This is a genomic window from Campylobacter sp. (assembly GCF_030528245.1).
Taxonomy (GTDB): Bacteria; Campylobacterota; Campylobacteria; order Campylobacterales; family Campylobacteraceae; genus Campylobacter_D.
The window spans coordinates 1-42,663 of sequence record NZ_JAUMZG010000009.1; the positions used below are offsets into that span (position 1 = coordinate 1).

Below are 42,663 nucleotides of genomic sequence, written 5' to 3' on the forward strand. Positions count from 1 at the left end.
AAGCTCCCCCAAAGGCTTAAATTCCACGCCGTTGGGGCGTGCTGTTTGAGTAAGGGTTTCGATAAAATTCATCGCTTAGTCCTTGATGATATGCCCTACAAATTTAGAGGCGTTATCCATGATCAAGCCGCCCTTTCTAAAGCCTAGCCCACAGCCCTCGTAAGCAAAAAATACCCCCGCTTGATAGGACTCGCTCTCGTGGGAATTTAACGGCGTGTAGCGTTGGTAAATAAAGCCGCCGTTGCCGTAGGGGCCGACATTTTCGCACGCGGTGCGGCCGTCCTTTATGATGCTGACATTAGCACCCTCACGGCCAAAAAGGGGCTTTTTCACATAATCGCCCTCTAAAGGCTCAGAACTCGTCTCTAAAAGTAGGGGATGGTTAGGGTAAAGCTCCCAAAGCACTTTTAAAATGCCCTTTGACTGAAAAAGTAGCGTGTAGGCGGGGTTTAGAATAATCGCCTTTTGATGACGCATAATCTGCGTCAGAAGTAAGGCCAGCTCACCCTCATCGATGGCGATGTCCTCCCACGGGATGAGCTTGAACCAGTATTCGTAATTTTGTCCGTTGTGAAAAATGCCCTCAGGGCTAAATTCTACCGCATCGGCGTGGGCGAAAGCCGTCTCAAAGCCTGCCTCGTGTGCGATGTGGGCTAAAAGTCGTGTGGTAAGCTCCTCCTCATCACTCCCCGCTACGCTAGAAAAGAGAATTTTCCAGCCCTGATAATGCTCCTCAAAACTCTCGACGCTTTCTTCTAGGGTAATGAGGCGCTTGAAATTATCCAAAAGGCTCTCGTAAATGCTGTTAAACTGGGCGGCTTCATCGAGGCCGTTTTGCTTGAGAAGAGCCCATTGTAAAATGGCGCTTTCAAAAAGAGAGGTGGGCGTGTCGGCGTTAAATTCCAAAAGCTTGATAGGCTGTCCGTCAAGGCCGCCTGCAAAATCAAAACGGCCATAAAGATGCCAGTGGACTTCGTTTTCCCAGCTCATTTTGATAGCGTCTATGAGATTGAAAGGGATGCCAAGCTCGCCGAAGCGGTCGTTGTCGATGACATTTTGCGCGGCGGCGGTGAACATATCATAAAGCTCGTTAGCCGCTTCGTAGTAGGCGTTAGCCTCGCTTGCTTTCACTTGCACGACTTCGCCCGGGAGGTAGTCGCTGCCGTCTGCATCCGTGTGCCACGAAAAGCCTATGCTCTCGAGGTAGGATTTTTGCAGGGGGGGTAAATTTAGAAGGGTCATTTTAGCTCCTTTGGTTTATTGTGCGGTTTGTGATTTGAAACATCAAAAAAACTTTTTTGTTCGATGATTGTTTGGCGCAATTTGATCTTTTGCCCATCGATATCCTTTGGAATTTGTGGTAGCTCAAAATAATTTTTAAGCCCATTCCAATCGCATTCCCTTAAAGTAATAATTTCATTCAAATGAAAACTCACATAAAAATCGCCAACTTTTGAAATGAATTTTTCTGCTTCAAGCTTTGCTCTTGCTATCTTACAATACTCGCTATCTTTTTCAAAGCCTATAAATTTTCTGCCTAATCTTTTGGCGGCTAGAGCGGTTGTGCCTGTGCCTAAAAAGGGATCTAGGATAACATCCCCCTTTTCGCTACTCATTAAGATAATGCGTTCTAGCAGATGTGGGGGTAGTTGGCAGGGGTGATTATCTCTATTTTTGGCGTGGCGGATTCTATGAATATCGCTCCACACATCAGAGCAAAGAGGACCAAAGGGGTGTAAAATATTTTTCTTACCCCCATAATCTTTAAATAAAACGCCCCGCCTATCTCTCTTGTGTGGATGGCGCACTTCTTTAAAGCGATTTTTTGCTTCCCCTTTAGAATAAAATAAGATTCCATAATGAGCAGGTTGCAAAGTTTTACCCATAGGAGCAGTCATTGCCTCCCAACTTATCCAATGGCGAAAAATAGCTATTTCATTGAGAAATCCTGCATAAAAAGTAAGCCATTTTGGGATATTGTGCAAAAATATAAAGCCATCATCTTTTAGCACACGCACACACTCACTTATCCAAGCTTTACACCACGCTAAATATTCAATTTCTAAAAGCTTATCTTTATGAGAGTTGTATTTTTTCTTTAAATTAAAAGGAGGGTCAGCAAACACACAATCTATACTTCCACTTGGAATCTTTGCCAATAATTCTAAGCAATCGCCCTGTAAAACTTCATTTATAGGTAGCATATTCATCGTGCTAACCTTTTTTGCAAGAAAATTCTAAAGCGTTCTAATTCATCACTTCTAAAAGTAAAAACTTCATCATAAGCTTCAACCATTCTTTGTAAATCTTGTTTTCTCACATACCAGCCTATACCATCAACAAAACCCACAAAAATAGCTTGTGGGTAATATTTTTTAATCAGCTTTCCTACGATGATTTCTGTTTTTGCTTTGTCGCCCTGCCCTGAACTTGTTGTGCTTAAAAATGAAGATTCTATAATGATTTTAGGGTTTTGCTTATTTGGAATAATAAAATCCATTGTGCGTTTATTTAGATTCTCATTTTTGCTTAATAGCGGTAAATCGCCATTTTCAAAAGAAATATTAAGCTCATTTAAAATTCCTTTAATGCTAGATTCTGGATTATTCTGCATTGCACCGCTATAAGAGCCTCTTTGTCTATAACGCACGAGAGTATCAAACATAGCAATAGGTTCAAAATTGATTTTTAAAAAATTAAGTTTTTGCAATTCAAACAAGGGTAATGTTTTTGCTAAAAATGGATTTGATGAACCTTTGAAAAACAGATTGATTAAGCCTTTTGCAAAAAACTCGTTTTTTCTAATGAGCGTTTTTATTTTTTTATCACCCCATTCTTTAACATCGTTGTTATTGTCTGTATCATTCCACTCGTGCAAGTATAAAAGCGTTGATAAATCTTTGTTATTTACAATTCTTGCTATAGTAATAATGCGTTTTAAATTTTCATTTGCTATACCATTTAACACAAGCAGAGATTCTAAGCCAAATTCATTATTTTGTAAAAATTCTACAAAGACACTTTCAATGCAACCTTTATTTTTCACTTCATTTTGCAAATGCAAAAGCAGAGTTTTTAAAAGATTTATAGTATTTGCTTCATAATTCTCTTCAAACTCATTATTTGAGAAATAGAAAGAATTTTTAGTAATTACAATTTCATATTTTTTCATTTCTCACTCAATGCTCCTGCTCAATCGTCCCCATGAGGTTTAGAAGTGCTTGTCTTCACCACGCGCTTCAATCCTCTCGACTTCGCGATGAGGCAATCCATCGCTCTTAAATCGCTTAAAATATTCATCAATCTCTTCTCGCATCTCAATCCCAACTTCCTCAAATGCTTCTAACAACATAGCATAACTGCCAACTCCACCTAAAAAATCCCAAAATTCATCGGCCACTTTTAGCTCAAACTCTAAATCTAGCATCCCTGCCATAGTCCATCTTTCATAAGGTTTTGGTTCATAAGGATTATAAGGGATAGCAATAAGTGTGTGAATCTCGCTTTGTGGATTTGCGTAGGCATAACTTGCCACCCAAGTTAAAAGTGTGCGTTTGAATTCCTTAAAGCCTCCCTTGTTAGGTTTAGCGGTTTTAATATCAATCAAATACACGCTAAAATCTTTTTGCAAAAATAAGTCAATTTTTGTAGGCTTTACCCTGCTTGTTTCTCCACTTTGCGCTACTTCTAAAATTCTAGTAATTTCGCTCTGTTTGTTTGGTTTAGCATTTGCGCTTTCTAAACTATCCATAATTTCTTGTATCACCTTTTGGGCATTTTTAGTTACAGTATCCCCTGCGCTTACTTGGCGTTTAATGCTATCAAATTTCGTTAATCCTAGCTCTTCTGCAACAGGCTCAAAAATACTTGTGCCAAAATTTGTATTAAGACTTTGGATAAAGCTATATAGTGCCATTCTATCCTTGTGTGAAAGGGCATATAGCTACTTTCTGGCTTATAGTTTTCAAATTTATTTCTTAAAGCTTGAATGAGTCTATTTTTAATGGCTTGTTTCATTCTTGTCCTTTAAATGAAAAATGCTCTCACTGTAAGCATTTGTATCCTTTTCGCTACGATTTAGCACGGGTCTATCATAGCGTTTAACAATCTGCATTCCCGCCATTTGGGCAATACTTGGATAGAGATTAAATTTATCATTTGCTACTAAAAACACATTGTAATCTTGCTTTAAAAAGTTTTTTGCGTTGTTTAAAGCCATTGCGATTGCTTTTGCATAGTTTTCTTTAGCATTCTTGCTTTGCCCTTTTAACTTTGCACCTATTTCTAAAGAATCTTTTCGTTCTAAGCTAAATAGCTCATAGCTATAAGCGTGCTGTTCGTGATAATCTATTAATCCCACATAAGGCGGAGAGCTAAAGATTCCAGCAATTTTTTGCGAATGCAAGAGATTAGCAAAAGTGGGATTTTGCTTTTTTACTTCGTTTATAATATCCACATCACAAGAATTCGCATTAAGACACAGACTAAAACAATCACTTTTTAACACTTCAAACTCTTTAATTCTTTTTAGCGTATCCTTTGCATAGCTTTTAAACCATTTTAAAGAGCTAAAAAGTGGCTTACAAATCCTGCCGTGCTTTTTGCAATAATAGCTCTTTAACATAGGCTCTTTTAAAGTAGTCAAATCAGCGTGCGTAGTCGCTCTGCAACTGCGTGCTGTCCGGCTTAAAACAATACTTAAAATATTTTGCAAGTCTTTGGGAGCTTTTATAATTTCATTTTTCAGTAAAATAAGTTCTTTCTTGATGGATTCTATATACCAAAAATCTAAAAAACTTCCATTATTTTTAACATTTAAATCAATATTGAATTGCTTAACTAGCTTGTCATAAATGCTTAAAAATTCTCTTTCTTTTATTCCCCCATAAACTTTTTCATCAATTTCTTTTAGCACCACTTTGCGTTTAAATTCTTTAGGAAAAAACTCTGCATTAAACGCATTTAAACGCTGATTTAAAACCTCTTCAAAAGCCTTTATATTGCTATTTTCATAAAAAGATTCTAAAACTTGGATAAGTCTATAGCATTCACTTTCTAAAAGATTACTATCATAACGCCCTAATTTTGCATTAACAAGCATAGTATTAAAGCAAGAAATGTCAATCCCAATGCTGTGCATCCCCAATTCACTCGCCACACATAAAGTCGTGCCACTTCCTGCAAAAATATCCAGCACAATATCGCCTTTTTGAAAGCAAGATTCTGTCTTTAGTGTATCAGTATGAGAGTCTAAAAAATACTCCACAAGCTGAGGGATAAATTTGCCTTTGTAGGGGTGGAGTCTATGGATATGCTTTGTCGTTTCTGCCTCCTTATAATTTGCAAAAGCGAGTGGGTGGCTATGGCTTTCTTGTATGTAAAGCGTATCATAATAGGCCTTTAGCTCATCTTTGCTAATCAAATTTTCCTTAGGATCACTCGCATGATTTGCTATTTTTCCATAGTTGATAAGATACAAGATGTTAGAATTTGTTACCCTTTTGTTTAAATACGCACTCGCCCACGCACTCGCTTCTTTGATGCTGAAATTCTCCATCACTCACGAGCCAAAGCTTGATTGCGTCCCGCCAGAGCTTGTCTTTGCGCCCGAATTTGCACCTGAATTCGAGCCGAAAAAGCCAGACTTCGCTCCGCTAGCACCCCCTGCAGTGCCGCCTTTGTTGAAGCTATTCATACTCCTTTGATAGGCGCTTTGGTTGGAAAAGGTGCCCCTCTGTTGGTTGGCAAAATTTTGATTGTTGAAAAGCTTTGAGCCTATCCAGCTACCCAAAATCGCCCCCGCCGCACTCGCTAAAAGCGTCTCACCCAGGCTAAGCCCCCCCGAGCTCACCTGTCCGCCCTCCTTCGTCAAATTTGAAGTGCCGTTGTCGATTTTAGCCGCCTCATCTTTGATAAGCGCGTCCATTTCCTCCTTAGTCAGCACCCTCTCCGTGCCATCAAGCTGCTGCAAGACCACCCGCGTTTCAGCGCTAGGAAACTGCTCTTTGATCTTATACTGGCCCGGAGCGGTTTCTTGGATGATGACAAAGGCGCCCTGCTGGGAATTTTGCTGCGCGACATGAGCGCCCTCATCGCTCCCACACCCTGCCAAGGTTCCGCCGGCCACAGCGGCCAAACCACTCGCCATACCGATTTTAAGGATTGTTTTGATTTTTCGCATCGTCTGCCCCTCGTCAATGAAATTTGAAAATTTTAACCAAAAATAATCAATCACAAAACAAAACAAAAGATTAATGAAAGAAAAACAAACCCCCCGCAAAGGGGGAGTTTTGGCTAGAGTCTTGATTCGTAGCGTCTGAGCATATAAAGCCTTTTGAGCATCTTTTTGCGCGCTGAAATTTTTTGCTTTTTACGGATTTCAGTCATGGGCTCAAAAAACCTTCGCGCTCGCACCTCAGTCACAACCAGATTTCTATCCACTTGCTTTTTAAACCGGCGATACGCCTCGTCAAAAGACTCATTAGGATGCACCTTGATTCCGGGCACGACCCTTACCACCTTTCTGTTTGAATTTTAGGGGGCGAGGATTGTAAAATTTTGAGGGTTAAAAAAAGCTTATGAAAATTTTAAGATTTGTTTTTGTTTTTTGCATTACAATCGTGATTAACAAAATATTTACTAGGGGTTTGCGATGCAAGCGCACATGCAGGGGCACATCACGCATTACACGAGAAAAAGGTATGCCTTCTACTTCATCCTGTCTCTTTTTGCCTTCATTCTTCCCTTCATCAAAATCAACGACAATCACTTCTTCCTCCTGAGCTTTGACCACAAAAAACTCCATCTTTTTTTCATCGCTTTCAACACCCAGGAATTTTACCTCCTGCCCTTCGTTTTGATCTTGCTTTTTTTGACCATTTTTTTCATCACCACCCTCGCGGGTAGAATTTGGTGCGCGTGGAGCTGTCCGCAGACCATTTTTCGCGTGATTTATAGGGATTTCATCCAGACCAAGCTGCTTAAAATTCGCAAAAATATCCGCAACAAACAAAAAGAATACCCCGGCAATCTTCTCAAAAAAACCCTCGCCGTTTTGCTTTTCTACGCGATCTGTCTCGTGGCTGTGAGTAATTTGCTTTGGTATTTTGTCCCGCCTGAGGATTTTTTCAGCTACCTTCAAAATCCCGCCGAGCACAAGCTTTTGCTGGGAATTTTACTTTGCGCCTCTTTGTTTTTGTGCTTTGATATTACTTATTTGGCGGAGAAATTTTGCATCTTCGTCTGTCCTTATGCGCGCATTCAGTCGGTGATGTTTGACAACGATACCATGCAGGTGATTTACGATGAAAGGCGCGGTGGCGTGATTTATGAGCATCATACCAAGCTCCACAAAAGGCCACCGCAGGGAGAGTGCACGGGCTGTGAGGCCTGTGTGAGCGTGTGTCCTACGCACATTGATATACGCAAGGGGATGCAGCTTGAGTGTATCAACTGCCTTGAGTGCGCGGATGCTTGCTCCTCAGTGCAGGACAAGCTCGGTCGTCCCAGTCTTATCAGTTGGAGCAGTTCTGCGGCCGTGCAAAGCGGCGGGAGGGTGCGCTATTTTCGCTTTAGGACCGTGGCCTACTGCGTGGTGCTTTGCATCGCTTTGGCCGCGCTTTTTGTGATGGGCGCTAGGAAGGAGGGGGTGCTGGTCAATATCAACCGCAGCAGTGAGCTTTACGACCTTAGAAACAAAAGCGGCGAGCTTGAAATCACCAACGCCTACACTTTTTTAGTGGAAAATACTGACAACGAAGCGCACACTTATTATTTTGAAATTCAAGCGCGGGGCGAAAAAGACGGGATAAGCATCCTAAGGCCCCGTGCGCCTTTTAGGCTTGAGGCGGGAGCGAAGGCGAAGAAAATTGTCGTTTTGAAGGCAGAAAAGGCGCTGGCAAACGATCATGAAAAAGACAGCATCATCCCGCTGAGGGTTAAAATTTACGCCCTGGATGATGAGGGCATCGTGGCCCTTAGGAAAAGCATTTTCGTCTATCCTAGGGCTAGCATTTTGCAAGAAAAATGAGCCCAAAAACCCCCACCCCAAAATGCCTCGCCCGACAGGAGAAAATCAAAGCCGTGGCGCTGGAGCTTTTTCTCACAAAGGGTTATCACAACACCAGCCTTAGCGACATCATTAAAATTTCAGGCGGTTCTTACACGAACATTTACAGCGCTTTTAAAAATAAGGAAGGCTTGTTTTTTGAAATTTTAAACGATGTTTGCAGGGAGCATTTTGAGACGATAAATTCTAAGATCGCAAAGATCAAAAGCGAGAAATTGGACGAAATTCTTTATTCTTTTGGACTGAGTTTTGTGGAGATTTTCAACACGCCCCAAAGCATCACCTTTGGAAAAATCATCTATTCGCAAGTTTATAGCGGGGATAAAACCCTGGTGGAGTGGATCAAAAACAATCAAAAAAATTTCGCCTTCAACATACTCGTGCAGTGCTTTCAAAAGCAAAAAAACGCCTATCTGGTGCAAAATGCGCAAAAACTGGCCGACTTGTTTTGCGTGATGCTCAAAGAGCCCTTCCACAGCCTCAACGTCCTGACCGATTTGCCCCCTATGAGCAAAAAAGAGCAGGAAAGGCATGTGAAATTTGTGAGCGATTTTTTTCTCAATAGCATCAAAGAGGCGGGTAAAATTTACCCTTGATTAATCAAATTTATTTTAAAATGGGCTTTTAAAATTGTAATTAAAATTACTATTTTAAAAGCGATGATTTTGCGAATTTTAAAAACAACAAGGCAATTTACGATGAAAAATTTTAAAAAACACGCCCTCATTTTCCTCGGCGCAAGCCTCTTTTTCAGTGCCTGCTCTAAGGAGGATGAGGCGGCTAGGACGCTGCCGCCACAGCCTGTGAGTACTTTCACGGCAAGGGCTGAGGATCTCGCCCTTAGCTTTAGCTATCCTGCCGAGCTTGTGAGCGATTTGGACGTCATCATCAAGCCTCAGGTGAGCGGGGTGATAAGGGAGCAGTTTTTCAGGCCCGGCGACAGGGTTAAAAAGGGGCAAAAGCTTTTTTTGATCGAGCCGGATAAATTTCAGGCCAGCGTCAATATAGCCTATGGTAAGGCCCTCACCGCGAGGGCAAACTACGAAAATGCCAAGAAAGAATTCGCAAGAAATAAGCTCCTTTTAAGCAAAAAAGCCATCTCGCAAAAGGAATACGACAACTCCCTCGCCGCCTTCAACAGCGCAAAGGCCAACCTCACCAGCGCCAGAGCCGAGCTTGAGAGCGCCAGGATCGATCTGGCCCACACGGAGATCAAAGCGCCCTTTGATGGGATGGTCGGCGATGCCTTGGTGAATGTGGGAAATTATGTGAGCGCTAGCAATACCGAGCTCGTGCGGGTAACGAATTTGAACCCCATTTACGCGGATTTTTACATTTCAGATACCGACAAACTCAGGCTTGATCGCAATTTGCAAGATGGCAGGTGGCAGGTGGATAATCTTAAGGTTGAATTAAAATTAGGTGCTGATGTGGTGGAGGGGAATTTGACCTTTATCGATTCTGTCATTGACGCAAAAAGCGGGAGCGTGAAGGCTAAAGCCGCCTTTGATAATCAAAACGGCACTCTGCTGCCTGGAATTTTCGCCCAGGTAGAATCTCAGGGTTTCACACAAAAAAACGGCTTTAAAATTCCAAAAATCGCCCTCTTGCAAAATCAAGAGGAGGTCTTCGTCTACACCCTAGTGGATGGGGAAGTAGTCAAAACCCCCATCCACATCGTCTATCAAGATAACGAAAGCATCATCGTGGATCAGGGCCTGAAGGAAAACGATAAGATCATCACCAGCGGCTTCAAGCAAATCAGGCCGGGCGCTAAGGTCGTGGAAGCTGGGAGTCGGTGATGTTTTCTAAATTTTTCATAGAAAGGCCCGTTTTTGCCTCCGTTGTCGCCATCATCATATCCTTGGCGGGGGGCATTGGGCTTGCTTCTTTGCCCGTGGAGCAGTATCCCACCCTCACCCCGCCCACGGTGAGCGTGAGCGCGACCTACTCCGGAGCTGACGCCAAAACCATCGCCGAAACCGTAGCCATCCCCATCGAGGATGCGATCAATGGCGTGGAGAATATGATTTATTTGGAATCAACCTCATCCACCTCCGGGCAAATGCGCCTCACCGCTTATTTTGACATCGGCACAGACCCTAACCAAGCCACCGTGAATATCAACAACAGAATTTCATCCGCCACGGCAAAACTGCCCGAGAATGTTAGGAAATTAGGCGTTACGGTGAGGAATTCCAACTCGAGCATTTTGGAAATCATCTCGCTTTATTCGGATGATGGCTCGATGGATGCGGTGGATATTTACAATTACATCTCCCTCAATGTGCTCGATGACATCAAAAGGGTCCCGGGCGTGGGGGATGCCTTTGCCATAGGGGAGAAGAATTATTCGATGCGTGTTTGGCTGGATCCCACCCTGCTGAATAAATTTCAAATCACCGCCAAAGAAGTCCTAGCGGCCATTAGAGAGCAAAATGCTCAGTACGCCACGGGCAAAATCGGCGAGGAGCCCGTAGCAGAAAAGTCCCCCTTCGTCTATTCCATCACGATGCAGGGTCGCCTTCAAAATTCCCAAGAATTTGGCAATGTCATCCTAAGGGTCAATGAGGACGGCTCGTTTTTGCGCCTGAAGGATGTCGCTCAGATCGAGCTTGGCTCACAAAAATACTCCTCGCAAGGGCGCTTTAACGGCAAGGAGGCCGTGCCCATCATCATCAATCTCCAATCAGGCGCCAACAGCATCAACACCGCTAAGTTGATCGATGAAAAGATGAAGGAGCTTGCTAAAAATTTCCCGCAGGGCCTGCAGTATGCCGTGCCCTACGACACCACGACCTTCGTTAAGGCTTCCATTTCTGAGGTGATAAAAACCTTCGTTGAGGCTTTGATTTTGGTCGTGATTGTGATGTATATGTTTTTGAAAAATTTCCGCGCCACCCTCATCCCGATGATAGCCGTGCCCGTATCCTTGCTGGGGACCTTTGCGGGGCTTTACCTGCTGGGCTTTAGTATCAATCTCCTGACCCTCTTCGCCCTGATTTTGGCCATCGGCATCGTGGTTGATGATGCCATCATTGTCGTGGAAAATGTGGATAGAATTTTACACGATGATCCCACCATCTCCGTAAAAGACGCCACCATCGCCGCGATGGGGGAGGTTTTTTCCCCTGTCATTTCCATCGTTTTGGTGCTTTGTGCGGTCTTCATCCCCGTTTCTTTCATCTCAGGCTTCATCGGTGAAATTCAAAAGCAATTCGCCCTCACCCTAGCCATCTCCGTAACCATCTCAGGCTTCGTCGCCCTCACGCTCACGCCCGCCCTGTGCGCCTTATTTTTGAAAAGGACCACCAAAGAGCCCTTTTATGTCGTCAAAAAATTCAACGATTTTTTCGATCGTTCAACCAGCGTTTTCAGCGCGGGAGTGGCCTATATTTTAAGGAGAATTCTCCGCTTTGTTTTGCTCTTTGCTCTCATGTTAGCGGCTACGATTTATCTTTTCCTCTCCGTGCCAAAGTCCCTAGTGCCGCAAGAAGATCAGGGCATGGTGATGTCCATCATCAACCTCCCAGCCGCCGCGTCCTTGCACCGAACGGTAGAATTCATTGACAGCATGGCGAAAAACGACATCGCCCAGCTCAACGGAGTGGACTCCAGCGTGTCTCTCATCGGCTTTGACCTCTTCACCAGCTCGCCAAAAGAAAACACAGGCGCCCTCTTCATCAGGCTCAAAGACTGGGCGGATAGGAACGTCAGCTCCTTTGAGCTTGTCAAAAATCTCAACGCAAAATACTTCCTCAATCCCACAGCCCAGAGCTATTTTTTGGACCCTCCTGCCATACCCGGGCTGAGTATCACGGGCGGCTTTGAGATGTATTTGCAAAATAGAAGCGGCAAGAGCTACGAGGCCATACAAGAGGATGTGAACAAGCTCATCCTAGCCGCAAACGCGAGAAAAGAACTTGTGGGCGTTCGAACCACTTTGGATACCAATTTCCCGCAGCTCAAATTAGAAATCAACCGCGACAAACTCAAGCTTTACGGGCTCAATCTTGAAGATGTCTTCACCACCATCAATGCGACCTTGGGGACCTATTATGTCAATGACTTTTCCCTTTTGGGTAAGAATTTTCAAGTTAATGTCCGTGCTAAGGGTGATTTTAGAAACACCGGCGAGGCTCTTAAAAATATCTTTGTCAAGTCAAACGATGGCAAAATGATCGCTCTTGATTCCATCCTCACGCTCAAAAATAGCGCGGGTCCTGATGATGTGAAGCGCTTCAATCTCTTTCCCGCAGCGCAAGTTCAGGGCTCACCCGCCCCCGGATACAGTTCAGGGCAGGCCATGGCGGTGATGGAGGAGCTTGTCGGCGAGAATTTGGGCGAGGATTACACCCTGGCCTGGTCAGGCACCTCCTATCAAGAGGCTACGAACACAAACACAGGCACGGTGGCCTTCGTCTTGGGGATGATCTTTGTCTTTTTGATTTTGGCCGCGCAGTATGAGAGGTGGCTCATGCCCCTAGCCGTCATCACCGCCGTGCCATTCGCGCTCTTTGGTTCTTTGCTCTTCATATGGGCGCGGGATTTTTACAACGATGTGTATTTTCAAACAGGCCTACTCCTGCTCGTGGGACTTTCGGCGAAAAACGCCATCCTCATCGTGGAATTTGCCATGGAGGCGCATCTGAGGGGCAAGAGCATCTTTGAGGCCTCCGTTGAGGCGGCAAAACTGCGCTTTCGTCCCATCGTGATGACCTCTTTGGCCTTCACTTTAGGAATTTTACCCCTCGTGCTTTCAAGCGGGGCAGGAAGTGCCGCCCGCCACGCTCTTGGCACGGGTCTCATCGGAGGGATGCTCGCGGCCTCGACCCTGGCGATCTTCTTCGTGCCGTTGTTTTTTTACCTTTTGGAAAGCCTTAACGCTTGGATTGACAAAAAGAGGAGTGGGGCCAATGCGTAGTATTTTGTGGATTTTTCTCGCCTTTTTTATGGGCGCTTGTTCGCTCAAGCCCAGTCTGGACCTCAAGGATGCGAATTTCACAAGCACGGAGGGGCCTGTAAATTTTTCCAAAGAATGGTGGAGGGATTTTAGCGATGAGAGGCTAAACGCCCTCGTCGAAAAGGCCCTCAAAAACAATGCGGACTTAAGGCTTGCCGCTATCAATTTAGAAAGAGCTAGTGCCGAGCTTGGCATCAGTAGGAGCGAGTTGTTGCCCAAGCTTGATGGCAGTGCTGGGGCTAGCAGGAACAAAAGCGCCATCAACGCTCCCGCAAATCGCACGGGGAATTTCAACTATGGCAATGACTTTAAAATGGGATTGAATTTAAGCTATGAGGTGGATTTGTGGGGGAAGTATCGCGACAAATTTGGCGCGGCCGCGGCGGGGGTGAGGGCTGGAGAATTTGACTATGAGGCGGCTAGGCTGTCCATCATCGCTAAGGTCGTTCAGCTTTATTTCAACAGCGCCAATGCCTATGAAAATCTAAAAATTCTCAAAATGAGTCTGGAGGATTATACGCAAATTCACGCTCTGAGGCAGGCGCAGTATGAGGTGGGTGCTATTTCGGACTATGAATGGGCGCAAAGCAGGGCCGAGCTTGAGGGCGTGAGGGCGCGATACACAGCGGCCGTGGATGCGAAAGAGGAATGGGTCAGGGCCTTGAAAATTCTCGTTGCGCAAGATCTTGATGATGTGCTTTACAATGAGGAGGAATATCAGCACTTTGAGGGCTTTGCGAGGTCCTTGCCTGAGGGAATTTCAAGCACCATCCTGCTCCAGCGTCCCGACATCGCCGCGGCTTTGGAAAAACTGGTGCAGCAAAATTACCTCGTGGGCGTGGCCAGGAGCGCGTTTTTGCCCAGCCTTTCTTTGACGGGAATTTTGGGCTTTGAGAGTGGGGATTTGGATAGCTTGGTGAAAAATGGCAGCCAATCGTGGAGTGTGGGGGGGCAGTTTTTGATGCCCATCTTTCACTGGGGGGAAATTTATCAAAATGTAAATTTGGCCAAACTCAGCAAAGATGCGGCCTTTGTTGCGTATGAAAACACGCTCAAAACAGCCTTTGCGGAGGTGCGTTTTGCCCTTTCACGGCGAAAAACAAGCCTGCAAAATTATGAAAACCACGAGGCCCTGCTCAAGGCTCAGGAAAAAATTCACGCCCTCGCTATGGCTCGCTATGAAAGCGGGGCCATCGGGCTTGGTGAATATTTGGACGCTAGGAGGAATTTGCTGGAGGCTAAGATTTCTTTTTCCAACGCAAGATATGCGGTGGCTAATGCTATCGTTGATGTGATTAAGGCCTTTGGCGGGGGCTTTAGGGCGGACAAAAATGGGGACTGAGTCCCTTAAAGCGCGTTGCTTAGATCCTTGGAGGGATTGATTTCATAGGCCTTAAAAATGGCTGGAAGCAGCTTTCTCATCGCGTAATCAAAATGATAAAATTGTCTATAAACCTCCTCAGCCCTCAGATCCTTTGCTGCTTTGAAATCAAAAATGTCCGTGTTTTCAAGCTTTTGAAGATGGGCGTCAAAAAAGGCGTAAAATTCGGCCCTTTGCTTCAATAGCGCGTTGAGATTTTCTATAATTTTATCCCTATCCATCGGGCTGCTCCTTGTTTTAAAATTTCTTTCATTTTATAGCATTTAATCAAACGGGGGGCGAAAAATTTAAGATTTTATTCTGGAGAAAGTTGCTAAAGTTTGGGCTTCATTTTCAAAATCTAGGCAAAACGATGAATTTTATCCAAAATTTGGCTTTGAAATACTCACATCTCATGATGCAAAAATCTCTAGCAAGGGGCTTTAATGTCGAGCTTTTGAAAGAGCCGCAAAGCAAGACGCCTCAAAAAGAAAAAAGCTACATGCTCTATGCCCACATCCCATTTTGCCATACCTTTTGTCCTTATTGCAGCTTTCACAAATACTACTACGATGAGAACTTGGCTAGGGCCTATTTTGAAAATTTAAGGCAGGAGATTCGCATCATCAAGGAGCGGGGCTTTGACTTTGACTCCATGTATGTGGGCGGAGGGACGACCCTCATCAATGAGGAGGAGCTTTTAAAAACCCTTGAGCTTTGTAAAAAGCTTTTCAGCATCAAGGAAATTTCTTGCGAGAGCGATCCCAACCACATCGTCCCCGATAAGCTCGCTATGTTCAAGGGCGTGATCGACAGGCTAAGTTGTGGGATCCAAAGCTTTGATGATGAGACCTTAAAAAAGGTCGCGAGATATCATAAATTTGGCTCGAGCAAGGAATTGCAAGAAAAAATTTCTAAGGCCTTGGGGATTTTGCCGATTTTTAGCATTGATTTGATCTTCAATCTCCCCGGACAAAGCGAAGGGCAGCTTTTAAACGACCTTAATATCGCTAAAAATTTAGCCCCGCAGCAAATCACCACCTACCCCCTGATGAAATCAAACCTCACCCAAGAGAGCATCGCTAAGGCCTTGGGCGTGGATGTGAAGGATAACGAATTCGCTTTTTATCGAATCATTTGCGATTTTTTCAAGGACTATCAGCAAAATAATGGCTGGTCCTTTTCAACAAGCCAAAACAAGCTCAACGACGAATATGTCAGCTCTCATCATGAGTATTTAGGCGTGGGAAGCGGGGCGTTTAGCTTTTTAAACGGGGAGCTTTTGATCAATGCCTTCAACCTCAATCACTACGCAAAACTCATCAAAGAAAAACAAAATGCCAACATCGCTAGGGCGAAATTTTCACGAAAAGAAATCGTAAAATATGTCTTTTTGACTGAAATTTTTGCGGGGAAGATCGAAGTGGATGCCTTCAATAAAACGCTAAATTGTGATTTGGAAAAAGAGCTTTTCATCGAGCTTTTGGGGCTTAAAACGGCTAAGGCGATAGCGCAAAGGGGCAGCACGCTCACCAGCACAGAATTTGGCAAATATCTTTTTGTCGTTTTGATGAAGGATTTTTACACGGGGATGGATCTCGTAAGGGCAGTGTTTAGGGATGATGCGAGGCTTAAAAACAAGGACTTTATAGACATTATGAGGGAGAGGGTCCAGCCCCTCAGCGCCCTGAGTATGCAGCACGATTAAAAGGGGCGCACGACCATCATCAGCGCGATGATGATGAATAAAAGCGTGGGAATTTCATTATAAATTCTAAAATAGCGGACGCTTTTTTTGCAGCCATCCTTCGCTAGGGCCTTGAGGCAGTAGAAATTGTGAAAATGATAAAAAATCAAAAGCAGGGCGCAGGTGAGTTTGGCGTGCATGAAACCCGCCCCCACCATCAAAACCTCCTTGTGAGCATGAAGCATCAAACTCCCGCTGATGATGGCCACTATCATCGCAGGGGTGCTGATTGTCCAAAAAAGCCGCCCTTCTTGAAGCTTTACCACGCGAACGAAGCCCTCGTTGTCTTTGTTTTCCGCGTGATAAACAAAGAGTCGCGGCAGGTAAAAAAGCCCCGCCATCCAAGAAACAAAGCCCAGATAGTGCACGAATTTGATCCATGCGTAGTATTCATTGATCCATTCTGTCATTTTTTCCCTTTCTCCATAAAAATTCCTTCACCAAAATCAAAGCAACGCTCAAATTTATCATCACATCCGCCACATTAAAAATGGCAAATTCAAAGCCCTTATGCCAAAAAAACATATCCACAACCCCCCCGTGTATGAAGCGATCGAGCAAATTTGAACACCCCGCTCCAAGCATCATGCCAAAGGCGATGCGGTGATCTTTTAGAAATTTTTTCTGCCAAAACAAATAAATAAAAAGCCCAAGCAATATGGCCAAATGCAAGTATTTGAGATGATGCTCTAAAAAGCTCAGCATCGAAAACGCAACGCCCCTATTGAAAGCAAGTGTCAGGTCAAAATACGCACTCTCCCAGCGCAAACCCGCTAAAGTGAGGGATTTCACCCACTGATCAAGCAAGAACACACCGGCAAAGGCTGAGCAAAAAAGCCCGTAGCGTTTAATCATTTAAGGCTTTCTTAAAAAAGGCCTCCACGCCCTTCATTTCTCTTTCCAAAAGCTTAAGATCCCTAGCCTCCAAAAGCAAGCGGATGAGATTTTCCGTGCCTGAGTAGCGAAAAAGGCTAGCAATGCCCTTTTTATCAAGCTCGGCCTTGAGCTCCTTCAGGCCCTTAAGTTTGCCCAAATCCTTCTTTTGTGAAATTTTAAGATTGCTCAAAAGCTGCGGGTAGGGCTTGATGTGCCCCAAAATGGCGCTCGCGCTTTTTTTCTTTGAAAGCATCAGCGCCGAAAACTGCAAAGCCGCTATCAGGCCATCGCCCGTTTTCGCATAGTCGCTAAAAATGATATGCCCACTCTGCTCCCCGCCGAAATTCCCCCCGCAGGCCTTGAGCTTTTCGAGCACAAATTTATCCCCCACGTTGCAGGTTTCAAGCTCGATGCCGTTTTTATTTAAAAATTCCCTCAGCGCACCGTTGCTCATGATCGTAGCCACAACGCTAGCCCTTAATTTACCCTGCTCCTTGAGATAAAGGGCTAGGACGCCAATCAGGCTGTCTCCATTGGCCACGACCCCCTTCTCATCGACCACCACAAGCCTATCCGCATCCCCATCAAAGGCAAAGCCCACATCGGCCCTTAGCTTTTTGACCTCAAGGGCTAAATTTGCAGGATGCAAGGCGCCGCAATTTTCGTTGATGTTTAGCCCGTTGGGATTTTCATTCATCACGATCACCTCCGCCCCAAGCTCCCTAAAAATAGTCGGTGCGACCCTGTAAGCAGCCCCGTGTGCTGTGTCCAAAACCACGCGCAGGGGCTTTAGGGTGAGGGTTTTGGGAAAGGAATTTTTAATGCTGACGATGTAGCGCCCGATGACATCATCGATGCGCTTGGCTCGGCCTATCTGCTCCATTTCTGCCTTGTTCGCCTCGATGATGGTGTCGTTAAAATAAATTTCCTCGATCTTGCGCTCGATTTCTTCGCTAAGCTTGTTGCCCTGAGAGTCAAAGAATTTGATGCCGTTATCAAAATAAGGATTGTGCGAGGCGGAAATCATAATCCCCGCATCGCAGCGCATATCCTCGGTCAAAAAGGCTATGGCTGGGGTGGGCATGGGTCCTACTTGGATGACATTGTAGCCGATGGAGGTGAGCCCTGAGACTATGGCGTTTTCTATCATGTAGCCGCTGCGGCGCGTGTCTTTGCCGACTAAGATGTTGTTCGTTACGGTTTTGTCTTTAAAATAAATTCCCGCCGCCATCGCCAAACGCATCGCCAGAAAGCTGTCTAAAAATTCCCCCGCCCTGCCGCGAACTCCGTCCGTGCCAAAAAGTCTCATCAGCGCTCCCTTTTGATTGAAATTTAAGATGATTTTAACCTAAATAAAGCAAATCAAACATTTTACAAGCATCATTAGAATTTCGCGCCTTAGCGTTTGGGGGCGGATTGGGCGCTAATTTTTACGCTTGGGGCACTGCTTCATTGATGGCCTAATATTTTGTTGAAATTTTACCCATCGCGGTGGGGTGAAATGCGCCTCGCAAAAACCCTCCGCCGAGCTTTAAACCCCCTAGCTTTTAACCAGCTAAAAGGTATGTTTGGGTCGTTTAAATTTTGTTCGTTTCATTTTGCAAGAATCGAGAAGATTGAAAAGTTGCGGGGGAAAAATGGAAAATTTAATCATCTACGCTATGGCCTATCTTTTGGGATCCGTTCCTTTTGGGCTCATTTTGACCAAAAATTTTGCAAACATCAACATCAAAAATCAAGGCTCAAAAAGCATCGGCGCGACCAATGTTTTACGCGTGGTTAAGGCAAGCGATCCAGCCCTTGCAAAGCGGCTTGCTTTTGCGACCATTGTGCTTGATTTTTCTAAGGCCTGTGTGCCCCTTTTGGTTTTGAAATTGTTAAATTATGATTTAAATTTACTTTGGAGCGTGGCGGTTTTGATCGTTTTTGGGCATTGTTTTTCGCTTTATTTGTTTTTTGAGGGTGGCAAGGGTGTCGCTACGGGTGCTGGCGCCATGATAGTGCTTTTACCCTTGGAGCTTTTGAGCGCTTTTGCGGTGTGGCTTCTTGTGGGTAGGGTGTTTAAAATTTCATCCTTGGCATCGCTGATTGCCCTAGCGACCTTTGTCGTTGCTTCGTTCGTTTTTAACGCCGACATGCCCGTGATCGACACGCACGCGCCTGTGTTTATCATTGCCTTCATCATTTTGTATAAGCATTTACCCAATATTAAAAGATTGTTTTTTAAAGAAGAATGCAAAGTCATATAAAAATCAAGCTAAAATTTAAGTGCATCATAGGAATTTTGGACTTTGAACGCAAAAAAAAGCAGACTGTGATTGTGAAGATCAAGGCTAAGGCGAATGATTTTTTGGATTATGCCAAGGTCGCAAAACGCGTCAAAAAAATCTACAAAAAACACAAATTCCAAACCATAGAAGAATCTTTAAGGTCAAGCTCCCAGAAACTCAAACAACATTTTCCGCAAATTTATTATTTAAAAATAACCACACTCAAGCCTCAAATCATCAAAAACGCAGAGGTTGGAGCCAGCGTCAAGAATTTTTTTAATTTTTTTTAAGTTATATAAACATTAATTTAAGTTTCGTAAAATCGCTTTAGAATTTTTTAATCAAAGGATGCAAAATGAGAATTTTAGTTGTGGAAGATGACATTGGTCTTAACAGAACCATCATAGATAATCTTAATAAATTTGGCTATCAAACCGACTCTGCGGAGAATTTTAAAGATAGCGAGTATTTTATTGAAATCAGGCATTATAACCTCGTTTTGGCGAACTGGACTCTTGCCGATGGCGAGTGCGCGGATCTCATTCACACCATCAAACAAAAATCGCCCAAAACATCCGTGATTGTCATTTCTTCTAAGAATGACAAAGAAAATGAGCTTAAGGCCTTGAAGGCTGGGGCTGATGATTTCATCAAAAAGCCTTTGGATTATGATCTTCTTTTGGCTAGGATTGAGGCTAGGCTGAGGCTTGGTGGTACGAATGTGATCAAGATTGAAGATCTGATCATCGATCCCGATGAGGAAAAAATCACCTACAAGGGGCAGGATATCGAGCTCAAAGGCAAGCCCTTTGAGGTCCTCACGCATCTGGCCAGACACTCCGATCAGATCGTTTCCAAAGAGCAGCTTTTGGATGCGATTTGGGAGGAGCCCGAGCTAGTAACCCCCAATGTCATCGAGGTGGCCATCAATCAAATCCGCCAAAAAATGGACAAGCCCCTAGACATCTCTACCATAGAAACGGTGCGTCGCAGGGGCTACCGTTTTTGTTTTTCTAAAAAATCTTAAAATTCCATTTTGACGCGGAATTTTTAACCTTGTTATTGTATAAGCTTTTTTATTTGAAAGGGTGAGCGATGTCTCTTTTGATAACCAAAGATTGCGTGTGTTGTGATGCTTGTAGGGAGGAGTGCCCGGATGGTGCGATTTATGAAAACAGCCCCATTTATGTGATCGATCCTGATTTGTGCTCTGAGTGCGTTAATGATTTTTCCGAGCCTGTTTGCATAGTCGCCTGTCCTTATGAGTGCATTGTGCCCGATCCTAATAATGTGGAAAGCATAGAGGAATTGCGGCTTAAAAATCGTAACCGAGAATTTTAATGGCAAAAAAAACTGCCGTTATAGATTTGGGTTCTAATTCCATAAGAATGATAGTTTTTGAAAAAACATCCCGTTATGGTTTTTACACTGCGGCAGAATTTAAAAGGAGGGTGCGGCTGGGTGAAAACGCATACAACAACGGCAAAATTCTCCAAGAAAGCGCCATGCAAAGGGCTGAAGAGGCCTTGGGCTTTTTCAAAGAATGCGCCGCGAGGCATAAATGTGCCAAAATACTCATCGTCGGCACTTCCGCTTTAAGGGACGCACCCAATTCTAAAGACTTTATCAAGAGAATCAAAGACAAATTGGGGCTAAACATTCGCTGCATTGATGGCAAAAATGAAAGCTACTTGGGTGGATTGGCGGCTTTGAATTTGCTAAGTCCCTTTGGGGACGCCACAACCTTAGACATCGGCGGCGGCTCCAGTGAGCTGTGCCTCATCAAAAACAACAAAATCATCGATTGTATATCCCTAGACATTGGCACGGTGAGGCTTAAGGAGCTTTTTTATGATGCGGATAAGCTGGACGCTCTGGATGCTTTTTTGGAGCCCTTGCTGGAGCGCATCCCCCCTCATTTTAGCAATCACAACCTCATCGCGATAGGCGGGAGCTTGAGGGCCATCTCCAACTCCATCATGCAAAAAAATTCCTACGCCCTCAAAAATCTCCACGACTTTTGTTACGATTTTAAGAAAGAAAAAGGCCATATTTTAAAGATTTTAAATTCAAACACGGACGCCCTGATAAATTGCGGCATCAAAAGAGACCGCTTTGATACGATTAAAGAGGGGGCCTTGATCTTTGTCAAAATCGCCCAAAAACTCGGTGCAAGGAGGATTATCACAAGCGGAGTTGGGATTCGCGAGGGGGTTTATTTGCAAGATTTATTAAGGCCTGCAAGTCGCTTCCCTCATAATTTTAATCCCAGCTTAAGATCCCTTCAAGATAGATTTTTAAAAAAGGAGCTTCGTTACAAAACCTCATATTTTGCTGCGAAAATTTTTGAGATTTTGCGAGAAATTCACGGCTTGGATCACAGATACAAGCACCTCTTACTCACCGCAGCCAAGCTCTGTCATATTGGGGAGTGCTTGAATTTTTATTTCGCCAATGAACATGCGGCGCATTTTATTTTGGGGGGGCTTAATTATGGATTTTCTCACCAAGACAAGGCCCTCATCGCAAGCCTCATCAAGCTCAATGGAAAAAAGCCAAATCCCTACAACAACGACCCGCTAACCGCCCTACTACCGCACATCAAGATTGTCATTTGGCTGGGTTTCATGCTGGGGCTTGCTAAAAACATTCATGAGGACGGGGTTGAGTTTAAATTTCTTAATAATACCTTATACATCTACAGCCCTGCAAAAAGGCTCAATCTGCCCCAAGATGAGTTGAAAAAAATCGCCAAGCCCACCATCATAGCCCTAGCTATCAATCAAAGGCCCTAAGTTTTCCTCTGCCTTTCTAAAATGAGGTTTTGAATTTTTCTTTTGTTTTCCTCAAAAAACGAGTCGAAATTTTTCTCTTTGTCCTCTGTGCGCTCATCCTGCAAAAGCTCCCTGCTCTCCAAAAGCAAATTGGACGCTCCGACAATCAAAACATAGCGCTTATTTTCGTAATCCAAAACCATCAATCGATTATTCCTATCCAAGCCCCTTTGAAATTTGAGACGAAAATCCCCGCTCTCACCCCCCTTCGTCCTCTTAAGCCACCACAAAGCAAAAAGCAAAAGCACTAAAACCAGCACCACCAAAATATAAGTCGTGTAATCGTAGTCTTTTAAATTTGGATTTTTAGCCTGAGTTAGGGTTTGATTATCATCCAAAACACTGACCTTTTTTTCGCTCAAAATTTTCCCAGCTGGCAAAGCACGGATGCGAACTCCAAATTTATCATTCACAGAACTGATGGAAAAATCAAGCTTTTTTTTGTTTTGAAACATGATGAAGGTTTTGTTGTCCTTGTGCGTGATTTGAATTTTATCCACAAGCTTGGAATTTAGAGTCTTAAGGTCGTTTTTGGCCTCGAGGTTTTCAAAGCTCAAAAGCGTGAAATCGCCATTCTTGCTCTGCGAAATCCTACCCTCATAGGCCCCGTCAAAAGAAAGCATCAAATCGACGCGGTCATTTCTATCGTAAATATTATAGTCGATCAAACGCACCCCAAACAAAGGCAGAGCAAAAAGCAAAAAAAATATCCCCCGCATCAAATTTCTTTTTTGAAGTATTGCAAAACCGTTTTGGAATCTAAAATTTCATTAATCCTAATGGCGAGATTTTTCTCATAAACCATCACCTCACCCTTGCCAAAAATTCTTTTATTGATATACAGCTCCACGCTCTCTCCAGCGGGCTTTTCAAGGTCGATCACCGAGCCAACCTCCAGCCTCAAAAGCTCCGCCACGCTCATATTGGTCGTGCCAAGCTCACTGACAAATTCCACCGTGATATCTAAGATGTCCTCATAAGATTGCAAGAGGCCATGCACATCCTGCCCCAAGTCATCCTTCATATTTTGATGAAGCCTATTCTAAAAAAATACCCATCAAGCTCATAGCTCAAGGCCTCATCCAAAACGATCTTTGAAAAATCCACCCGGCCAAGATACTCAGGAATGCCCAATTTATACACACCCTTCCCCCTACCATCGTTGAATAAATTTTTCGCATAGCCTATGATTTGATTGGCGCATTCTTTGGACAAATCGCACCAATTGTCCTCTTTGAATTTGTGATTGCTCACCAAAACATCGGCAAATTTTTTCAAAATTTCCTCAGGGAAAAAAAGATAAAAATGATAAGCGTCGACATTTTCGCCCTCGATGGGGATGGAGGCTCCATACAGCTCACCTCCTATATTTTCGGCCTTTTGTAGATGCAACTTCAAAATATGCTCGCAAAAATGCGTGATGGAGTACTCCAAAACTTTCACCATAGCCTCATCCTTAAAATAAAATTCAGGTCATTATAATAATACAAAGTAAATTTTAAACTCAGGCCTTAAATATTTTCCCAACCCTCTCCACCAAAAGATCCACATCCTCGCTCTCAAATTCCCGCACCACGCTCGTGCCCACTATCGCCCCATCGGCGATTTTATGGATGGCTCTCACATCCGCATTATCCTTCACGCCAAAGCCCACAAAAATCGGCAAAGAGGTCATCTCCCTAAGCTCAGCCACCTTGCGCTCCAGCGCCCCATACTCCCCGCTCTTTCCCCCGGTCAGCCCCGCATAGGACAAAAGGTAAATGAAGCCCCGCGCATTTTTCACCAGCTTTTTCATCCTCTCTTTCGGCGTGGTTACACTCACAAGCGTGATCAGAGCTATGCCGCAGCTATCGCACTCCTCACGCAGGGGCCCACTCTCCTCAAAACTCAGCTCAGGCACGATCAGTCCACAAATTCCAACCCTCTTAGCCTCCCTCACAAAGCGTCTCAGCCCGTAGGAAAAAATCACATTATAATACACCATAAATACCAAGGCCTTATCCGTCTCCACCCTCTCCAAAAGCTCAAAAATTTGCCCCAGTCCCACGCCCAGCTCCAGGGCCCTAGCTGCCGCTTGCGCGATGAGCTCACCATCAGCGATGGGATCGCTATAGGGCACGCCCAGCTCCAAAATATCCACTCCGCACTCCCCCAGTCGCTTGATGAATTCCCCGCTCACCTCCAGGCTAGGATAGCCCATCACCGCGTAGGCCACATTGGCCTTTTCTTTGTAAAATTTCCTAAAATCAACCATAAATCGTCCCCTTTTTATAGTCCCTAATCGTCTGCATGTCCTTATCCCCCCTGCCCGATAAATTCACCACTATCACGCTTTTTTTCTTCAAATTCGCGCAAAGCTCCTTCAAATGCGCTAGAGCGTGCGCGCTCTCCACCGCCGGGATGATCCCCTCCTCCCTGCAAAGCTCCTTCAAGGCCCTCACGCACTCATCATCACTCACCGCCACATACTCACCCCTTCCACTCGCGCACAAATGCGCATGCAAGGGCCCCACACCCGGATAATCAAGCCCCGCAGAAATGCTATGCACGGGCAAAATATTCCCCGCTTCATCCTGAAGAACCTTCGTCTTCATCCCGTGGATGATGCCCGTTTTGCCCCGCGTGAGTGTCGCGGCATGGTAGGGCGTATCCACACCCAGTCCCGCTGCCTCCACGCCGATGAGCCTCACCCTCTCGTCCTTTAAAAATTCATAAAAAATTCCCGCCGCATTGCTACCCCCACCCACGGCCGCGATGATGATGTCTGGCTTTTTGGCGCATTTTTTAAGCTGGGCCCTGCATTCCTTGCCGATGATGCTTTGAAAATGCGTAACCATCTGCGGGTAGGGGTAGGGCCCCACGGCCGAGCCCACCACATAAAATAAATTCTCCAAATCACTCACCCAGGCCCCAATCGCCGCCGTAGTCGCCTCCTTGAGCGTCCTAAGTCCCTTCGTGATGGCATGGACCCTAGCACCTAAAAGCTCGATTTTATAGACATTCAGGGCCTGCCTTTGCGCATCCACCTCCCCCATAAAAATTTCACACTCAAGTCCCAAAAGTGCCGCCGCTGTGGCCGTGGCAAGCCCGTGCTGACCGGCGCCCGTTTCTGCGATGACCTTCTTTTTTCCCATTTTTTTGGCTAGGAGGGCTTGGGCGAGGGCGTTGTTGATTTTATGCGCTCCCGTGTGATTCAAATCCTCTCTTTTGAGGTAAATTTCATGCCCGTATTTCTGGCTCAAATTTTTCGCAAAATAAAGCGGCGTGGGGCGCCCGACATAGTTTTTCAGCAAGGCGGACAATTCTTTTTTAAAGCCCTTATCCTTGCGGAATTTCAAAAATCCCGCCTCCAGCTCACTCAAAGCAAACATCGCACTCTCAGGCAAAAACTGCCCCCCAAATTCCCCATAATAGCGCTTCATCTTCCCATCTCCTTTATCAATGCTTTTATCTTGGCCACATCCTTCACCCCCGCCGCACTCTCCACGCCCGAATTGACATCGATGATAGCAGCGCCCGTGGCCAGAGCCTCCTTGACATTATGCACCCCTATGCCCCCCGCTAGGATGAAGTCGCCCCTCAGCCCCTCCAGCAGAGCCCAGTCAAAGCGCACCCCATTGCCCCCCTTAAATTCCCCCTTCGCATCCAAAAGCACAAGGTCCGCATGAATTTCATCCCCCCAATCAAGCCTCTCCCCCACGCTCAAAGCCTGCCAGACAAAAAGCCCCGCCGCCCTCAGGGCCTCAAATTCTCGCGGCGTGATCCTCCTGTAAATTTGCACCCCATCAAGGCCCACGTTCCTTGCTAGGCTTAAAATTTGCTCCAAACCCTCCTCCACAAAAACCCCCACCGCTTTTTTGTGATTTTTATGGATGAGCCCGGCTAAATTCCCAGCCTCATCCTCGCGCACCTGTCTGGGACTTTCTGCGAAAATCAGACCCAAAAAATCAACATTCAAAGCAGCGATTTGCCCCACCTGCTCCAAATTTTTCAGCCCGCAAATTTTAAGCTTCGCCATTAAAATTCCTAAAATAATCCCACACCCTGCCCTCATCCAGCGCCCTCTCCACAAGCTCCCTCGCGCTTTGCGGACTTGGGGCCTTATCGGCTGTGTAAAGGGCGAACATCGCATTAAGCACCACAATATCACGTTTTGCGCCGTGAATTTTCCCGCTTAAAATCCCGCGCAAATCCGCAGCATTTTGCGCAGGGTTGCCGCCGGCGATTTCATCATGAAAGGCCCTTTTGAAGCCAAACTGCTCGGGGGAGATGTTGTATTCATAAATCACGCCCTCGCGCAGCTCCGCGACCCTGCTCTCATCGCAAATACTCAGCTCATCCATGCCATCGCACCCCCGCACCACCAAGGCCCTCTTGCGCCCAAGCGCGCGCAAAACCTCAGCCAAAAGCCTATGCACGGGCGCGTGGTAGTTGCCCATCATTTGGTATTTGAGCTTGAGATTGGGATGCAAGAGGGGGCCCAACACATTAAAAACCGTCCGCACTCCAAGCCTAGTGCGAAGCTCCCTTAGCTCGGCTAGCAGGGGGTGGAAAAGGGGCGCGTGGAAGAAATTGAGCCCCTTTTCTCTTAGCGTTTTGAGTCCCTGTTCCAAATTTGGCGCCACTTTCACACCCAAGGCCTCCAAAACATCGCTGCTGCCGCTAGCGCTTGAGATGGCTTTGTTGCCGTGTTTTGCCACGCAGACGCCAAGGCTAGCGAGGATGAAGGCGCTGGCTGTGGAGACATTGATGCTTTTAAAGCCATCCCCGCCCGTGCCGCAAAGATCGATCATCTCGCTCTCATCGCTGAAGGTTTTAGAATAGCGCAGGATGTTTCGCACCAGGGCGCTTAGGGACTTGTCGTTGAGGGATTTTTCTGTGATCAAAATGAGCAAGGCGGCTAGCTGCAAAGGCTCGTAATTTTTCGCCATAATGCGCTCACAAATTTGCGCAAAATCTTCATTTTCCAAACCCCGCCCTTCGCTGAGCTTATGCAGGTAGGGGCTAAGGCTCGGGCGCTCGTCTTTTGAAGGCGCTTTTTGCTGGATGAAGTTGGATAAAATTTTCAAACCATACTCGCTAAAATAGCTCTCCGGATGAAACTGCACCCCAAAATAAGGCAGGGTTTTATGCCCCATCGCCATCAAAACCCCATCCTCGCTAAAGGCCAAAGGCTCAAGCTCAGGGCTCAAATCATCCACCTCCAAAGAGTGATAGCGCATCGCCTTAAAATTCTGCGGCAAATCCTCAAAAATAGCCCTTCGCTCTAAGATTGTGAGGGTGGAGGACTCGGCGTGGCAGGGACGGGCTAGGGGCCTGATTTTCGCGCCAAAACTAAGCCCCAAAGCCTGATGCCCAAGACAAATGCCAAGCACGGGAATTTCAAGCCGGGCCCTAAAAATTTCAAGGCAAATGCCGCTATCTTTGGGATGCTTGGGGCCGGGGCTTAGGATGATGTGGCTGGGGCGGAGGGCTTTTAGCGCCTCAAGGCTGATTTTATCGTTACGCACTATGCGAATTTCATCCCCGCTCAAAAGCTCAAGCATGGCCTTGATATTAAACACAAAAGAGTCGTAATTATCGATCAAAACAATCATTTGGCTAGCCTTTCAAAGCTAGCAAGCAGGGCTCTTCTCTTGGCACAAATTTCGGCGTATTCTTTCTCGGGGTCGCTTTTTAGCACGATGCCCGCCCCGCTTGCAATGAAGGCTTTGTTGTCCTTGAAAAAAGCCGAGCGGATGATGATGGCTAGCATGACATTTTCATTAAAATGCAAAAAACCTACCCCGCCGCCATAAACGCCGCGATCAAGTCCCTCAAGCTCGGCAATGATTTGCAGGGCTCTGATTTTGGGCGCGCCGCTTAGGGTCCCCGCTGGGAAAACGGCCCCCATCACATCAAAAATGCTAGCCCCCTCCCTCATGGTCGCATAAACCTCGCTCACAAGATGCATGACGAATTTGCTTTTCAGGACGGAAAAAAGCTTTTCCACGCGCACATTGTGGCCAAATTTGGACAGGTCGTTGCGCGCCAAATCCACAAGCATCCTATGCTCGCAAAGCTCTTTTTCATCACGCAAAAGCTCCGCCTCAAGCTGGGCGAGGTCGCTGCTGGGGTCTAAATTTCGCGTCCCTGCGATGGGAGCTATGAAAATTTCCCTATTTTTGATCCGCAAAACAAGCTCGGGCGAAGATCCCAAAACAACCCCGTAAGGCGTGGGGAAATAGAACATGTAGGCGCTGGGATTTTCCTCGCTTAGGGTCTGGTAGAAGGTGAAGGGGTGGATATTGTGCTGGATGCAAAGCTGCTGGCTTAAAACCACCTGAAAGATGTCCCCGCTCAAAAGATAGTCCTTAGCCCTTCGTACCATTTGCAAAAATTCTTGCTTCTCGCGCCTTAGGTCGCTTAAAATTTCAAAACAAGGCTCAGGCTCCACGGGCGGGGTGAAGTCCTGCTCTAAAAGCTCAAAATAGGGCGCGGGTCCGAATTTGAAAAACATTTTGCTGTTTTTCTCATAAATCAAATAGGCCCTAGCGTTGGCGAAAAAAAACTGAGGGAAATCATAATGCGCCCGCTCGCACAGGGGCAGATCCTCAAAAAACTGCACAAAATCAGCGCTCAAAACCCCAAAAAAGCCCGCATACTCGCAAAGTCGCTTCTGCGCGGCATGGGCGTAAAACTGAGCCTTAAATTCGCTAAGGGGCATGGCATTGGCGTCCAAATACTCACAATCAATGCCGATGATGACCTTCATCATATCCTCGGCAAAATAGGAGTTGGGGTGGTGTTCTAAAATTTGTCGGTAGTAGAAATGGACCCTTTTATCAAGCATTGCAAACCTTAAGGGGAGGGTTGAATGAAGCGGCGAAAAGGCTGTATTTTAAAACGAAAAGGAGGGAATCTTCGCTCATTTTGTGCCTTTGAAATGGAGTGTGAAATTCTAAAACAAAGATAATAAATTTACCTTTAAAATGCCTCAGCGCAAATTCGCTCCCGAACTAAGCTCCCACAGGGGCAAAAATAATCCCAAGGCCAAAAATAAAACCAAGATCCCCACCAGTAGGGTCATCAAGGGCTCAAGCAGGGTCAAAAAGCGCTCCAAAAGTCCCTCTTGTCTCTGGGCGTAAAAATTCGCAATCTCCTCGCTCAAAAGGTCCAATCTGGCGCTTTTCATCGCTGTGCTCAGCAGAGAAATAACCAATTCGTCAAAGATCTTGGCTCGCGCGAAGGCCCCGCTTAGCTCCAAGCCCTGCTCCAAAAAAAGGGCGATTTGACTGAATTTGAAGCGTAAAAATCCATTACTCACGCCAGAGCTTGCCAAATCAAAGGCCAAAGAAAGCTTCACGCCGCTTTTCAAAAGTAGGGCGAAAATCATGAAAAAATGATAATGCTGATGGTAGAGAATGAAGCGAGATAAAAGAGGGATTTTGAGCAGGGAAAAATCCACCGCAAGGGCGTAATTTGGACTTTTTCTAAGGGCTAGGATGTGCAAAAAAATCCCGGCCAAAAACGCAAACGCCAAAAGGGCAAGATAATGATGCAAAAATTCATACCCACCGAGCAAAATGCGCGTGATGAGGGGTAGGCTTGAATTTTCAAAAAGCTCCTCAAACTGCGGCACGACAAAAAACATCAAAAACAAAAAGGCCCCCATCAATGCGGATAAAACGAGCAGAGGATAGTGCGTGGCCTTTTTGAAGCGCTTTTGACTGAGGTTTAGCTTTTCCCTCAAAAGGGCTATTTGCAGGAGGGTTTTGCTTAAATTCCCTGTATTTTCGGATATTTTGATGAGGGTGAGCTCGCTTTGACTGAGATGCAAATTGGAGCTTTCAAAGGCCTTGCTTAAATTTTGTCCCAGATGAAGCTGAATTTGTAACTGCCCGATAAGAGCCTTCAAGTCCCTCGCACAGGCGTTTTCAAGCTCACTTAAGGCCCTTTTCACACTCAGTCCCACCCCCAACAAAAGCGAAAATTCCTTAAAAAACAAAATCACATTTTCGTTTTTATAGCGGGATTTTTGCGGGGATGAAATTTCCTTAAGGGACAGAATTTGCAGTCCCTGACTGAGGGCCTTGCCCTGCGCGTATGCCAAGTCCTTAGCGCGCAAAATCTTCCTGCCCTCCCTACCCCCTTTGACAAAGCGCAGCTCAAAGGTCCTCATCCCACCACCCTCAAAAGCTCCTCAAGGCTGATGCGCCCCTTTCTGGCCTTTTCAAGCCCGCACTCGAGCATGGTTTGAAAGCCATTTTTTCTAGCTTGGGCGAGTATTTGCATCTTGTCCGCTTTGGTGCGTATGAGCTCCCTTAGACCCTCATCAAGCTCCAAAAATTCCCCCACCAACTCCCTGCCTAAAAAACCACTATAATTGCACCATTTACAACCCTTGCTGGTGTGGAATTCCCCCTCAAATTCTGTGTGGGCCTTTGATTTTTCTTTGCAGTGGGGGCAGAGCTTTCGCACGAGGCGCTGGGCGATGATGAGCTTGAGGGCTGAGGCGATGAGGTAGGGTTTGGCGCCCATGTCGATCAAGCGCTCTAGGGTGGAAAGGGCGTCGTTGGTGTGGAGGGTGCTAAGGAGCAGATGCCCCGTGAGGGCTGATTTTATCGCTATGTCAAGGCTTTCTTCATCGCGGATTTCCCCGATCATGATGATGTCAGGATCCTGGCGCAAAATCGCCCTTAGGGCATTGCTAAAATCAAGCCCGGCCTTGGAATTTAGCATGATTTGCTGGATGAGCGGGAGTTTGTATTCTATGGGATCCTCTGCGGTGATGATCTTTTTTTCGATGGATTTTAGGGCGTTGAGGCAGGCATAGAGGGTCGTGCTTTTACCGCTGCCTGTGGGTCCTGTGATGAGGATCATCCCATGGGGGAGTGCGATCTTGCTTTTTAAAAGATGAAGATGAAAAGAATCCAAACACAATCCATCAAGATCCAGCAAGGCAATATCGTGCTTGAGTATCCTAATCACCACACTCTCACCCCATAAAATCGGCAGGGTCGAAATCCTAAAATCATACTGACAATCCTTAAAATTCCGCTCAAAACTACCATCCTGAGCCTTTCTGGACTCGGCCACATTAAGATGTGCTAAAAATTTAATATGAAAAATCAGGGCTCGGCACACCTCCTCCTCCAAAACGCAAAAAAAGCTCAAAATTCCATCGATGCGAAAGCGGACTAGGGTATCGTGGGCTCGCATTTCGATGTGAATGTCGCTGGAATTAAGCGCCAGAGCCTCCGTTAAAATAAAATCAAAAATCACGCTCACGCAGCTTTGCTCGTCCTCTTTTGCATTTTGCGCCAATTCTTGCTTGAGCTTGAGGCTCAGTTTTTCAAGCCTGTCCTCGATGCGCAGGGCGTTCAAATGCCTCTCAATCGCGTAAGAATCGCTCAAGACATTTTTAATGAATTTGTCCCTAAAGACATTTTGAATTTCCTCCAAATGCTCTAAAGATAGGGGTTTGCAAGAGGCGATGTAAATATTATCCGCATCGCTTGCTAGGGGCAGCATTTGTAAATTTTGCAAAAAATCAAAGGAAAATTTGCGGCACAAATCCCTATCAAAGTCCGCACAATCCGCAAGATCCGCCTCGACCAAGCCCCTCACTGCGAAAGCTCCATGCCCTCATAATAATGCGCATAAAGCGCTAAAATTTCAGCCTCGCCCCCCCTTGTAAGCGCCGCCCTAGCCCTAGCAAAAAGCAGCCAGCTTTCCTTAGCGCTCTTGTCCCATTCATTCGCCCTCAACGACCAAAAAATGGACTTTTCATAGTTTTTATTTTCCAAATAAAGCCTAGCAAGCATCAGGGCCTTTTCAAAACTTGGACTTTGATAATAGGACCTTTTCAGGCTCAGGGTGTCAAAAACGCTCGATTTTATCAGCACTTTGGGAGGGTTTGGAGGGGGAGGATTTTGTTCTTTTGGGTTTGAATTTTGCGCTTCTTGCTTGAATTTTTCTTGGCGCAGCCTCATTTTTTCTTGCTCGATTTTTGCCTCGGTTATTTTTGCCTGCCAATGCTTTTTTTCTTCGAGGAGTTTCGCATTCAAATATTTTTGATGCGCGTAAATTTCAAGGCCCCAATAAAAACCCAAGCCCAATCCCAAGCATAAAATTCCCAAAAATGCGCCCTTAAAAAGCCTTTTTCTTAAATATTTTTGATACTCCAGCTCAAGCTCTCGCACTCTTTCTTGCATGCTAGCCCAATAGATGATTTTCCAAGGCACAAAGGCGCAGGATATGAGCGGGGGTCTTATCGCAAAAGGGACGAAGCTCCTTGAAGGTTTTGAGGATTTTATCCACCGATCTTAAATTGTGCCGGCAAATTTTGTCAATCCAGCGCAAGTCTTTCTCCTCAAAATCCAACGAATGCTTTTCTTTGACATAGTGTCTCAATTCCTCGCGCAAAAGCGGCAAAAGCTCAAATTCCGCAACAATGCGGCTTTTAAAATGCTCTTTTTTGAAAAGCTTATGCTTTTTATGAGCGCCTAAAATAAAAAGCCTCTCATCGCTGTAAATCCTCACCCGCTCAAGCAGGGCCGCATCATACAACCCCACCTCATCGAGCAAGATGGGATTTTTGCAAAAATGCGGCTTTAAATTTTGCTCAAAATCTTTCAAATTGTCGCAGGGGTCTGTTAATCTTGGCGCGTCATTTTGCTGCGCAAAGTTCTCAAGCATGGCACTTTTGCCGCTCCCACTGCGCCCCAAAAGCAAAACAAGCCCTCTTTGATTTTTAATCGCCCCAAGGCGGGTTAAAATTCTATCCCGACTCGCGACACAAACCCACTCACTCATAATGCTTAAAGCCTAATTCTCTGAGCCCCGGTGCGCCTTTTTCATTATCGACGATGCTGGGTGTGATGATGAAGATGATTTCCGTGCTGTTACTCGCCTGCTCATCGCCGCTAAAAAGCAGCCCCAAAAGTGGAATTTTAGAGAAAAAATTCACCTCACTGCCCTCTCGTATGGCGTTTCTTGAAATCAATCCGCCCAAAATGAGGGTTTGATTATTCTCCACAGAAACCACAGTCGAGAGCTTTTTTTGGATGGTATCGGGAGCGATGGTGCGGGGCTGCTTTTGTCTTTGATTGTCCTGGGGGTATTTGAAGTCGCTAAGGCTTGGATTGATGCGGAGCATGATCCTGCCCTCATCTGAAATTTCGGGCAAAATGCTGAGCAAAATCCCCACAAAAATGGAATGATTGCTAAAGCTCTCACTCACCGTAGTGCCGCTTTCTGTGCCCTTGGAGCTTTCTTTGACCTGATAGTTGATCGTATCACCCACAGAAATGATGGCTTGCTGGTTGTTTAGGGCCATGAGTTTGGGGTTGGATAGGACCTGCGTTTTGCCATTTTGGGAGAGAAAATCAAGCACCGCGCCGAAATTCAAATTCGCCCTCAAGCCTAAATTTTTCACAAAACCCTCACCGCTTTGCACCTGCACGAAGGATCCTTGCCCATCCCCTGTCGTGCTGGCAAAGTCAAGCTTGAAATTCTGCCAATTGATCCCGCTGGAGTGGCTTTTGTTGAGATTGACAGCGATGATGCTCACATCGATGATGACCTGTTTTTTGAGGCGGCGTTCTAGCTTTGCAAGATAATCGCGCACCAAATTCAGCTGCGAGGGACTGCCCGTAACGATGATAATGCCTGCGTTTGCATTGACGATGGGGGGGGAAATTTGCGCGGCTTTGTGGGAGGCTAGGAGTGCGTTGACTTCTTTTTCGATATTTTGCCAAAAATCAAATTTTTCCATACTTTTGATCACATTATCATTCGCTTCTTCGTGAGCACTCCACTCGCTTTGCTTGGGCTTAGAATCCACAGAGGCCTTGATAACGCTCTGCCCCTCGCGAATGGAGGTGATGTAACTGATTTTAAAAATCTTGGTGCTGATGCCCCAAATGCTTAAAATTTTACCATCAAAGGCGTAATTCAAATCGTTTTCCTTGATAAAGAGCCTGAAAATTTCTTCCAAGCCCATCTGAGAAATATGCACGGATGTTTGCATTTGTGCCAGTTTATTCCTCGCAAAATCATCCTTAATGACAATGCTAAAAGTGCAGTAGGAAGCTAGCTCGGCGAGGCTTTCCTCAAGACTTAAGGCCTCTTTTATGCTGATGTCAAAAAGCCTTTTTTGACAATCCAAACCCCAAGCAAAACTCACAAAACAAAGCTTAATGAATAGCCATTTTAACATTTTCTAACGCTACACTTATCCGTTCCCCATCATACTCTAAAACCACAACCCTATCCCCAATATGCTTAATGATAGCCTCACCGAGGGCATCATCCTGTCGATACCAAGTGCCGTTGATTTTTACCTTACCTGGGAAAATGGCCTGAATTTTAACCTGCGCGAGGTGCTGGAGGGTCGGGTTGGCAAAGGGGCTGTGAAGGCTTGAAAAATCAAGGGCGGTTCTTTTTTGCAAATGCGAAAAATACGCATCCTGCTCCGAGGAAGCATGGATGCTAGTAAAAAGTCCGCAAATCAAAAAAACTCGCTTCAAATTCAAGCCTGCTTTTCATCGCTATAATCGGCCATAGCGATGCGCTTGAGCTGCCTGTAACGGCGCTGAGCGTCTTTTTTATTGCGCTCGAAAAGCTCAAGAGCTTGGGATGGATTGGCTTTTTTTAGAGAATTATAACGCACCTCATTCATCAAAAATTCCTCATAAAGCTCCCAATTTGGCTCCTTGCTCGCTATGGTGAGAGGATTTTTTCCCTCATTTTCAAGGCGAGGGTCAAAGGTATAAAGCGGCCAGTATCCGCACTTCGTCGCAAGCTCCCCCTGCTCACCAGAGTAACCAAGCCCCCCCTTGATACCGTGCGCGATACAAGGCGAGTAGGCGACCACCAAAGATGGACCCTCGTAGGCCTCAGCCGCCATCAAGACCTTGATGAGATGATTATAATTGGCGCTGGAATTCACCTGAGCTACGAAAATATAACCATAAGTCATAGCAATCTGCCCCAAGTCTTTTTTCTGCACAGATTTACCCGCAGCGGCAAATTGCGCCACGGCACCTGTGCGTGAGGACTTGGAGCTCTGTCCGCCTGTGTTAGAATACACCTCAGTATCCATCACCAAAATATTGACATTTTCCCCGCTGGCTAAAACATGATCAAGCCCACCATAGCCTATATCATAAGCCCAGCCGTCCCCGCCAAAAATCCAATGCGACTTTTTCATCAAAAAGCCTTTTAAATTTAAAATGTCCCTAACGCCCTTGATGTCTTGATGCTGCTCTAAAAGAGGGAGCATTTTATCGCGGATTTGTAGGCTTTCCTCGCCTTTGTCTTTATTGGCTATCCATTCTTTAAACAAGGCACTAAGGGCATTTGGCACGGTGCTCATGTTTTCATTCATGATGTTTTCAAGGCGATTTCTTGTGTTTTCGGTGGCGATCTTCATCCCCAAGCCAAATTCAGCATTGTCCTCAAAAAGCGAATTTCCCCAAGCGGGCCCGTAGCCATTTTTCACGCTTTTTCTGTATGGCATCGATGGGGCCGAGCCTCCATAAATAGAACTGCAGCCCGTAGCATTCGCGACTATCATCCTCTCGCCAAAAAGCCTTGTGATCAAAGTGATATAAGGCGTCTCCCCACAGCCCGGACAAGCGCCGTGAAATTCAAAAAGGGGCTGGGCAAACTGCGCTCCCTTGACGCTTTCTTTATTTAAAATATCATCCTTGTAGCTGATTTCTTTGAAGAGATAGTCCGCATTTTCCTGCTCACCAAAATCCATCTCCTCCTGCAAGGGCACCATCACTAGGGATTTTTCTTTGGTCGGGCACTCATGCACACAAAGCTCACAGCCCGTGCAATCAAGCGGAGAAACTTGAATTTTAAAGCTCAACCTCTGCCCCTTCGTCCCCTTCGCCTCGAGGGTGTGTTCTTTCACGCCGCGGGGAGCCTTGGCCAACTCAGCCTCATCGATCAAAAACGGACGGATGACCGCATGGGGGCAAACGGAGGCGCATTGATTACACTGGATGCAATTCCCCTCAATCCAACGCGGCACCATAACGCCAACTCCGCGCTTTTCAAATTCAGTCGTGCCGTGCTCAAAACTACCATCCTCATGCCCCAAAAACGCCGAAACGGGCAAATCATCGCCCTTAGCTGCGTTCATGGGTTTGACGATTTTTTCCACAAATTCTGTGCCTTTATAGACATTGGTTTGCTCTTTTTCCTTAGGCTCCAAATTTTTCCACGCAGGGTCTATCTCAACCCTCACAAGCCCATCCGCACCCACATCAATGGCCTTGTAGTTCATATTCACAATGGCATCGCCCTTTTTGCTGTAGGATTTATAGGCAAGCTCCTTCATAAATTTTTGCGCGTCTTCGAAAGGGATGATTTTAGCAAGCTTGAAAAAAGCCGATTGCATGATGGTATTCGTGCGGTTTCCAAGCCCTATATCGCGAGCCAACTTTGTCGCGTTGATGATGTAAAAGTTGATTTCTTTTTCCGCTAGGGTTTTTTTGACCGCATCGGGGATTTGCCTTAGCGTTTCTTCGGTATTCCAAATGCTGTTGAGCAAGAAGGTCCCGCCCTTGCGGATTCCCGCTAAAACATCATAAATTTCCAAGTAAGCCGCTACCGAACAGGCCACAAAATGCGGGGTTGAAACCAAATAGGTCGAGCGGATGGGTCTTTTGGAAAAGCGCAAATGCGACCTTGTGTAACCGCCTGATTTCTTGCTATCGTAGGCAAAATACGCCTGCGCGTAAAAATTTGTATTGTCGCCGATAATTTTGATGGAATTTTTATTAGCCCCCACAGTGCCATCCGCACCAAGCCCATAAAACAGGCACTCTATGGTGCTTTCATCGCTGAGTGAAATTTTCTCTCCCACAGGCAAGGAAGTGTGGGTTACATCATCGACAATGCCAATAGTGAAGCCATCTTTTGGTTTGTCAAGAGCTAAATTTTCAAAAACCGCAAACAACTGCGCAGGATCGACATCCTTAGACGAAAGCCCGTATCTGCCCCCCACAATCAAAGGCGCGTTTTCCCTACCATAAAAAGCAGCTTTCACATCCAAGTAAAGCGGCTCGCCCAAGCTTCCTGGCTCCTTTGTCCTGTCCAAAACAGCGATCTTTTTAACGGATTTTGGCATCGCTTCAAAAAAGTATTTCGCACTGAAAGGACGATAAAGATAGACCTTAAAAACCCCGACTTTCTCGCCCCTTGCGTTGAGATGATCCACCACCTCCTCCAAGGCCTGAGTAACCGAACCCATGGCGATGACGATTTTTTCAGGCTCACTATCTCCGTAATAAACGAAGGGCTTGTATTCCCTCCCTGTGATCTTAGAAATTTCTTGCATGTAGTCATTAACCACATCAGGCAGGGCGTCGTAAAAGCGATTGGTCAATTCTCTGGTTTGAAAATAAATATCATCATTTTGCGCCGTGCCGCGCGTTTTTGGATTTTCTGGATTGAGGGAAGAATTTCTAAAATTTAAAACGGCCTCTTTGTCCAGCAAGCGGTCAAAATGTGCATAATCCATCACTTCAACCTTTTGAATTTCGTGGCTGGTTCTGAAACCGTCAAAAAAATGGATGAAAGGCACACGCCCCCTGATCGCCGAAAGATGCGCTACGCCTGCCAAATCCATGCTCTCTTGCACAGAATGTGAGCAAAGCATCGCAAAGCCGATTTGCCTCGCGGCATAAATATCCTGATGATCACCAAAAATAGACAGGGCCTGAGAGGCTAAAGAGCGCGCAGCGACATGGATAACACAGGGCAAAAGCTGACCCGCAATCTTATACATATTTGGAATTTTAAGCAAAAGCCCTTGAGATGCGGTGTAAGTGGTCGTGAGCGCACCCACTTGGAGAGAGCCGTGCACAGATCCCGCCGCACCGGCCTCGCTTTGCATCTCGACAAGTTTCACGGGCATACCGAAGAGATTTTTCTTTCCGGCGGCTGCCCACATGTCAGTATAGTCAGCCATGGGAGAGCTTGGGGTTATGGGGTAAATTCCAGCAACTTCAGTGAAGGCGTAAGCAGCGTAAGCAGCGGCCTCATTGCCATCCATAGTCTTCATAACTTTACTCATTTGAAACCCTCTTTAAATTTATAACTCTTGGCAATCAATATACTGAACCTAACATTAATCAAAACTTAACAATACAACTGAACCTAACATTAATCAAAACTTAACAATACACAAGATGGCGCTCGGGGAAATTACCTTTCAATAAGGCGAATATCAACCCTTCTATTGTCCGCTCTGCCCTCTTTTGTCGCGTTACTTGAGCGGGGTCTATCCTGTCCGTAACCCTTAGTTTGGATGCGTTTTTTCTCGACCTTATTTTTTATAAATTCTTTCGCAACATTCTCCGCACGCTGCTCGGATAATTTTTGATTGTAGGCTTTGGATCCCACGCCGTCGGTGTGCCCCTCTAGGACGACATTGAATCGTTTGTTTTTGTTTGAATTTAAAATTTCAGCAAGAATCCGGATATCCTCCTCAAATTTTGGACTGATCGTAGCCTTACCAAAGTCAAAATGAGCCTCCAAACGAGTGCTCTCACTGCTATCACTCTCAATAGGATCGGCTTGTTTTTCCACCAAATCATCATTTTTTCCGCCCTTCACCCCCCCAAGGCCAAAGCTAATGCCAAGGGTTGAAACCCAGTTATGATGCGCGTTGAAATTCACCTGATCTCTCGTTTCAAGCCTTAAGGCTAAAGAATCTGTAAGTTTATACTTCATACCCGCACCATAATGCCCAAAACCGCCGCTTTCATTGTCAAATTGCTCGTTAGAAAACCTTTCATAACCTCCACCAGCTAAACCATAAAAGTAAAAGCTTTCACCTACATCAATGCCCTTAATCGCACTTAAAAATACTTTCGTAAGATTTGTTCTATCAGTGTTAGAATATTTTACATTAGAATAATGCTCCAAGCCAAGCTCAAGTTGGTCAAGCCAAAAATCATCAAAATGATAGCCAAGTCTCACACCAGTCGCTGCTCTATCATCAAGGTCCAAATTTCCCTCAAATTTATTAAAACTAAAAGTAGGAGTTAGTTCAAATTTGACACTATTATCCGCCGCAAATAAAGCGCTTGCCAAACCTAAACATAACAATACTTTTTTCATAATCAACCTTTCAAAAATGATTTTAAAACTACAAAAATTAGCGTTTAGAAAACTGCGGACTTCTTCTTGCTTTTCTGCGTCCGTATTTTTTACGCTCTACGCTTCTGCTATCTCTAGTGAGTAAGCCTTGTGGTTTTAGCAAGGCTCTAAAATCCGCATCCATAGCCGCTAAAGCCCTTGAAATCCCGTGTCTTAAAGCTTCAGCTTGTGCGGAGTAGCCCCCGCCTAAGGTTGTCGCACGGATATCCATAGAGGCCTCTTGCTTGGTTACGAGCAGGGGTTGCACGACCTTAAGTTTTATCGCCTCGTGTCCGCCAAGCCAAGTGTTTAAATCCACTCCATTAACGCTTATTTTCCCACTACCAGCCCTCACCCAAACCTTAGCGATAGCGGTTTTTCTCTTACCTGTTGCGTATGTTGCTTTTGCCATAATTATTTTCCTTCTTTAGCGATTTGTGCGGTGTGAGGATGCTCACTTCCTGCGTAAATTTTAAGTTTTTTAAGCATAGCTCTGCCTAAGTTTGTTTTAGGAAGCATACCTCTAACGGCTAATTTATAAAGCTTTGCAGGGTTTTTTTCAAGCAAATCTCCAAATTTCTCACTCTTCACACTTCCAAAATAGCCAGAATGCCTGTGATAAAGTTTATCTTCAGCCTTATTTGCCCCAGTGAAAACAGCTTTTGAAGCATTGATGATGACGACATAATCTCCACAATCAACATTAGGCGTATAGCAAGGCTTATTTTTACCCCTTAAAATCGTCGCCACCTCTGTTAAAAGACGACCAAAACGCTTTCCCTCAGCGTCTAAAACAATCCACTCGCGTTTGACTTCGTTTGGCTTTGTTATCTTTGTCATTTTTTTAACCTTTGCCAAAAATTTTCTAAGGAAACGATTGTAATGACATAGGCTTTAATTATGCTTAATTTAAGTGAAGTTAAAGCTAAATTTTGATTTTTGAATCGGCACTTCTGAGCAAGATGCCAATTTTAAGAATTATTGTACCCACTCAAGTCTTTTTCACAAAATAACGATAAAAAATTTTATATTATTTTGCCAAGAAATGACAATGTGTGATTTGACTAAAATTAAGAAAAACAAAAATGAAAATAACTCATGCAAAGCCAAGAACTCTTATCCAAAAAAGAACTAGTATGGAAATCTTAAAATTAAAGAAAGAATCTAAATAAGTTCAAGGAAAATTTACTTTTTATACTTGATTTAAAAACAGAAAAAATTTGTAAGCTTTGAGATAAAAATGTCTTCAGTTTCTGCTCCACTCGATGCGCCTTACAAAAGTCTAAAAAGCTAAAAGATGAGTTCGTACAAGATAAACTCTTGATTAAAAATAAAACCAATCAATGGGAAAACCAAATCTTTAATTTCACTCGGATGAGCATTATCTAAATGAAAAGGTTAGTTTTTTTTAAAAAACTTTTAAACAAAGTACTTTTGCCTAAAAAGCTTGAGAGTCTTATCTTAAAAAGATGAATTAGCTTTTTGTTTCAATGATGCTTTAATAAAAAAGCTGGTTATAAAACAAACCTTTAAAAGATAAAATTGATCTTAAAAAGTTCCACACCGTATTGAAAAGCTTCTGAAAATCTGAAATATGAGAATTGTTAAGTAATGAGGTTTTCAAATGAAAAAGCGCTTGAGAATTTAATTCATAAGATCGAATCAAGAAGTCAGGCTGATAGTAGAATTAATCTTACAAGAGCTTATAAAAAACAATAATAAGGTAGAGCTTGATGTTATACCTGCAAGCATAGACTTTAAATACTTTGAGGAAAAGGAGACTCGAAACAAAGGTTCAAACTCTCTTAGCCAATCAAGATAATACCAATCAGAGCAAAAAGAGCTAAGGATGTGTTGGGATAGATAGTTAGGGGGGGTTTAATGATGATTGACACAAAATTATATAGAAATATTGATTTTGTGTAGAGAGAAATGAAGCAAAAAGAACTTTTTAAAATGCTTGATTTTTTGATAGTTTGGGATTATAGGCTTTTAAATTTGATCACATTAGAATGTTTTTCAATAAAAGAAACGAAAAATATTTACAGGTAGCTCTAAATAGACATTGCAAAAACGGTTTATTATGCAATGCTCTAAAGGGACTTACATTAAATCCCAGAGCCAAAAAGCCCTTATTTTATTAGAAAATTTAGCAAGCATTTTAAGATAATGCAACTTTTTATTTGAATCTTAAATCAAGATTAAGTGAAGAGGGTTTGATTTCTCAAATGCCAAATAAGCTTACTTTATCTCTCAAGGCCATCATCAAATTTTTAAAACACCTTGTGATATGATTGAGTTTGTTCATAGCCAATAAAACAAAGGAATTTTTGAAATTTTGTTTTTGATAAGAATAGAAAAATTTACATTACTTCGGGAGAATTAGCCATTATAATGATATTTATAGACGCAAAAAATATAGATTTATACGAAGGACAACTCAGATTAAGGATAGAGATGAATTTACTTGAAGTCGCCAAAATACGCTATCAATATTCCTTTACTTTTTACCATAGTCAAGGAGCTTTTACATCATGATATTTTAGAAACGCTTTATGAAAGTCCTATCGGTAATTTTTATAGCATTTCAAGGTGGGACAGCTCTAAAGCTTTGTTGTAACAATAATATAGATATGCGAGGATTCGGACTTTGTGATTAATGAGGGCTTTAAATTTAAACTTAGTGATATGTGTTTTTTCAAAAAAAATTTTCAAAAAATTTCTTTGAAATATGGGCTTGACATTAAGTTTGATGAGCCAAAAAACGATGATAGCTTTGTGAAAAAAAACACTGCTAAAGTTTTACTTCCACTCACAAATGGACAAAAAGTAAAAATCAATATAGAAATCGCTCAAATTCCAAGCTATCAAAATGGCCTCAGAATTATCAATAACAATTATCCCAATAATGAATTTAGTGTCAATACGCCTATATTAGGGTAGTTAAGGTAGATAGGAAATTTTAGCAGATAAAATCATCGCTTTAACAGCAAGAGCCTTTGTAAAATTTAGAGATTTTTAGGATATAAAATTTTTAAATGGTTCTAATATTCTATATAATATGAATTTGACAAGAGCAAAAATAAATGATCATGAAAGATAGAAAGTTTTACCGACAAGCTCAATTCTCTTCTTTAAAAATTTCAAGGCTGGGGATTCCAGCCTTGAAGTTATCTTACATCTTGTAAATTCCCGCATAAATTGCAAATAAATTTTTAACAAATCTGGTCCATCGTTTTTAGTTTTTGAGTATCGACACACCCATGACGCTCACAAATTTTCACAGCAAACAATAATTTTTTAACCATCATTAAGAAAATTTATTTACCATAAATCCAGATTAAAAATAAGGAATTTTCATGTTGGATTTAGCGATCATTGGCGGGGGTCCTGCGGGTCTTAG

41 protein-coding genes are annotated in these 42,663 nt (G+C 44.5%); 12 read left to right on the forward strand and 29 right to left on the reverse strand.

Annotated elements, in window-relative coordinates; genetic code table 11:
* Positions 1-75: 75 nt before the first annotated feature.
* From Q4A73_RS02750 to rpsU, 7 genes are all read right to left on the reverse strand, one after another.
* Positions 76-1,242: a glutathionylspermidine synthase family protein gene (locus Q4A73_RS02750; protein ID WP_303205908.1), complete on the reverse strand. Its 1,167-nt coding sequence runs from the start codon at positions 1,240-1,242 to the stop codon at positions 76-78.
* Positions 1,239-2,210: a site-specific DNA-methyltransferase gene (locus tag Q4A73_RS02755; protein ID WP_303205909.1), complete on the reverse strand. Its 972-nt coding sequence runs from the start codon at positions 2,208-2,210 to the stop codon at positions 1,239-1,241. Before Q4A73_RS02755 ends, Q4A73_RS02750 begins: the two co-directional genes overlap by 4 nt.
* Complete coding sequence (locus Q4A73_RS02760) at positions 2,207-3,172, reverse strand: DpnII family type II restriction endonuclease (protein WP_303205910.1); 966 nt, start codon at positions 3,170-3,172, stop codon at positions 2,207-2,209. Before Q4A73_RS02760 ends, Q4A73_RS02755 begins: the two co-directional genes overlap by 4 nt.
* Before the next feature lie 39 nt (positions 3,173-3,211).
* The gene (locus Q4A73_RS02765; RefSeq protein WP_303205911.1) at positions 3,212-3,916 is read right to left on the reverse strand and encodes a TdeIII family type II restriction endonuclease; all 705 of its coding nucleotides are present in this window, start codon (positions 3,914-3,916) and stop codon (positions 3,212-3,214) included.
* An 84-nt stretch (positions 3,917-4,000) separates the two neighbouring features.
* Complete coding sequence (locus Q4A73_RS02770) at positions 4,001-5,557, reverse strand: DNA methyltransferase (protein ID WP_303205944.1); 1,557 nt, start codon at positions 5,555-5,557, stop codon at positions 4,001-4,003.
* Between the two features lie 3 nt (positions 5,558-5,560).
* The gene (locus tag Q4A73_RS02775; protein WP_303205912.1) at positions 5,561-6,181 is read right to left on the reverse strand and encodes a UPF0323 family lipoprotein; all 621 of its coding nucleotides are present in this window, start codon (positions 6,179-6,181) and stop codon (positions 5,561-5,563) included.
* Between the two features lie 113 nt (positions 6,182-6,294).
* Positions 6,295-6,507, reverse strand: a complete 213-nt coding sequence (rpsU, locus tag Q4A73_RS02780; RefSeq protein ID WP_303205913.1) for a 30S ribosomal protein S21 — start codon at positions 6,505-6,507, stop codon at positions 6,295-6,297.
* A gap of 157 nt (positions 6,508-6,664) precedes the next feature.
* Between rpsU and ccoG the strand changes: the two genes are divergently transcribed.
* The 5 genes from ccoG to Q4A73_RS02805 all read left to right on the forward strand — a co-directional run bounded on the left by ccoG (position 6,665) and on the right by Q4A73_RS02805 (position 14,373).
* Positions 6,665-8,029, forward strand: a complete 1,365-nt coding sequence (gene ccoG, locus Q4A73_RS02785) for a cytochrome c oxidase accessory protein CcoG (RefSeq protein ID WP_303205945.1) — start codon at positions 6,665-6,667, stop codon at positions 8,027-8,029.
* Positions 8,026-8,664 carry a TetR/AcrR family transcriptional regulator gene (locus Q4A73_RS02790; protein ID WP_303205914.1) on the forward strand — a complete coding sequence of 213 codons (639 nt, stop codon included), beginning with the start codon at positions 8,026-8,028 and terminating at the stop codon, positions 8,662-8,664. The genes ccoG and Q4A73_RS02790 overlap by 4 nt, the downstream gene beginning before the upstream one ends.
* Positions 8,665-8,766: 102 nt before the next feature.
* Complete coding sequence (locus tag Q4A73_RS02795; RefSeq protein ID WP_303205915.1) at positions 8,767-9,870, forward strand: efflux RND transporter periplasmic adaptor subunit; 1,104 nt, start codon at positions 8,767-8,769, stop codon at positions 9,868-9,870.
* The gene (locus tag Q4A73_RS02800; protein ID WP_303205916.1) at positions 9,870-12,992 is read left to right on the forward strand and encodes a multidrug efflux RND transporter permease subunit; all 3,123 of its coding nucleotides are present in this window, start codon (positions 9,870-9,872) and stop codon (positions 12,990-12,992) included. Before Q4A73_RS02795 ends, Q4A73_RS02800 begins: the two co-directional genes overlap by 1 nt.
* Positions 12,985-14,373, forward strand: a complete 1,389-nt coding sequence (locus Q4A73_RS02805) for a TolC family protein (protein WP_303205917.1) — start codon at positions 12,985-12,987, stop codon at positions 14,371-14,373. Before Q4A73_RS02800 ends, Q4A73_RS02805 begins: the two co-directional genes overlap by 8 nt.
* A gap of 5 nt (positions 14,374-14,378) precedes the next feature.
* Here Q4A73_RS02805 and cmeU read toward each other — a convergent pair whose 3' ends face one another.
* A complete protein-coding gene (gene cmeU, locus Q4A73_RS02810; RefSeq protein ID WP_303205918.1) occupies positions 14,379-14,633 on the reverse strand; it encodes a CmeU family protein in 255 nt (84 codons plus the stop codon).
* 131 nt (positions 14,634-14,764) lie between these two features.
* Here cmeU and Q4A73_RS02815 point away from each other — a divergent pair, with 131 nt between their 5' ends.
* Complete coding sequence (locus Q4A73_RS02815) at positions 14,765-16,099, forward strand: coproporphyrinogen III oxidase family protein (protein ID WP_303205919.1); 1,335 nt, start codon at positions 14,765-14,767, stop codon at positions 16,097-16,099.
* Here Q4A73_RS02815 and hemJ read toward each other — a convergent pair.
* The 3 genes from hemJ to glmM are packed head-to-tail and all read right to left on the reverse strand — an operon-like array spanning position 16,096 to position 18,323.
* Positions 16,096-16,548 carry a protoporphyrinogen oxidase HemJ gene (gene hemJ, locus Q4A73_RS02820; RefSeq protein ID WP_303205920.1) on the reverse strand — a complete coding sequence of 151 codons (453 nt, stop codon included), beginning with the start codon at positions 16,546-16,548 and terminating at the stop codon, positions 16,096-16,098. The two genes, Q4A73_RS02815 and hemJ, sit on opposite strands and share 4 nt — an antisense overlap.
* Positions 16,529-16,993, reverse strand: a complete 465-nt coding sequence (lspA, locus tag Q4A73_RS02825; protein WP_303205921.1) for a signal peptidase II — start codon at positions 16,991-16,993, stop codon at positions 16,529-16,531. Before lspA ends, hemJ begins: the two co-directional genes overlap by 20 nt.
* Positions 16,986-18,323, reverse strand: coding sequence for a phosphoglucosamine mutase (glmM, locus tag Q4A73_RS02830; RefSeq protein ID WP_303205922.1), 1,338 nt, complete (start codon positions 18,321-18,323; stop codon positions 16,986-16,988). The genes lspA and glmM overlap by 8 nt, the downstream gene beginning before the upstream one ends.
* 328 nt (positions 18,324-18,651) lie before the next feature.
* On the opposite strand from glmM, the gene plsY reads away from it, so the two are divergent.
* From plsY to Q4A73_RS02855, 5 genes are all read left to right on the forward strand, one after another.
* Positions 18,652-19,263, forward strand: a complete 612-nt coding sequence (gene plsY / locus Q4A73_RS02835) for a glycerol-3-phosphate 1-O-acyltransferase PlsY (protein WP_303205923.1) — start codon at positions 18,652-18,654, stop codon at positions 19,261-19,263.
* On the forward strand, positions 19,248-19,574 hold the full coding sequence (locus Q4A73_RS02840) for a dihydroneopterin aldolase (RefSeq protein WP_303205924.1): 327 nt from the start codon (positions 19,248-19,250) through the stop codon (positions 19,572-19,574). Before plsY ends, Q4A73_RS02840 begins: the two co-directional genes overlap by 16 nt.
* A gap of 65 nt (positions 19,575-19,639) precedes the next feature.
* Positions 19,640-20,311: a homeostatic response regulator transcription factor HsrA gene (hsrA, locus tag Q4A73_RS02845; RefSeq protein WP_303205925.1), complete on the forward strand. Its 672-nt coding sequence runs from the start codon at positions 19,640-19,642 to the stop codon at positions 20,309-20,311.
* A 68-nt stretch (positions 20,312-20,379) separates the two neighbouring features.
* Positions 20,380-20,625 (forward strand): YfhL family 4Fe-4S dicluster ferredoxin, encoded by a 246-nt coding sequence (locus Q4A73_RS02850; protein ID WP_303205926.1) that lies wholly within the window; start codon positions 20,380-20,382, stop codon positions 20,623-20,625.
* Positions 20,625-22,079, forward strand: a complete 1,455-nt coding sequence (locus Q4A73_RS02855) for a Ppx/GppA phosphatase family protein (protein ID WP_303205927.1) — start codon at positions 20,625-20,627, stop codon at positions 22,077-22,079. Before Q4A73_RS02850 ends, Q4A73_RS02855 begins: the two co-directional genes overlap by 1 nt.
* On the opposite strand, the gene Q4A73_RS02860 is transcribed toward Q4A73_RS02855, so the two are convergent.
* The 18 genes from Q4A73_RS02860 to rplM form a co-directional block, all read right to left on the reverse strand.
* Positions 22,076-22,837 (reverse strand): hypothetical protein, encoded by a 762-nt coding sequence (locus Q4A73_RS02860; protein ID WP_303205928.1) that lies wholly within the window; start codon positions 22,835-22,837, stop codon positions 22,076-22,078. The genes Q4A73_RS02855 and Q4A73_RS02860 overlap by 4 nt on opposite strands.
* Entirely contained in the window at positions 22,837-23,142 is a 306-nt protein-coding gene (gene fliN, locus Q4A73_RS02865; RefSeq protein ID WP_303205929.1) for a flagellar motor switch protein FliN, read from the reverse strand. The genes Q4A73_RS02860 and fliN overlap by 1 nt, the downstream gene beginning before the upstream one ends.
* Positions 23,139-23,564, reverse strand: a complete 426-nt coding sequence (locus tag Q4A73_RS02870; RefSeq protein ID WP_303205930.1) for a hypothetical protein — start codon at positions 23,562-23,564, stop codon at positions 23,139-23,141. The genes fliN and Q4A73_RS02870 overlap by 4 nt, the downstream gene beginning before the upstream one ends.
* A gap of 58 nt (positions 23,565-23,622) precedes the next feature.
* Entirely contained in the window at positions 23,623-24,372 is a 750-nt protein-coding gene (trpA, locus tag Q4A73_RS02875) for a tryptophan synthase subunit alpha (protein ID WP_303205931.1), read from the reverse strand.
* A complete protein-coding gene (gene trpB / locus Q4A73_RS02880) occupies positions 24,365-25,540 on the reverse strand; it encodes a tryptophan synthase subunit beta (protein WP_303205932.1) in 1,176 nt (391 codons plus the stop codon). The genes trpA and trpB overlap by 8 nt, the downstream gene beginning before the upstream one ends.
* On the reverse strand, positions 25,537-26,136 hold the full coding sequence (locus Q4A73_RS02885; protein WP_303205933.1) for a phosphoribosylanthranilate isomerase: 600 nt from the start codon (positions 26,134-26,136) through the stop codon (positions 25,537-25,539). The genes trpB and Q4A73_RS02885 overlap by 4 nt, the downstream gene beginning before the upstream one ends.
* Positions 26,123-27,715, reverse strand: coding sequence for an anthranilate phosphoribosyltransferase (gene trpD, locus Q4A73_RS02890; protein ID WP_303205934.1), 1,593 nt, complete (start codon positions 27,713-27,715; stop codon positions 26,123-26,125). The genes Q4A73_RS02885 and trpD overlap by 14 nt, the downstream gene beginning before the upstream one ends.
* Positions 27,712-28,950 carry an anthranilate synthase component I family protein gene (locus Q4A73_RS02895; RefSeq protein ID WP_303205935.1) on the reverse strand — a complete coding sequence of 413 codons (1,239 nt, stop codon included), beginning with the start codon at positions 28,948-28,950 and terminating at the stop codon, positions 27,712-27,714. Before Q4A73_RS02895 ends, trpD begins: the two co-directional genes overlap by 4 nt.
* 144 nt (positions 28,951-29,094) lie before the next feature.
* Complete coding sequence (locus tag Q4A73_RS02900) at positions 29,095-30,279, reverse strand: type II secretion system F family protein (RefSeq protein ID WP_303205936.1); 1,185 nt, start codon at positions 30,277-30,279, stop codon at positions 29,095-29,097.
* Complete coding sequence (locus tag Q4A73_RS02905) at positions 30,276-31,673, reverse strand: GspE/PulE family protein (protein ID WP_303205946.1); 1,398 nt, start codon at positions 31,671-31,673, stop codon at positions 30,276-30,278. The genes Q4A73_RS02900 and Q4A73_RS02905 overlap by 4 nt, the downstream gene beginning before the upstream one ends.
* A 50-nt stretch (positions 31,674-31,723) precedes the next feature.
* The gene (locus Q4A73_RS02910) at positions 31,724-32,314 is read right to left on the reverse strand and encodes a transformation system protein (protein ID WP_303205937.1); all 591 of its coding nucleotides are present in this window, start codon (positions 32,312-32,314) and stop codon (positions 31,724-31,726) included.
* Between the two features lies 1 nt (position 32,315).
* On the reverse strand, positions 32,316-32,915 hold the full coding sequence (locus Q4A73_RS02915; RefSeq protein ID WP_303205938.1) for a hypothetical protein: 600 nt from the start codon (positions 32,913-32,915) through the stop codon (positions 32,316-32,318).
* Positions 32,908-34,320 carry a pilus (MSHA type) biogenesis protein MshL gene (gene mshL, locus Q4A73_RS02920; protein ID WP_303205939.1) on the reverse strand — a complete coding sequence of 471 codons (1,413 nt, stop codon included), beginning with the start codon at positions 34,318-34,320 and terminating at the stop codon, positions 32,908-32,910. Before mshL ends, Q4A73_RS02915 begins: the two co-directional genes overlap by 8 nt.
* Positions 34,298-34,630 (reverse strand): hypothetical protein, encoded by a 333-nt coding sequence (locus Q4A73_RS02925; RefSeq protein WP_303205940.1) that lies wholly within the window; start codon positions 34,628-34,630, stop codon positions 34,298-34,300. Before Q4A73_RS02925 ends, mshL begins: the two co-directional genes overlap by 23 nt.
* A gap of 2 nt (positions 34,631-34,632) precedes the next feature.
* On the reverse strand, positions 34,633-38,193 hold the full coding sequence (nifJ, locus tag Q4A73_RS02930) for a pyruvate:ferredoxin (flavodoxin) oxidoreductase (protein ID WP_303205941.1): 3,561 nt from the start codon (positions 38,191-38,193) through the stop codon (positions 34,633-34,635).
* Positions 38,194-38,324: 131 nt separating this feature from the next.
* Positions 38,325-39,242, reverse strand: a complete 918-nt coding sequence (locus tag Q4A73_RS02935; protein ID WP_303205942.1) for an OmpA family protein — start codon at positions 39,240-39,242, stop codon at positions 38,325-38,327.
* 37 nt (positions 39,243-39,279) lie between these two features.
* Positions 39,280-39,672, reverse strand: a complete 393-nt coding sequence (rpsI, locus tag Q4A73_RS02940; RefSeq protein WP_289779444.1) for a 30S ribosomal protein S9 — start codon at positions 39,670-39,672, stop codon at positions 39,280-39,282.
* 2 nt (positions 39,673-39,674) lie between these two features.
* Positions 39,675-40,100, reverse strand: coding sequence for a 50S ribosomal protein L13 (gene rplM, locus Q4A73_RS02945; RefSeq protein WP_027304373.1), 426 nt, complete (start codon positions 40,098-40,100; stop codon positions 39,675-39,677).
* Between the two features lie 1,812 nt (positions 40,101-41,912).
* On the opposite strand from rplM, the gene Q4A73_RS02950 reads away from it, so the two are divergent.
* Positions 41,913-42,203 carry a hypothetical protein gene (locus Q4A73_RS02950; RefSeq protein WP_303205943.1) on the forward strand — a complete coding sequence of 97 codons (291 nt, stop codon included), beginning with the start codon at positions 41,913-41,915 and terminating at the stop codon, positions 42,201-42,203.
* Positions 42,204-42,663: the final 460 nt, after the last annotated feature.

Coding starts and splice junctions, on each gene's coding strand:
- trpB (WP_303205932.1), bottom strand. CDS start 25,540: ATGAAGCGCTATTATGGGGAATTTGGGGGGCAGTTTTTGCCTGAGAGT.
- trpA (WP_303205931.1), bottom strand. CDS start 24,372: ATGGTTGATTTTAGGAAATTTTACAAAGAAAAGGCCAATGTGGCCTAC.
- Q4A73_RS02750 (WP_303205908.1), bottom strand. CDS start 1,242: ATGACCCTTCTAAATTTACCCCCCCTGCAAAAATCCTACCTCGAGAGC.
- Q4A73_RS02895 (WP_303205935.1), bottom strand. CDS start 28,950: ATGCTTGATAAAAGGGTCCATTTCTACTACCGACAAATTTTAGAACAC.
- Q4A73_RS02885 (WP_303205933.1), bottom strand. CDS start 26,136: ATGGCGAAGCTTAAAATTTGCGGGCTGAAAAATTTGGAGCAGGTGGGG.
- Q4A73_RS02870 (WP_303205930.1), bottom strand. CDS start 23,564: ATGGTGAAAGTTTTGGAGTACTCCATCACGCATTTTTGCGAGCATATT.
- Q4A73_RS02910 (WP_303205937.1), bottom strand. CDS start 32,314: ATGCAAGAAAGAGTGCGAGAGCTTGAGCTGGAGTATCAAAAATATTTA.
- Q4A73_RS02775 (WP_303205912.1), bottom strand. CDS start 6,181: ATGCGAAAAATCAAAACAATCCTTAAAATCGGTATGGCGAGTGGTTTG.
- Q4A73_RS02850 (WP_303205926.1), top strand. CDS start 20,380: ATGTCTCTTTTGATAACCAAAGATTGCGTGTGTTGTGATGCTTGTAGG.
- Q4A73_RS02900 (WP_303205936.1), bottom strand. CDS start 30,279: ATGAGGACCTTTGAGCTGCGCTTTGTCAAAGGGGGTAGGGAGGGCAGG.
- Q4A73_RS02795 (WP_303205915.1), top strand. CDS start 8,767: ATGAAAAATTTTAAAAAACACGCCCTCATTTTCCTCGGCGCAAGCCTC.
- Q4A73_RS02860 (WP_303205928.1), bottom strand. CDS start 22,837: ATGCGGGGGATATTTTTTTTGCTTTTTGCTCTGCCTTTGTTTGGGGTG.
- nifJ (WP_303205941.1), bottom strand. CDS start 38,193: ATGAGTAAAGTTATGAAGACTATGGATGGCAATGAGGCCGCTGCTTAC.
- plsY (WP_303205923.1), top strand. CDS start 18,652: ATGGAAAATTTAATCATCTACGCTATGGCCTATCTTTTGGGATCCGTT.
- Q4A73_RS02765 (WP_303205911.1), bottom strand. CDS start 3,916: ATGGCACTATATAGCTTTATCCAAAGTCTTAATACAAATTTTGGCACA.
- Q4A73_RS02815 (WP_303205919.1), top strand. CDS start 14,765: ATGAATTTTATCCAAAATTTGGCTTTGAAATACTCACATCTCATGATG.
- fliN (WP_303205929.1), bottom strand. CDS start 23,142: ATGAAGGATGACTTGGGGCAGGATGTGCATGGCCTCTTGCAATCTTAT.
- Q4A73_RS02790 (WP_303205914.1), top strand. CDS start 8,026: ATGAGCCCAAAAACCCCCACCCCAAAATGCCTCGCCCGACAGGAGAAA.
- Q4A73_RS02760 (WP_303205910.1), bottom strand. CDS start 3,172: ATGAAAAAATATGAAATTGTAATTACTAAAAATTCTTTCTATTTCTCA.
- Q4A73_RS02855 (WP_303205927.1), top strand. CDS start 20,625: ATGGCAAAAAAAACTGCCGTTATAGATTTGGGTTCTAATTCCATAAGA.
- rpsI (WP_289779444.1), bottom strand. CDS start 39,672: ATGGCAAAAGCAACATACGCAACAGGTAAGAGAAAAACCGCTATCGCT.
- hemJ (WP_303205920.1), bottom strand. CDS start 16,548: ATGACAGAATGGATCAATGAATACTACGCATGGATCAAATTCGTGCAC.
- mshL (WP_303205939.1), bottom strand. CDS start 34,320: ATGTTAAAATGGCTATTCATTAAGCTTTGTTTTGTGAGTTTTGCTTGG.
- Q4A73_RS02800 (WP_303205916.1), top strand. CDS start 9,870: ATGTTTTCTAAATTTTTCATAGAAAGGCCCGTTTTTGCCTCCGTTGTC.
- Q4A73_RS02755 (WP_303205909.1), bottom strand. CDS start 2,210: ATGAATATGCTACCTATAAATGAAGTTTTACAGGGCGATTGCTTAGAA.
- ccoG (WP_303205945.1), top strand. CDS start 6,665: ATGCAGGGGCACATCACGCATTACACGAGAAAAAGGTATGCCTTCTAC.
- rplM (WP_027304373.1), bottom strand. CDS start 40,100: ATGACAAAGATAACAAAGCCAAACGAAGTCAAACGCGAGTGGATTGTT.
- Q4A73_RS02840 (WP_303205924.1), top strand. CDS start 19,248: ATGCAAAGTCATATAAAAATCAAGCTAAAATTTAAGTGCATCATAGGA.
- lspA (WP_303205921.1), bottom strand. CDS start 16,993: ATGATTAAACGCTACGGGCTTTTTTGCTCAGCCTTTGCCGGTGTGTTC.
- Q4A73_RS02915 (WP_303205938.1), bottom strand. CDS start 32,915: ATGAGTGAGTGGGTTTGTGTCGCGAGTCGGGATAGAATTTTAACCCGC.
- glmM (WP_303205922.1), bottom strand. CDS start 18,323: ATGAGACTTTTTGGCACGGACGGAGTTCGCGGCAGGGCGGGGGAATTT.
- hsrA (WP_303205925.1), top strand. CDS start 19,640: ATGAGAATTTTAGTTGTGGAAGATGACATTGGTCTTAACAGAACCATC.
- cmeU (WP_303205918.1), bottom strand. CDS start 14,633: ATGGATAGGGATAAAATTATAGAAAATCTCAACGCGCTATTGAAGCAA.
- Q4A73_RS02770 (WP_303205944.1), bottom strand. CDS start 5,557: ATGGAGAATTTCAGCATCAAAGAAGCGAGTGCGTGGGCGAGTGCGTAT.
- trpD (WP_303205934.1), bottom strand. CDS start 27,715: ATGATTGTTTTGATCGATAATTACGACTCTTTTGTGTTTAATATCAAG.
- Q4A73_RS02935 (WP_303205942.1), bottom strand. CDS start 39,242: ATGAAAAAAGTATTGTTATGTTTAGGTTTGGCAAGCGCTTTATTTGCG.
- Q4A73_RS02805 (WP_303205917.1), top strand. CDS start 12,985: ATGCGTAGTATTTTGTGGATTTTTCTCGCCTTTTTTATGGGCGCTTGT.